This window comes from Paraburkholderia sp. RAU2J, from assembly GCF_003634845.1.
Lineage (GTDB): Bacteria > Pseudomonadota > Gammaproteobacteria > Burkholderiales > Burkholderiaceae > Paraburkholderia > Paraburkholderia fynbosensis.
In genome coordinates this window covers 3100938-3158608 of record NZ_RBXG01000001.1, presented here as the reverse complement: position 1 = coordinate 3158608, position 57671 = coordinate 3100938, and the positions used below count along the sequence as shown (strand labels likewise).

Here is a 57671-nt window from a genome sequence, read left to right as displayed (position 1 = left end):
CAGTACGAAGCCGACCACGGCGGCGCCGTCGACGTCGACGCGAGCGCGCGGCTGAACGCGGCGTTCCGGCGCACAAAGGACGCCGAAGGCTTGCAGCCGCTGCCGGGCAAAACCGGTCTGATCCAGATGTTCCCGAACAACGGCTGGATGGCCGACGCCCGTCTGGTGAAGCGGATCGGCTACAAGGATCAGTACGGCGCGTGCTGCGATTTCGTGTTCGGCACCGAGCTCTGTCTCGCGGCGCGCGAGGTGTTCTATCTGCACGAATATGTGTCGGTGTATCGCAAGACGGCGAACTCGATCTCGCATAGCACGCGCGGTACCGCGGTCGCGGCGACGGTCAGCGCGTATGCGTTCGTGAAGGCGTTGCCACTACCGCCGCAACTGGAGCCGTCGCGCAAGCTCGCGCTGCGGCGCCTAGCGCCGATCGTCGTGTCGGTTCATGCGCGCAACCGCCAGGCGTTGCGCGGTCTGAAGATCGCGCTCGCCCATCTGTACGCGTACAACTATGGGCTCAGCGCGCGGTTCTACTATCACCTGCTGATGCTTGCACGCGCGTCGCTGAGCGCGCGGCAACAGGCCGTTGCAGCGGCTGCGGCGGCCGCCGTGGCTGCCGCGCCCGCGGTGGCGGCCGATCCGGCGGCCGTCGTCAAGGAGCTCGTCGACGAACTCGTGACAGATCGATCCGAGCCGGTGTGATCCGCGGTGCGCAGGCGCTGGCGTGGCGATCGCGCATCGGTTGCGCGGCGCCGCGGTCATCAGCGCATCTCCTGCTAAGCATCCTCTGCTTAGCAATCGCGTATTTGTTGCTTGGTCCGGCGCACGGTGCTGATTACGACGACTCGAACCGTCATCAGCCCGGAGGTGATTCGCCGTGTCGGACAGTGCCTGTTTCAAGCCGCGCGTGATCGAACCGGTGGTCGTCGATCAGCCGGAAGGATTGGGCCTGCGGTGGAGTTGTGGCTCGCACAGCCCGTCGACGGCATCGCGGGCCGCGCGCTGCAGATTCATTTGCGCAGCGGCGCGAAGATGGCGCACGCGGAGACGCTGCGCGATCTGTTGCATGCATGGGGCACGGAGATCGTCGTAAGTTGAGCGCGTCGCCCGGCGCTTCGTTCATGCAATAAAAACGGCGGCCGGGTCGCCCCATGCCGCCGTTCTTCAACCGCTCACTTCCGAGCGCGGCTTTGGCATCCCGTGGATGCTCAAGGTTCGTGACGCAAGTACCCTTCCGTCGACGGATCGCGCATCCGCAGCGCCACGATGCCGGCGATCGCGCACATGACCGTGACGTACCAGAAGAACATCGTCTCGACACCGACCGACTTCAGCCACAACGCCACATATTCCGCAGAGCCGCCGAAGATCGCGTTGGCCACTGCGTACGACAGGCCCACGCCGAGCGCGCGCACTTCCGGCGGAAACATTTCCGCCTTGATCAGGCCGCTGATGGACGTATAGAAGCTGACGATCGCGAGCGCCAGCACGACGAAGCCGAACGCCGCATACGGGCTCGTCACGTCTTTGAGCGCATGCAGCAGCGGCACGGTGCCGATCGTCGCGAAGAGGCCAAACAGCAGCATCGAACGACGCCGGCCGATGCGGTCCGACAGCGCGCCGAACACCGGCTGCATCAGCATGTAGACGAACAGCGCCGCGGTCATCACCGAGCTCGCCGTTTTCGTTTGCATGCCCGCCGTGTTGACGAGGTACTTCTGCATGTAGGTCGTGAAGGTGTAGAAAATCAGCGAGCCGCCGGCCGTGAAGCCGAGCACCGTCATGAACGCGCCCTTGTGCACCCACAGGCCGCGCAGCGTGCCGGCTTCCTTGCGCTGACGCGTCGCGGCGGTGGTGGTTTCGTCGAGCGATCTACGCAGATACAGCGCGATCAACGCGGCGATCGCGCCGATCACGAACGGCACGCGCCAGCCCCACGCCTTGATTTCCGCTGGCGACAGCGTCTGCTGCAGGATCACGATCACCAGCAACGCGCACAACTGACCGCCGATCAGCGTCACGTACTGGAACGACGCGAAGAAACCGCGCCGGCCCTTGAGCGCAACCTCACTCATGTAGGTCGCACTGGTGCCGTATTCGCCGCCCACCGAGAGGCCCTGGAACAGCCGCGCGACCAAAAGCAGCGCCGGCGCCAGCGCGCCGATCTGCGCGTACGTGGGCAGCATCGCGATCACGAGCGAGCCGCCGCACATCATGAACACCGATATCATCATCGCGGTGCGGCGGCCGTGTTTGTCGGCGAGACGGCCGAAGAACCAGCCGCCGATCGGACGCATCAGGAAGCCCGCCGCGAACACGCCCGCCGTGTTGAGCAATTGAGTGGTGGTGTTGCCGCTCGGGAAGAAGGCTGGCGCGAAATACAGCGCGGTGAACGAATAGACGTAAAAGTCGAACCACTCGACGAGATTGCCCGATGAGGCGCCAACGATCGCGAAGATGCGGCGCCGTGTGTCGTGAGCCGAGGCCACGGATTGGTCGGTTAGGTCGGTCATTGTTGGTGTCTGTCCTTGTCTTGAAACGAAGATGGCGGTCGTGTCGCCGCCTCCACAACGTGCGCCGTGAGGTGCTCGCCGCGCGCGTGCGCGAATTTTACAGAATTGCAAGGGGTAGATGGGTATTTGTAGTCAATCTTCTGACGAGGTTCCGCGTATGGCTGGACGAGTGCGCCGGCGCGCCGCTCGGCGGGGCCTCGAATGAGAAAAGCCCCCGGCAGTCTGGCGACTGTCGAGGGCCTCGGAGCAGACATCGAACGGCGTTTCGACCGGCCGTCAATCCCGCCTATTTCACACTCTCACAATGGGCGGCACATACCGGCACTCGTAGCGCTTGCGCACGGTGCCGTTCTCGTCGACGCTTTCGAGAAACACGTCGAACTGCCACAAGCGCGCCATGTGCTTGAGCACCTCGTCGCTATCGGACGACAGATGCCGGTTGTCGCTCATGAAGTGTCGCAGCGTAAGGCTTCGGTCGCCACGCGTGTTGACCGCCCACACCTGGATGTTCGGCTCCCGATGATGCATGTCGTACTGCCGCGACAACGCCTGGCGCACGTACTGATAGCCGCTGTCGTCATGAATCGCCGACACTTCGAGCGCATCGCGCATGTCGTCGTCGAGCACCGAGAACAACCGCATTTCCCGGATCAGATGCGGCGACAGATACTGCGCGACGAAGCTCTCGTCCTTGAAGTTGCGCATCGCATAGTGCATCGCCTGCAGCCACGGGCTGCCGGCCAGTTCCGGAAACCATCTGCGGTCTTCTTCAGTAGGCGATTCGCAGATGCGGCGGATGTCGCTCATCATCGAAAAGCCGAGCGCGTACGGATTGATGCCGCTGTAATACGGCTTCGTCACCGGCGGCTGATAGACCACGTTGCTGTGCGAATGGAGAAACTCCATCATGAAGCCGTCTTCCAGCTTGCCCTGGTTGTACATCGTGTTGAGCAGCGTGTAGTGCCAGAAGGTCGCCCAGCCTTCGTTCATCACCTGGGTCTGCCGTTGCGGGTAGAAGTACTGACCGACCTTGCGCACGATGCGGATCACCTCGCGCTCCCACGGCTCCAGCAGCGGCGCGTTTTTCTCCGCGAAATACAGCAGATTTTCCTGCGGCTCCGGCGGATAGCGTTCCTCGATCTCCTCGGGCAGCGGCGTATGGCGCGTGGGCAGCGTGCGCCACAGTTCGTTTACCTGCGATTGCAGATAGGCTTCGCGTTCGCGGCGCGCGGCGAACTCCTTCTGGAGCGACAGCTTCTGCGGACGCTTGTACCGGTCCACCCCGTAATTCATCAATGCATGACAGGAATCGAGCAGCTCCTCGACGCGGTCGAGCCCGAAGCGCTCCTCGCACTCGGCGATGTAGTTCTTCGCGTAGACGAGGTAGTCGATGATCGCATGCGCATCCGTCCACAGCCGGAACAGATAGTTGCCCTTGAAGAACGAGTTGTGCCCGTAGGCCGCGTGCGCGATGACGAGCGCCTGCATCGTCATCGTGTTCTCTTCCATCAGATACGCGATGCAGGGATTGGAATTGATGACGATCTCATACGCCAGCCCCATCTGCCCGCGACGGTAGCTTTTTTCGGTGGAGAGAAAGTGTTTGCCGAACGACCAGTGACGGTAGTTCACCGGCATACCGACGGACGCGTACGCATCCATCATCTGTTCGGCGCTGATGAGTTCGAGCTGGATCGGATACACGTCGAGTTCATATTGCTCTGCAACACGGGCAATATGCGAGTCGTACTCTTCGATCAATTCGAAGGTCCAGTCGGACGGGCACGGCAGAGGCCGTCTATCGGCTACGTTCATACGGACTTCCCTTTGCCCCTCAGTGGGCGTTCCGGTGTGTCCCCGTGCTGCGGCGCTGTCGAGTGCTCCGGCTGCGGCGGCGCCAGCATGGTCCGCCTCGGCCTTGGCATGCCCCGACTGTTGCTGCGGCACGCCTTTCCCGCGCTCCGGCTGATAGCCGCGCGCTTCGTTGTGCAAGTGCTTGTCCGTCATGAGGAGGCCACCTGCTTTTCAAACAGCTCGCGAAACACCGGATAAATGTCGGCCGCGGTTTCGACCTTCTTCATCGCCATGTGCGGCTGGCTCAGCGCCAGCTGCGCATATTCGAGCCACAGGTTCTGCTCTTCCGGTGTGACCTGAATATACGCAAAATAGCGCACCTTCTCCAGGATGTCATCCGCGAGTATCTTGCGGCACTTGGGCGAGTCATCGGTCCAGTTGTCGCCGTCCGACGCCTGCGCCCCGTAAATGTTCCATTCAGTCGGCGAGTAGCGCTCGTCCATCACCTTCTGCATCAGTTCGAGCGCGCTCGACACCACCGTGCCGCCGCTTTCGGTCGAATGGAAGAACGTGTCTTCGTCGACTTCCTCGGCGCGCGTGTGGTGACGGATGAAGACCACTTCGATCTTCTCGTAGTTACGCTTGAGGAACAGATACAGCAGGATGAAGAAGCGCTTGGCGAGATCCTTGCGCTGCTCGTCCATCGAACCGGATACATCCATCAGACAGAACATCACCGCCTGGCTCGACGGCGTGGGCTGCTTCACGCGGTTCACGTAGCGCAGATCGAACGGATCGATGAAGGGGATCCGCCAGATGCGCCCGCGCAGATGATGGATTTCCTCTTCGAGCAGTTTGATCTCCTCGCGCCGGTCCGCGGGATCGGCCTTCATCACCTCGAGTTGCCGCTCCATTTCGTGCAGCTGGTTGACGAGCGGCGCACCGAGCGCGATGCGCCGGCCGAGCGCACTGCGCAACGAACGGACCACGTCGATGTTGTTCGGCGTGCCTTCGGCGGCCCAGCCCGCGCGGATGCTTTTCCACGTGGGCACGGCCATCAGATGGGTCTTGACGAGACGCGGCAGTTCGAGGTCGTCGAAGAAGTACTGCATGAACTCTTCACGGCTCAGTTCGAACACGAAGTCGTCCTGACCTTCGCCTTCGTTGCTGGCCTGATTGCCCCCGCCTCCGCCGCCGCCCCCTTGCGGGCGCTGGATCTTGTCGCCGCGGATGTAGTCCGAGTTGCCCGGATGCACCATCTCGCGCTTGCCGCCAGGACCGTGGCGGAACGAAGGCTCCGCGATGTCCTTGCGCGGAATCGTGATGCTCTGGGTGTTCTGGATGTCTTTGATGCTGCGGTCGCGCACCGCTTCCGACACGGCGCGACGAATATAGTTTTTGACGCGGCGCAAAAAACGCTCGCGATTTGCAATGCTCTTGTTCTTGCCAGCCAACCTGCGGTCGATGATTTGATGAAGCACGCCCGGTCTCCCTGTCGATCGGAGCTAGCGCTTTGGCGCTGACTCCGCTCCGATGCAGCGCATGTCGATGGAGTCGGCGCTTTAGCCGTCGACCAGATTTTGCGCGTTAGCGCGTCACTCCGGTCACATGCAAAGCACTTCCCTCCAATCCCACGCAGCTACTGTAATTTCCGGTGCGCGAGACACACGCCGCCTGGTGCAGCGTCAGCAACGCTATGTCCATGCAGCTTGCGCCTCGCAGGGTGCCCGCGCAGCAACACCGCGCGGGCGGCACGCCACGCCCGTCATGACGACTTGCGCACGCGCAGATACCAGTCACACAGCAAGCGCACCTGCTTCGGCGTATAGCCCTTCGTCACCATCCGATTGACGAAGTCTTCGTGCTTGCGTTGCTCTTCCGCCGAGCCCTTCGCGTTGAACGAGATCACTGGCAGCAGTTCTTCCGTGTTCGAGAACATCTTCTTTTCGATCACGACGCGCAACTTCTCGTAGCTGATCCATGCGGGATTCTTCCCCGCGTTGGCAGCACGCGCACGCAGCACGAAGTTCACGATCTCGTTGCGGAAGTCCTTCGGGTTGCTGATGCCCGCGGGTTTCTCGATCTTCTCCAGTTCGGCGTTCAGCGCCGCGCGGTCGAAACTTTCGCCGGTGTCGTGATCGCGGAACTCCTGATCCTGAATCCAGAAGTCCGCGTACGTCACATAGCGATCGAAGATGTTTTGACCATACTCGGAATACGACTCCAGATACGCGGTCTGAATCTCCTTGCCGATGAACTCCGCATAGCGCGACGCCAGCACGTCCTTGATGAAGGACAGATACTTCTGCTCGGTTTCCGGCGGGAACTGCTCGCGCTCGATCTGCTGTTCGAGCACGTACATCAGGTGCACCGGATTCGCCGCGACCTCGGTCGAGTCGAAGTTGAACACGCGCGACAGGATCTTGAACGCGAAGCGGGTCGACACGCCGGTCATCCCTTCATCGACGCCCGCGAAGTCGCGGTACTCCTGATACGACTTGGCCTTCGGATCGGTGTCCTTGAGATTCTCGCCGTCATACACCTGCATCTTCGAAAACAGGCTGGAATTTTCCGGCTCCTGCAAACGCGTGAGCACCGACATCTGCGCCATCATCTTCAACGTGCCCGGCGCGCACACGGCATTGGCCAGCGACGAATTGCGCAGCAGCTTCTCGTAGATTTTGATCTCTTCGCCGTAGCGCAGACAGTACGGCACCTTCACGACGAAGATCCGGTCGAGCAGGGCTTCGTTGTTGCGGTTGTTGCGGAACGCCTTCCATTCCGACTCGTTCGAGTGCGCGAGGATCACGCCGTCGAACGGGATCGCGCCGAAGCCTTCCGTGCCCTTGAAGTTACCTTCCTGGGTCGCCGTGAGCAGCGGGTGCAGGACCTTGATCGGCGCCTTGAACATTTCGACGAACTCGAGCAGGCCCTGATTGGCGAGACACAGGCCACCGGAGTAGCTGTATGCATCCGCGTCATCCTGCGCATACTGTTCGAGCTTGCGGATGTCGACCTTGCCGACCAGTGACGAGATGTCCTGATTGTTCTCGTCGCCCGGCTCGGTCTTGGCGATACCGATCTGGCGAAGAATCGACGGGTAGCGGCGCACCACGCGGAACTTGCGGATGTCGCCGTTGTATTCGTGCAGGCGCTTCACCGCCCACGGACTGAGGATGCTTTTCAGGTAGCGGCGTGGAATGCCATATTGTTCTTCGAGAATCGGGCCGTCTTCCTCATAGTCGAACAGACCGAGCGGCGACTCGTTCACGGGCGAGCCCTTGATCGCGTAGAACGGCACGCGTTCCATGAGCTGCTTGAGACGTTCCGCGATCGACGATTTACCGCCGCCGACCGGGCCCAACAGATACAGAATCTGCTTCTTTTCTTCGAGCCCCTGGGCCGAGTGCCGGAAGTAGGCGACCACCTGCTCGATCACCTCTTCCATTCCGTAGAACTCACGGAATGCGGGGTATACCTTGATGACCTTGTTCGCGAAGATGCGCGACAAGCGCGGATCGTTGCGAGTGTCGATCTGTTCCGGTTCTCCAATTGCCGTCAACATGCGTTCGCCAGCCGTGGCGTACGCGGCGGGATTGTCTTTGCAGAGCGCGAGATACTCCTCGAGCGAGAGCTCATCTTCTCGCGTTTTCTCGAAGCGGGTCGCGAAACTGCTGTAGATATCCATGCTACCTCCTCGCCGAAGTCTAGACCGATGTCGTGCGCGGCGCGCTATTCGGAAACGACATCGCTCGAATTCATCCTAAACCCTTTTAAATTTTTTTTCACGAACTACGTTGCGAAAATCGCGCCGTACCCGCCTCCCAACATTCATCACTTGGAAACCAAATTTCGACCACCTACAATCTTGCACTCACATCGCAGCAATTCTGACCGCATGCGACGCGCCTGCTGCACCCGTCTTCATGGTCATGCGTCGGCATTCCGGTCCACGCACTTCTGCTCAGTGCTCCTGCACGACTCCACTTCATCGTCGTGGCAACACGGTCTCGCTGCTGCATCGGATATGCTGTCTGCGCACGCACACTTTCTTGCTGAACGCGCAGACGTCATGCGTTTTTCATGCCCGGTCGATTATTTTCATTCAACGCACCGCACGTGCATCCGGTCGACACACGCACGCGACTGTTACATGTGCGCTCATTCATCGTCAGGCGGTTCGTCAACGCGCGACACCATTTGGTTCCGCGCCATTCAACGGGGGACACGATGAGTCGTTGCCTGTATCACGACAACGCAACGAATTGTTTTCATAGGCGTATACCGCAAAGCCGCTCGCGCAGATGCGTTCAGAAAGAAAACGGCCGCCCCTGGCAGCCGTTTGAATGAAGCATGAGGCGTCGTAATGTACTGTTACAAGCCATGCACGATGACACGCGACATGAGCAGCGTCGCCATGGCTTCAGGTCAGTTCAATCTCCACTTCCCCGAGACCGTCGATATGGCCGCGCACGATGCCCGGCTGGTGCACCCTGTGTGCGCCGACGTACGAACCGGTGGTGAGCGTCCATTCGGGCTCGATGGTAATGCCCATGGCGGCGCAATGGTTGACGAACCACACCAGCAGTTCACGCGGATCGCCTGCCGGGTTGCCGGTCGCGTCGGGCACCAGCGAGGCGCCGTCGAAGCTCAGCTCCAGTTCGGGTGAAACGAAATCGAAGCCGCGCGCGAGACCCGCATAGGCGAGCGGATGGCCGGTGATCAGGGCGCCGTTGTTCTGCGCATCGGCCAATTGCGCGAGCGGGGCGACATTCGGCCATTCGCTGAAGCGGCTATCGACGATCTCGATGGCGGGCAGCACGACGCCGACCTTCGAGAGTACCTCGTCACGCGCATAGGCGCGGCCGCGCGGCTCGATCGCCTCGGCGAAACGGAAAGCGATTTCCAGCTCCACCAGCACCCGGAAAAATCCGTCATGCGCGACCCGCGCCGGCGACGGCAGCACCAGTGAAGCCGGGATTGGCGCCCCCGCGGCGGCTCCGCCCGGCGCTCTTGCGCCGATCTTCCACGCGCCGGTCGAGTCGCCTAAACCCGCGATCACCGCCTGCTGGATCGCATACGCGGTCGCGGCATCGGGCGGCAGGCTGTCGGGTGTGGGCGCATCGATCGGGCGATGCAGCCGGCGTGCTTCGACGAGGCGGTGCGCGAGGTCGTGTGGCGTCATGTCGGTCCTTTGTGGCTGCCGCATTGAGCGGTTCATGGTGGCGTGAGGTTGGAAAAGGCGCAGACGTTGCCGCGACGCAAAGACCGGCGCTCGCGCGCGCGTGGCCGCCGCGCTGCACAGGCCATGACGCCGCGACAAGGATGGCCCCGCCCGTCAATGTACCGGATCGCGACACGCGCCAGGGGGCGCGACCGTCCGCGCAAACGTTAGTTGATGCGCACACCATAAAAAAAGACCGCGAATGCCTGGGTAATCGCGGTCTTTGCGGGGGTGATGCGTTCATGCAAAGCGAAGTATCGTGCGCGGATGCCTCGACGGGAATGAATGTTGCGAAATAGGCCGGGTTCGGCCGCAAGCGCCTGGAGCCGGTTAGAACGTCTCCCAATCCTGGTCGCCGCCAGCGCTTGCGGTCGCGCTCGACGTTGCCATCGCTTTGGCCGGAGCGCGCGCCGGCGCGGCGGCGGCTTGCGGCGTCGCGCCTGTTGTAGCTGGTGCCTTCACCGTCGCACCGGCGAACGAGGCCTTGCGCACAGGCGCAGCCATCGGGCGCACCGGCGTTGCCACGCGAGCAGGCGCGGTGCTCGCGGGCGCCTTATACCCTCCTTCCTCGATCTGGAACACGGCGACCGCCGTGCGCAGCTTGCCCGCCTGGTCTTCCAGCGAGGACGCAGCCGCAGCGGCTTCCTCGACCAGCGCCGCATTCTGCTGCGTGACTTCGTCCATCTGCGTGACCGCGCGCGCGACCTGGTCGATGCCGCCGCTCTGCTCTTCCGACGCCGCCGCGATCTCGCCCATGATATCGGTCACGCGCTGCACCGCGCTGATGATCTCGGTCATCGTACGGCCCGCTTCGTCGACCAGCGCCGAGCCCGACTGCACCCGCTCGACCGACGTGTCGATCAGTTCCTTGATCTCCTTGGCCGCCGCCGACGAGCGCTGCGCGAGGCTGCGCACTTCGCCCGCCACCACCGCGAACCCGCGCCCCTCTTCGCCGGCGCGCGCCGCTTCGACGGCCGCGTTCAGCGCGAGGATGTTGGTCTGGAACGCGATCCCTTCGATGATCGAGATGATGTCCGCGATCTTCGCCGAGCTCTGGTTGATGTCGCCCATCGTGCCGACCACCTGGCCGACTACCGCGCTGCCCTTGTTGGCGATCTCCGACGCGTTGGCCGCGAGGGCGCTCGCCTGGCGGGCGTTGTCGGCGTTCTGCTTGACCGTGCCGGTCAGCTCTTCCATGCTCGACGCGGTTTCCTGCAATGCCGAAGCCTGCTCTTCGGTGCGCGAGGACAGATCGATATTGCCGGCTGCGATCTGACGCGTCGCGGTCGCAATCGATTCGCTGCCGCTGCGCACGGTACGCACCGTTTCGGTGAGGCTGCGCTTCATTCTGGCGATTCCGTCGAGCAGTTGCCCCATTTCGTCCCGCGACGTCACGATCACCGGACGGCGCAGATCGCCGGCGGCGATCGCGTCGAAATGGCCGAGCGCTTCACCGAGCGGCCGGGCGATCGCGCGGCTTAGCGTCAGGTAGGAAAACGCCGCTGCCAGCACGCCCACGACCAAGGCGCCTAGGCTGACCATGCGAAACACGTCGAAACTGCCCTGCGCATCCTCGTAACCGCTTTTTGCCGATTCGAACTGGAACTTGCGCACTGCGTCGTCGGCGATGGCGAGCTCGTTGTAGGCCGCCTGCAGGCGCTTGGCGCCGTCGATCATCTTGCTCGGATCGTTCGCCGCAACTATCGCCGCGAAGGCGTCCATCTCGCGATGCAGCGCGTCGCGTTTGGCGGCGACGTCCTGCGCGAGGCGGTCTTCGTCGGCTTCGCGCGGCAGATCGAGATACTTTTTCCACCACATGTCTGACGTGGTGCGCATCGCGCGCGCGCGCTCCAGCGTCGCCGCGACTTCCGGCGTGCCGGCCATAAACGCGGCCCGGTCGAGCGCGAGGCGCTCGCGCGCCGCGTACAGCTCTGCGTTGCCGATATTGATCGCGCTCGGCATTGCATCGGTGAAGGTGTTCTTATAGGCGTCGTTCGAACGGCTCATGCCGAACAAACCGAAAACGCCAATGGCGACCAGCAGCGCGGCGAGGAAAGCCATCGTGAGGCCAATCCGTGCCTTGATCGTAATGCCTTTGTTCAACATGCTCGTTCGTTCCCTGGTGCTTGGCAAATGAGAGGCTGCGTGCGCAGCGCTTGGTAATGTGCGGCGTCTGCGTTCCGGCACTTTTCGAAGAAGCGCTCTAATAGCCTCGTTTACGGCAAGGCAAATGCATACTTGAAGCATTTATAAAGTATGAAGAAAGGCGTTGTAAGCAATTGGAGGGTGTTTCGAGAATCCACGAATGAACGCGGTTCCGAGCGGATTGCCCCGGGTGGCTTGCCAAGTTGGGCGATTCGGTGTAGGAGCCCGGAAATCCGGCCCTGTTTTAACCGCGCGCCGGCAGATCTTTACGTCGATCGGGGAAGAATGACGTCCTGGCAAGGGCGCCGACGGGTTGGCGGGAAGGAAGAGGAAGAGCGGGCGAAAACGCGGAGCAGCGCCGCACAGGCCGATGCAACACTCGAACTAGGCGACGCACGTCGCACGCGGATTCCACACGATACCGCGCGCGTGACGCAGCGCCGCGTTGCGCGATCAGTCAGAACCGCCTAGTTCGGCGCGCGTGGGAATCGACGGCTGCGCGCCAAGGCGTGTCACCGAGAGCGCCGCGGCGCGCTGCGCAAAACGGATCGCGGTCTCGACGCTCGCGCCCCGCGCGAGCTGCGCCGCAAATCCGCCGATGAAGGTATCGCCCGCCGCGGTCGTATCGACAGCCTTGACCTTCGGTGCTTCGTACAGCGTCGCGGCGGCCGCGCCGTCGAGCGTCGCCTGCACGCCGCGCGCACCCAGCGTCACCAGCACGTTGCGCGCACCGGCCGCGCGCAGCGCGGCGGCGGCCTTGGCGGCGTCCTCGGGGGTGTCGACCGGCAAACCGGTCAGCGCCGCCGCTTCCAGTTCGTTCGGAATCAGATAGTCGATCAGCGGCAGCCAGTCGGCGGGCAACGGCCCCGTGGCCGGCGCGGGATTCAGGATCACCGTCTTGCCGAGCCGCCGCGCGGCGGCCAGCGCCGCGCGCACCGTGTCGGGCGGGGTTTCGAGCTGGCAGATCACGACCTCGGCGGCGGCCAGCACAGGCTCGTGACGGGCGATGGTCTCGGGCGTCACCTCGCCGTTGCTGCCCGCGACGATCACGATCGCGTTCTGGCTCGCATCGTCGACGATGATCAACGCGACCCCGGTCGCGGCCTTGCCGGTTTCAAGCGCCGCGCAGTCGATGCCTTCCGCTTCGAGCCCTGCGCGCAGCTGCACGCCGTTGCCGTCCGCGCCGACGCAGCCGAGCATCGACACCTGCGCGCCGAGCCGCGCGGCCGCGACCGCCTGGTTGCCGCCCTTGCCGCCCGCGACCTGCGCGAATGTACGGCCGGCGAGCGTCTCGCCGGGATGCGGCAGACGCGGCGCGCGCGCGACGAGATCCATGTTCAGGCTGCCGACCACCGCCACGCGTGAGCGCGTTTCGTCACTTGCCACCGCTGCCTCCTCGATTGCTTGCTGCCGGTCAGTAAGCGCCGCCGGCTCACGCCGCCAGATCACGTTGCGCCACACCAGCCCACGTCGCGGTGGATTCACGCACGATCAGCCGCGGCGACACCACGCGCCGACGCCCGGGCGCGCGCGCATTGCCCGCCGACGTTCCGGCGATCCGCTCGATCAGCGTCTGCGCGGCCATATCGCCGAGCGCGCGCACCGACTGTCCGACCGTCGAGAGCGCCGGATAGGTCAGGCGCCCCAGTTCGATGTCGTCGAAACCGATGATCGAGCAGTCGCGCGGCACGCTGATGCCGCGTTCCGCCGCGGCGCGCAGTGCGCCGATGCCCATCATGTCGTTGCCGGCAAAAATCGCCGACGGCTTGACCGTATCGAACAGTTGTGAGGCGCCGCGATGGCCACCCGTGCCCGAAAAATCGCTTTCGACGATCGCCCCCGACGGAATCTCGATACCACGCTCGGTCATCGCGCGGATGAAGCCGTGCACACGCATCGCGCTGACCGCCGTCTGAACCGGTCCGGTGATGCAGCCGATCCGCACGTGCCCCAGTTCGAGCAGATGACGCGTCGCGAGATAAGCGCCCTTCTCGTGGTCGATCTGCACGAGGTCCGCGTTCAGCCCTTCGATATTGCGGTCCACGATCACCAGTGGCTCGTGCGCGTCGGCGAGCGCCTGCGCGAGCACCGCGTCATCGCCGGCGGACGCGACGATCAGCCCGTCGATGCGCTTTTCCTGCAGCACGCGCAGGTAGTTGCGCTGCTTGGCCGGGTCGTCGTCGGAGTTGCAGAAGAACACGCAGTAGCCGTTGCGCGCGCAGCCGTCTTCGATGCCGCGCGCCAGCTCCGCGAAATACGGGTTGGTGGCGTTCGGCACCACCAGCCCGATCGTCGCCGTCGCGCGCGCCTTCAACGAGCGCGCCACCGCCGACGGCACATAGTGCAGTTGACGGATCGCGTGTTCGACCTTCGCGCGCACATCGGCCGACACTGGCCGCGAGTTGTTCACCACGTGCGATACCGTCGTGAAGGACACGCCCGCCACGGCCGCCACATCCTTGATCGTCGCCATAACCTGTTGCTCCCTGCCTGTTTTTTCGCCGGCCGCGCCACCTGGCGACCCGCCGGACGTCTTCCTCGAAGACAGATCCAACCCATGAATACCGATGCTGCACCGCTAATCAGGCTGTCGCTGCCGTTTCGTTTATTCCCCGCCCCGCCTCCGGCTCAGGCGCGCTTGCGCCGGCTCCGGTAGGTGTCCAGCACCACCGCCACCACGATCACGGCGCCGGTGATCATCCGTTTGGTCGGCTCGTTCGCGCCGATCTGCGCGAGCCCGGCCGCCAGCACCGAAATGATCAACACGCCGAAAAACGTGCTGATCACCGAGCCGCGCCCGCCCATCAGACTCGTGCCGCCGATCACCACCGCCGCGATCACCTGCAGCTCCACGCCGACGCCCGCGTTCGGGTCGGCCGCTTCCAGACGCGAAATCTGGAACAGCGCCGCGAGCCCGGCGAGCGCGCCCATCAGCGCGAACACAATCACTTTGTACGGCTTCGGATTGACGCCCGCGAGCCGCACCGCTTCCTCGTTGGTGCCGATGCCGACCAGATAGCGGCCGAATACCGTGCGCGTGAGCACCAGCTGCGCGATCACCATCACCGCGACCGCGATCAGGAATGCCGGCGAAATGCCGAGCGCGATCGGGTTCGACAGGAAGTCGAACGCGTCGCCGATATACGCGGTGCGCGAGTTGGTCATCTGATAGGCCAAGCCGCGCGCCGCTTCGAGCACGCCGAGCGACACGATGAACGACGGAATCCGCCAGCCCACCGTTACCGCGCCGGTGATCGTGCCGGTCAGCGCCGCCGCGGCGACCCCGAGCAGCGCCGAGGGCAACGGCCCCCAGCCCCACTTCAGCGCGGCCACGCTCACCACCGACGCCCCCAGCGCGAGCACCGAACCCACCGACAGATCGATCCCGGCGATGATCAGCACGAACGTCATCCCCACCGACATCACCACCAGATCCGGAATCTGGTTGGCGATCGTGCTGAACGTGTCGTAGGTCAGGAAGTGCGAACTCAGCAGCGAGAACAGCACGATCATCCCGAGCAGCGCACCGGCCAGCCCCAGGTAGTTCGAAAAGCCCAGCCGCGTGCCGGCCGGCTTACCGCTCGCGAGCGGCGCCGACGGATCGGCCGGCGGCACGGCGTTCGCGCTCGCATTGGCCTTGGCCGCGTCCTCTTTGCCGCCCGCCGCGTCGCGCAACGATCGATCGGTCATGACAGACTCCCTGCTTCGTTGGTGTCGGGGGCGTGCAGCAATGCTTCGCGGCTGCGGTAACCGGCGAACGCGGCGGCCAGCAACGCATCCTGCGACCAGTTATCGCGCGCGAACACACCGGTCATGCTGCCCGCTGACATGACGCCGATCCGGTCGCAGATCAGCATCAGCTCACGCAGGTCGCTCGACACCACGACGAGCGCGCGCCCTTCACGAGCGAGCGCGCCCATCAGGCCATAAATATCGAACTTCGCGCCGACGTCGATGCCGCGCGTGGGTTCGTCGAATAACAGCACGCGGCAATCGCGCGCGAGCCAGCGGCCGATCACGACCTTCTGCTGATTGCCGCCCGACAGCTCGCCGACGATCTGCGCCGGCCCCGAGCTGCGAATGCGCATCGCATCGATCTGCTTCTTTGCGAGCGCGTTCTCGCGCTTCGCATCGACGATGCCGTGCCGCGCGACGCTGCCGATATTGCCGAGCGACACGTTGGCGGCGATCGGCTGCGGCAGCAGCAGCCCTTCGCCCTTGCGGTCCTCGGTGATCAACGCGATGCCGGCGCGCACGGCGTCGGTCGGCGAGTCGATGCGCACCGGCGTGGGCGGCGCGCCCGGCGTCGCGGCCAGCGCGACCGTGCCGCCGTCCTTGGGGTCGGCGCCGTAGATCAGCCGCATCAGCTCGGTGCGGCCCGCGCCGATCAGCCCGCTGATGCCGAAGATCTCGCCCGCGCGCACTTCGAACGACACGTCGCGCACCACCTTGCCGCGCGCGAGCCGGTCTACCTTCAAGAGCGGCGCGCCGATATTGCGCACGCCCAGATCGATTCGCTCGCCGAGTTCGCGGCCGACCATCCACGTGACGATCTGCTCGCTCGTCAGGTTGGCCATCGCGTCGACGTGCACGAGGCGCCCGTCGCGCAGCACCGCGATCCGTTCGGCCACCCGCCCCAGCTCTTCGAGCCGGTGCGAGATATAGACCAGCGCGACGCCCCGCGACTTCAGCCGGTCGATCTGTTCGAATAACAGGTCGACTTCGCGCGCGGTCAGCATCGCGGTCGGCTCGTCGAGGATCAGCACGCGGCAGTCGTCGATCAGATTGCGCGCGATCTCCACCATCTGCTGATGGCCGATGCCGAGTTCGCCGACCAGCGTGTCGGGATCGATCGCGTCGAGGCCGACCTGCGCCATCGCGTGGCGCGCGTTTTCGCGCAGCTTGCGGCGATCGATCCAGCCGAAGCTGAACGCGCCCGCGCGCGGCAGCCGGTTGAGAAACAGGTTCTCGGCCACCGATAGCGTCGGCAGCAGATTCAGCTCCTGCATCACCATGCGCACGCCGAGCGCCTCGGCCTCGGTGCGGCTCGCCGGTGCATAGGGGTCGCCCGCGAGGCGCATCGTGCCCGCGCTCGGATCGACCAGCCCACCGATAATTTTGGAGAGCGTACTCTTGCCGGCGCCGTTCTCGCCGGTCAGCGCCAATACCTCGCCGGCGCGCAGCGACAGCGAGACGTCGGCGAGCACCGGCTCGGCATAGGTCTTGCCGATGCCGCTCACGGACAGTACGACAGGCAAGGCGTCGTGGTCGGTTGAATCCATCGCGATCCTGGTTTCATGGCGCCCGGCGCGAGCGCATGCGCTGATGCGAATGCCGCCGCGTCCAGCCGTCACGCGTCATGCCGGCCCAATGCGCGCAAAGCGCAGGCGCTAACGGCCGCGCAACGCTCTCTCGCCGCTCGGCCCCCGTCATGACGCTTATCTCTGGAATTAACGGCGGCTCGGCGGTTTTCTTGAGCGTTTATTGAGCGCTTATTGAACAGGCGCGCAAGCGCGCACTGGGCGCTGCATGGCGGCATGCAGCGGCGTGGGCGCGAATCCGCGGGCCCGGTGCGGCTCCGGGCCCGGTCCAAGCCCGCTTATTTGGTCACCAGAGTGACCGGCGTTTCCACCACGCCCGACAACTGCGACTGCTTCTTGTGCTCGCTGAGCGCCTTCAGCGCGGTGTCGATGCCGAACACGGCCTGCTTGGCCGCGTATTGGTCAGCGGTGGCGAGCACGCGGCCGTCCTTCAGCATCGGCTTGATCGCGTTGATGTTGTCGTATCCGACCACCAGCACCTTGCCCTGCTTGCCCGCCGCACGCACCGCCGAGACCGCGCCGATCGCCATGTTGTCGTTGCCGGCGAGCAGCGCCTTCAGGTTCGGGTACTCATTGAGCATGGCCGCAGCCACCGCGTTGCCCTTGTCGATTTCCCATTCGCCCGACTGCACCGACACGACCTTCGCGCCGACGGTCTGCATCGCGTCCTTGAAGCCCGCGGTGCGCTGCTGTGCGTTGGTGGTGGTCGACACGCCTTCGATGATGCCGACCTCGTCGCCCGCCTTCAGCCGTTTGGCCAGGTAGTCGCCGACCATCTGCGCGCCCTTGCGGTTATCCGGGCCGACGAACGGCACGTTCAGGTCTTTCGACTTGAGCACGTCCGGATCGAGCCGGTTGTCGATGTTCACGACGATGATGCCCGCGTCCACCGCCTTCTTGACGACCGGCACGAGCGCCTTCGAATCGGCCGGGGCCAGCACGATCGCGTCGACCTTCGAGACGATCATCTGCTCGACGATGCGGATCTGGCTGGCGGTGTCGGTCTCGTCCTTGATGCCGTTGGTGATCAGGTCGAACTGGCCGGGATTGTGTTTCTGATATTCCTTCGCGCCGGTTTCCATGGTCAGGAAGAACTCGTTGGCGAGCGACTTCATCACGAGCGCGACTTTCGGCTTGTGGGCCGGCGCGTTCTGCGCGTGCGCGGCGGAAAACGACAGCGCGGCGGTGGCGGTGGCGAGCACTGCGGCGGCAAGGATGCGACGGCGGATGCGATGGTTCATGCGTATCTCCGAAGTTTTTCTGGCTCGGGCGGAGCCGTATTCTTAGTAGCGCGCAAACGTTTGCGAGGGCTATTCTCAGCGCAGTCGTTTCAGAATGTCAACGATCCGCAGTGGTGCAGTGCACCGGCGCGCCGAATCTGCGGCGGTGCCGGGCGCTCGATCGGTTCTGGCCGGCGCGCGGGGTAAGCGCGACGGCAGGCAGCGTGTGGCAAGGGTCCCTCGCTCGGTCCGTGCATGGCGGGTTTTGCCACCGGCAGCAAGATGGGCAGCCGGTGGGCCGCCTATGCTGGCCTTTTATTGCAAGTGGTGCAAGCGGGGACAACGCGAGGCGAGTCGGCTCGCGCAACCGCCCGGGCCGGCTTACAGCCAGCCCGCCTTGCGAAAGCGCCTGTACAGCACGAGGTCCACCGTCAGCATGATCGCCAGACACAGCGGATAGCCGAACCTGAAATGCAGCTCGGGGATGTTCTGAAAATTCATCCCGTAGATTCCGGCGATCATGGTCGGCACCGCGAACAGCGCCGCAAACGAACCGAGCCGCTTGGTCACCTCGCTCTCGGCGAGCGAGATCATGCCGAGATTGACCTGCACGGCGGTGACGACGATTTCACGCCGCCCTTCGATGGTTCTGACGATCCGCTCCAGATGATCGTAGACGTCGCGAAAATACGCCTGCATGCCCTGGCAGACGCTCGGAATCCGCCCGCCGGTCAATTTGCTGACGGCTTCCTGCAGCGGCACGATGTGGTGCTGCAGGATCACGAGACGCCGCTTCAACGAGTAAAGATCCTGGATGATCGCGCGCGACTGCACCGAATTGTTGTAGTCGAAAATACGGTCTTCCAACTCCTCGATCTCGGTGCTCATCGCCTCCACGATCGGGAAATAGCGATCGACGACATCGTCGAGCAACGCATACAGCACGAACGCCGAGCCCTCCTTCAGCAAACGCGGTTCGCGCTCGCAGCGCGTGCGCACGTTCTGAAAGCCGGCGCGGGTGCCGCGGCGCACCGACAGCACGTAGTTGCGCCCGACGAACACATCGACTTCGCCGATCAGCAACTCGCCGTCGTCGTCCATCTCGACTGTGTGCATCACGGCGAACATCGAGTCGCCATACTCCTCGATCTTGGGACGCTGATGGCCATTTTGCGCATCTTCGATCGCGAGTTCGTGCAGGCCGAACTCGTGCTGCATCACGGACAGCTCGCCCGGCCCCGGCTCTTTCAGCGCGACCCAGACGAAGCACTCGGGCCGCGCCACGTAGTCGCTGATGCTATCGATGTCGATATCGGCGAGCTTCCGACCGTCCTGATAGGCGGCGCAATTGATCAGCATGTTCGGATTACCTTGAAAACGGAAACAGACCGCCCGGCCTCGCCCTGTGCGCGTGCCGCGCGTCGGGCCTGCGTTGACGGATGAGCGTAGCCGCCATGTTACGGGGCTGCGCGAAAACGTCACGTATCCAATTGTTAAACCTTGCCGGCGAGCGCTGCAAGCACGGCAAGCACGCGTCCCCTGCTGCCGCTACTGCGCCACCCTATGCAGCGCGATACGGTGATCTTCGTCGAAAGTGACCGACGGGCGGTTCGTGTAGCGCGGGTCGGCCGTCACCAGAAAGCGCAGTCGACAACCGGATCGAATTGCGTCGACACGCCGATCCGATGCACGCCCGGGCTGGGGTAGAACACCATGTGCTCGCCGTTCATCAGGTCGGTGACGCGCTCGCCGTCGATGTACACGAGCGCATCGCAGAACCGGACGATCACATCGCGCGAACGTTCGCGGCGCACATCCACGGCGACGAGCCCCGTCGCCGGTTCCGGCATGATAGCAACGCGCCGGCATGGCGCCAGCCTGGCCGAATGGCCAATGTCGGGCCAACCCCGGCCAACCTGGGCCAGCCATGTCCCCCTTGCACGACGCGGCGTTCTTCTTCATGATCGTTGCAAAGGGTTCGGTCCCTGCGGACTGTGCGCGACGGATAAAGCCTTGGTTGGAGCGCGTGCCGCCATGGCGAGCCGGTATCCCCGCTTCGCCGGACCTACGAGCAAGGAGACTGCGATGTGGTATTTCACCTGGATTCTCGGCGTCGGCGTGGCGCTCGCCTTCGGCGTCATCAACGTGATGTGGCTGGAGGCCAGTGGCAAGTTCGCGCGTGATCCGCGCTCCGGCGACACGCCGCCCGCCCCCTGACGGAAGCACGCCTTTGTGACCTTCCTGGTTTTCTTTTGCGGCCATGCCGGCACCGGCAAGACCACGGTCGCGAAAAAGCTGATCGGCCCGCTGATCAAAGCGAGCGGCACGCCCTTTTGCCTGCTCGACAAAGACACGCTGTTCGGCGGCTATAGCGCGGCCGCGATGGCCATGCTGAGCGGCGACCCGAACGACCGCGACAGCCCGCTCTTCCTGCAGCATCTGCGCGACCCCGAGTACCGCGGCCTGCTCGACACCGCCCGCGACAACCTCGAACTCGGCGTGAGCGCGCTGGTGGTCGCGCCGCTCTCCCGCGAAGTGCGCGAGCGGCGCCTGTTCGACCGCGCGTGGCTCGGTGTCGGGGCGGACGTGAGGCTGCGGGTCGTGTGGGTACATACGTCGGACGAAGTCGCCCGGCAGCGGATCGTCGCGCGCGCGAATCCGAACGACGCCTACAAGCTCGCGCATTGGGACGAATACCGGCAGCGTCGCTTCGTGCCCAGCGGCGAGACCTGCGACGATCTGCTGATGTTCGACAACACCGCGCCCACGCCTTCGGATGAGGAAGCCCTGCTCGCGCGCATCATCGGCGAACCGCAGCCGGCATCCACGATGATGCCGCCACTGCCGGTCTAGCAGCGCACGGCACACGGCGGCCAGAAACGGAAAATGCCCCGCATGACGGGGCATTTCCATTTCAGCGGCCCTCTTGGGGGACCTCGGCGCTCTCTCAGTGGCGCACACTCGCACGCCTCACCACAGCCCTCGTTTGCGTTCTTGCGACCATGCCGACGACGGCTTGCGCGTCAGGCCGTCGCCAGCGCCCCCAGCGACTGTCCTTCGTACAGTTTGCCGAAGCGGTTTGCGAGGAAGTCGGTGAGCGACACCTGCTCCTGACGCACGAAGCCCTTTTGCGGCAGCTTGTGCTCGCGGAACAGATCGAGCACCGCGCACATCGCGCCGGCCGTGGTGATCTGGATCGCACTCATCGGCACGCCGCACACCGTTTTCGCGAAAATCTTGCGGGTAAACACTTCCTGCACCAGTTGACCGTCGCGCATGCCGCTTACCGTGATGAACACCAGCACGACGTCTTGCGCGGTCGATGGCACCGAACGGCGCATGATGGTCTTCAGCGTGTCGCGGTCGCTGGACAGACGCAGGTCTTCGAGCAGGAACTGCATCAGATTGCGGTGGCCCGGATAACGCACCGACTTGTAGTCGAGCGATTCGACTCGCCCCGCGAGCGTTTCGCACAGCGTGCCCAGGCCGCCGGACGTATTGAACGCTTCGTACTCGGTGCCGTCGAGCGAAAAGTGCTCGAGGCCTTCGAGCGGCTGCACCCACTGCGTGCGGCTGTCGCGGATCGCTTCGCACGGCTGACAGTATTCGTTGATCAGGCCGTCGACGCTCCAGGTCAGGTTGTACTTCAGCGCATTGGTCGGAAACTCCGGCAGTGCGCCGACGCGCATCTTGACATCGCGGATTTCGCTGAAGCGGTTCGCCAATTCGTGCGCGGCAATACCGATGAAGCCCGGCGCGAGACCGCACTGCGGCATGAACGCATGCTCGGCGTCGTCGGCGATGGCGCGGATCGCGTGGGTCGCGCGCACGTCCTCGGTCAGATCGAAGTAATGCACGCCCGCGCCCTTGGCCGCCGAGGCCACGTTCACCGCGAGGTAATACGGCAGCGCGTTGACGAGCGCGTCGAAGCCGTGCATCGCGGCGCGCAGTGCGGCGGCATCGGCGGAATCGACGCGGCGCGTCGGGATGCCCTGGGCGGCGAGCTTGTCGAGCGCGTGCTGATCGCGGTCGAATGCGACGACGTCGTAGTCGCCGGTTTCACGCAGCATATGAGCGATGGTGTGTCCGATCAGACCGGCACCAACAATGGCTACTTTCATGTGCTTCTCCTTTGTTATGTGTGTGCTGTGCCCAGCTTGACAAGTACGCCGCGCTGACGCGCCGCGCCTCGCGGGCTGAACCCTTGAGCAACAGTTTAGGGAGAAGCAAAAACAGTTCATACGCGCAAAATGATGCGTTATGACCATGGGTTTCGACGTTATGACGAAGATGTTGGTCGAACTGTCGAAACGATGTAAAAACCGCGTAAAAGCCAGCGAATTGGAAGGGCCGCGCGCGTTCACATGCCGCCGTCAAACCATCCCGCGATCGATCTTGCGCGCGAGGATGATCGAGGTCGTGGTCCGCTCCACACCTTCCATGCTGCCGATCTGGTCGAGCAGATCGTTCAGCCGGTCGGGCGAATCGGCGCGCAGCCACGCGACGTAGTCGAACTCCCCGCTCACCGCGCACAGCAACTGCACCTCGGGCATCTTGCCAAGACGCTTTTGCACGGACGGCCCGTGCTTGGGCGCGATGATCATGCCCACATAGGCCATGAGGCTCGAATCGAGCACATCCTGGCCGAGCCGCACGCTATAGCCGGCGATCACGTTGCTGCGCTCCAGCCGCGCGATTCTCGCGATCACCGTGGTGCGCGCCACGTCGAGCTGGCGCGCGAGACTGGCGACGCTTTCGCGGGCGTTGGCTTGCAGCAGTGCAACGAGGTTGCGGTCGAGGTCGTCGAGCTGGTCGAGGCGCGGAGGTCTCATCGGGGGTCTGGGGAAGTGGATGGAGTGGGTCTGTGGTCGAGCGGATTATCGCGCGTCTTTAGCATGTAATGGCGCTGGTGGAACTGCTTGCCAACGCGGCCGCCCTCACGCCCCGAACCGCTCGATCACGAAATCGACAAAGCTGGTGAGCTTGGGCGTGGCCTGGCGATCACGCGGATAGATCAGATGCACGGGCGCGCCGTCGGGCAGATAGTCCTCCAGCACCGACACCAGTGCGCCGCTGGCGATCTCGCGCGCGAGCAGCGCCTCCGGCTGCAGCACCAGACCGAAACCGCGCAGCGCCGCCATCTTCAGCGCCTGACCGTTGTTTGCGCGAAAGCGGCCCGCGCGCAGCGGGTTGTCGTCGGTGCTTTCGCCGTCGAGACGCCACAGACCTTCGCGGCCCCAGTGCAGAAAACCGAGGCATTCATGATGGACGAGATCGGCCGGCGTGCGCGGCCTGCCGGCGCGCGCGAGGTAGGCCGGCGACGCACATGCGCGCATCCGGAAAGGCTTCAACGGCCGCGCGATCAGACTCGAATCCGCCAGTTGACCGATGCGCACCGACGCGTCGAAGCCCTCTTCCACCAGGTCGATGATGCGGTTCGACAGATCGAGTTCGAGACTCACGTCGGGCCACGCGCTCAGATAGTCGGTCATTGCCGGGGCGAAGACTTCGACGCCGTAGGTCAGCGGCACCGTCACCTTGAGCACGCCGCGCGGCGAGGCGGTCATCGCCTCGGCGAGCGACTCGGCCTGCTTCACATCGGCGAGGATGCGTCTGCATTGCTCGTAATACTGTCGGCCTATTTCCGTCAGACTTTGCCGACGCGTGCTGCGCGTCAGCAGCCGCGCGGCCAGCCGGCTTTCGAGCGCGCGCAGATGCTTGCCCACCATCGCCGACGAAATGTCGAAGCGCTCGGCCGCCGCCGTCAGGCTGCCCGCCTCGACCACGGCGACGAAAATTTCCATGCTGACGAATTTGTCCACCGGCTATTTCCCGTTCGTTTCGGTTGTAAGCGTTTGTCGCATTGGAGCCGCATTGTAGGGATATCGTGATACTAATAGCGGCGACGGCGAAATGGGGCAGCCGGCCGCCGTGCGTCGCGATGGCTGACGCAACCTTGGCCGCTCGCCTCACGCCTTGTCCCAATTCGAATAGACATCAGGAGTTTCGATGAAAAAAGCACTTGTCATGCTGGCTACCGCAGTTTCCATGAGCGGCGCGTTCGCACAAACCCCCGCGCCCGCCGCGGCACCGGCGAGCGCCGCCTCGGCGCCCGCGGGCAAGGCCGGCCACGAGCGCAACGTCGAAGATCGCATCGCCTATCTGCACGCGCAACTGAAGATCACGCCCGCGCAGGAAACGCAATGGAATGCCTTCGCCGACGTGATGCGCGGCAATGGCGAGACGATGGGCCAGTTGTTCCAGCAACGCAAGGCCGCGACCAACGTCACCGCGCTCGACGACATGAAGCAGTACGCGAGCATCGCGCAAGCGCACGCGGACGGCATGAAGAAGCTGGTCGACGCGTTCGAGCCGCTGTACAACAGCCTGTCGCCGGAGCAGAAGAAGCTCGCCGACGCGACGTTCCATCACTCGGACACGGTCGATGGCGGCCATCGTCATCGCCATGGCAAGGGTAAGGTCGGCAAGTCGACGCCCGCTAGCGATGCGATCGTGAAGCCTTAAACAGCTTGCTTGCGCGCAGCGCGGTGGGTCGCGCTGCGCGTGCCGATCCTTGCGGGTGACTTGCATGTGCAGTCACCCGGCAGTCACGCGCGCCGAGTCTCGCCCGCGTTCCACCCGACTCCCGCTTCGCTTGTCCGTCACGCGGCAAGTCCTGTCTTAGTCCTTATATGCCGTGATCAAGCTCGCCGATGGCGCCGCGATTGAGCGTGTCGCGCGTGCAAAAGCAGCCGGTCGCCAGATGCATCTGGCATGATGCGGGTTCGCGGCATCGGGACATGACGTCCCGATGCACTGCCCCGACGTGCGGTCCGCATCGTCGGCACGTCGTCGATATATCCACCCCTACCTGCTTCATGACCGAACTCAAGAATCTCGATCTGCGCACTGACGCGCTCGCTCGACGCGTCGTCAAGGACGAAACCGTGAGCGTCGACTTCGCCGCTGCCGAAGGCGAATTGATGAGCCTCGAAGGCCCGAACCGCTACGTGCGCGGCGACGCGCTGATCACCGGGTCGACGGGCGAGCGCTGGGTCGTGTCGCGCGAGCGCTTCGACGCCAAGTACCTGCCCGCCGACGCCGCCCTCGCGCACGGCGAAGCCGGCGCCTACCGCAACCGTCCCGCCGTCGTACTGGCCAAACAGATGAACGAAGCGTTCTCGCTCGCCCGTTGCGCGGATGGCGGCGACGTGTTGCGCGGCGCCGCCGGCGACTGGGTCATGCAATACGCGCCCGGCGACTATGGCGTGGTCCAGGCCGCGCGCTTCGCGAAGGTATACCGGCTCGCGGACTGAGCCGTTTCACGAGCGGGCCAATGAGCGATCTCACGAGCCGGCTCAGGCGATCGCTCAAGCGAGCGTCTCACACGGCTATCTCAGGCAAACTCGTCGCCGAGGTCCACGGTGACCTCGCGCGGCACCGCTTCGCCATTCGCGTACTGCTCTTCGAGCGAGCCGAGGCTCGCTTCGACATACGCGCGCAACACCGCAAAACCGCGGCCGCGCAGCCGCGCCGGCAACGCACGGTAACGCGCCAGCGCCGCCGGCGCGATCACCACCGTCATCACGGTGCGCCGCGCGGTCGCGCCGAAACGCATCGCTACCCAGTGAATCGCCAGCGTCGGCGTGCCGTCTTCCGCCGCGCGCTGAATGAACTGCGTCTGCTCGGGAAACAGATCGCTGATGACGCGCGCCAGTTCCTCGAACTCGGGATTGGCGCAGTCGTATTGGTAAGCTTCCATGGGGTCCGCCGGACGTGGTCCAGAAGTGGTTCCGAAAAGGGAACCGATTTTAGGCAAAGGCCGGTACTTTAGCGAGACACCGGATCACGCCACCGCTACGGGACGCCGGAAAGTTCTGAACAGCAGACCCGCAACGATCAGCGCGCCCAGCGCATACACCGCGTCCACCGCCGCGAGCGGCACGAGCTGCGCCTGGAACAGCGCGGCAGGCACGTCCACGAGCGCGTGCAGGACGATCGCGAGCGGCAGGATGGCGCGCCAGCCCGCGCGCACGCCACGCCACATCAGCACCGACAGGCCGATCTGAAACACCAGCGCGGCCACCCGTTCGAGCGCGAAAATGCCGGCCGTTTGCGGCGTCAGGCTGGCGAGAATCAGGTGGATGCGCATCAGCGCATCGGCCGGCAGATTGCTCAGGTAGCCGTCCAGTTCGCCGCGGTTCTCGAACACCGCAAACAGGATCCATTGAATCTGCACCAGCACGCCGACCAGCCACGCTTCCGCGCCGCCATGGCCGAGCCCGTAGGTGAGCGCAGTGCCGTCGTCGGCGCGCGTGGCGTGGGCGGCGGCCGGCGATTTTGCCGCGGCGCGCTTGAGCATCAGCCGCATGCCGATGAACCGCCCCACTTCCTCGCAGATGCCCGCGGCCAGCGCGCCGTACACGACGAAGGCGAGCGGATTCGACAGGAAGGTGGCCGTCGCCGCGTTCCGATGCAGCAGATAGTCGTTCAGCGCGCGCTCGATCACCATCGCGAACAGCGCGAACACGGCGATGCCGGTGATCGCGTCGCGCGGCTTGAGCGCGAGCGGGCGGCGCAGACGCCGGTAGATGAGGAACGGTAAGGCGGCGACGAACAGCGTCGCGACAGCGAGGCTCGAGAGGGTAAGCGGTGCAACAACCATGAGTTTCCTTGCGATGACCGGGCGCGCACCCGCTGCGCGCCGCAGCCCGCATGATCGCAGATCAGCGCGAAGTTGACGCGCGAACGATCAACTCACCCGGCAGCAGACAGTCGCGCGCGGTGGTTTGAACGCCTTCGATGCGCTCGTGCAGGAACTCGACCGCGCGATAGCCGATGTCGTAGGTCGGCTGACGGATCGTCGTGATGCCAGCCAACTCGGCCCAGTCGGGGTCGTCGATCGAGAGGAGCGCGACGCGGGCTTGCCAGTCGGCGCCGTAGTGGGCTTTCAGGTGCAAGGCGAGGCGCAGTGCGACGGGGGCGTTGGCGGCGAAGAGCGCGATGGGGGGGAGCGCAGTTGAGTTGCCTGGATTGTCCGCAGGGGCCGCGTTGGCCGCGCTGGTTGTGTTCGCTGTATTTGCGGCGTTGGTTGCGTTGGCCGCATCAATGGCATTGTCCAATTTGGCCAGACCGCGCTCGACATCGGCGGCATCCGCGAGATTGAGCACCAGCGTATGTCCGCGTGCGGCGCTTTGAGCGCGCATCGCGTCACGAAATGCGAGCTCGCGCAGTTGCCGCGAGCTGACCTGCTCGAACGGCTGGACGACGAACCAGATGTCGTCGAAGCGCTGCTCCAGCAGATGACGCGTACCGAGTTCAGCCGCGGCCCGGTTGTCGAGCCCGACCATATCGGCGACGAGTCCATCCACCGAACGGTCGACCAGCACCGCCGGAATTCCTCCGCCGCCCACTGGCCGCAACGTTTCCTCCCGCACGCCGAGCGCGTTGACGATCACGCCTTCCACCCGGTATGTGGTCAGCAGTTGCAGATAGCGGCGCTCCATCTCCACCTCGTTCGCCGCGTGGCAGATCAGCGGCATCAGGCCGAGCGCGTGACACGCCGCCTCTACACCTTGCAGTACTTCGACGGTGTACGGATTCGTCAGATCGGCGAGCAGCATGCCGATCAACCGGTTGCGGCCGCGCTTGAGGCCACGCGCCATCTGGTTGGGCTGATAGTCGAGCCGCGCGATCGCGGCTTCGATGCGCGCGCGCAACTCCGGCGACAGCACGCTCGTCTCGCCGTTCAGATAGCGGGAGATGCTGGTCTTGCCGGTGCCGGCTTCGCGCGCGACATCGGTGATCGTCGCGCGGCGCGGTAGCGGCTGCTGCGTGGTCGGCGGCGATTCACGCGTTGGGTCATCATGTTGGCTCATTCGTCTCGGCCCGCTCGGGGTGGCTCACTCCTGTATTGATTCGCTCGCAGCGGCTCACTCATGTCGGCACACCGCAGCCGCCTGACGCGTGACAGCCTGCTCGTGTTGACTCAGTCACGTACGCCCACGCACATCGGCTTGCGCGTCGGCCCACGAACGTCGCTTCCTCTCAAGCCCACCCACGCAACCGAACTCACTTACCCAACACGTCCCGATTGACGACATTCACCGTCAGCGTCCCGTCGAGCGCCGCAACCAGATTCTCCGCCGCATTACGCGCCATCGCGTGGCGTGTCTCATGAGTCGCCGAGCCGATATGCGGCAGCGCGACCACATTCGCCAGCTTCAGCAAAGGCGAGTCGGCCGGCAGCGGTTCGGTATCGAACACGTCGAGCCCCGCGCCGTGAATCGTGCCGTTTTGCAATGCTTCGATCAGTGCCTGTTCATCGACGGTCGCGCCGCGCGAGGCATTGATCAGAATTGCGCTCCTCTTCATCGACCGAAGTTCGGCCGCGCCGATCATATGCCTCGTCTCGGCCGTGAGCGGCACTTGCAGGCAGACAAAATCCGAAGTCGCCAGAAGTTCCGCCAGTTCGACGCGCCGCGCGCCATACGCCTGTTCAGCCTGCGGATTCGCGCTGCGATTGGTGTAGAGCACCTTCATGTTGAAGCCGAGCGCCGCGCGTCGCGCGACCGCGCCGCCGATCCGTCCCAGCCCGACGATGCCGAGCGTCTTGCCCTGCACATCGACGCCGAACTGGGCCGCTCCGATGCTGTCGCGCCACTGCCCCGCCTTCACCCATTCGGCGAGTTCGACGACCCGGCGCGCCGACGCGAGGATCAGCGAAAACACAGTGTCGGCGGTGGACTCGGTCAGCACGTCCGGCGTGTGCGCGAGCACGATGCCGCGCCGTGTGAGATCGGCGACGTCGAACTGATCGAAGCCCACCGAGATGGTCGAGAGCGCTTTCAGACGGCTCGCCCCTTCGAGCATCGCCGGCGTGACTTTCACACTCGCGCCGATGCCGCCATCGGCATCGCGCAACGCGGCGACGAACGCGTCGTGTTGCGTGGGATCGACCTGCACCACTTCAGCATGCTGTTGCAGATACGCGAGCACATCTTCGGGCAGCGACTTCCAGGCGACGATCTTCTTCATGAGCTTTATTTTCCTTGCAACGGTGTGGTGAGCGGGCGCGTCGCCGTTGAGGTGTCCGTCCGCGGCTGCGGCTTGACGATCAGCGTCAGGATCACCGCGGCGAGCAGCGCCACGCTCATGAATGCATACGACGCGGCGGGCGAACCGGTGGCGCCGTTCAGATAACCGACCACGTACGAGCCGACGAACGAACCGAGCGCGCCCATGCTGTTGATCAGCGCCATCGCGCCGCCCGCGACGTTCTTCGGCAGCAACTCCGGCACGATCGCGAAGAACGGACCGTACGGCGCGTACATCGCGCCGCCCGCGATCACCAGCAAGGCGTACGACAGCCAGAAGTGCGTGGAGCCGAGCGCGTACGACGCCGCGAACGCCACCGCGCCGACCAGCAGGAACGGCCACACGAACACTTTACGGCGGTTGAGTTTATCCGATGCCCACGAAGCTGCAAGCATCGCGATGGTCGCGGCGAGATACGGCAGCGCCGACAGCCAGCCGGTTTCGACCATGCCGAGCGTCGAGCCGTTCTTCAGGATCGACGGCAGCCACAGCACGAAACCATACACGCCGATGCTCCAGCAGAAATATTGCGCGCTCAGCTTGATCACCGCGGGCGTGCGGAACGCTTCGCTGTAATTGCGCACCGGCTTGATCGCGGCCTGCTCGGCGCGCAGCGTTTGCGCGAGGTCGTCTTTCTGCTGCTGGGTAAGCCACGAGACCTGCTGCGGCTTGTCCTTCACGAGGAACCACCAGCACACCGCCCAGACGATCGCAGGCGCGCCCTCGGCGATGAACATCTGCCGCCAGCCGAACGAATGGACGAGATAGCCCGACACCACCGACATCCACAGCACCGTCACCGGATTGCCGAGAATCAGGAAAGTGTTGGCGCGCGAGCGCTCGCTTTTGGTGAACCAGTTGCTGATGAAGATCAGCATCGCGGGCATCACGGCGGCTTCGACGACGCCGAGCACGAAGCGGATCACCATCAGCGACGGAATATTGCTGACCATGCCGGTGAGCGCCGCGCAGCCGCCCCACAGGATCAGGCTCCAGAACACCAGCTTCTTGACGCTGCGGCGTTCCGCGTAGATCGCGCCGGGAATCTGGAAGAAGAAATAGCCGAGGAAGAAGAGCGCGCCGATCAGCGACGACAGGCCTTTGCTGACGCCGAGATCCTGGTTGATGCCGGCGGCCGACGCGAAGCCGAAGTTCGCGCGATCGAGATAAGCAAGGCTGTATGTGATGAATACGATCGGCATGATCGTCCACCAACGGCGAATCGCAAGCGATGAGGTCATGAGTGTCTCCTGCTTCCTGAAACAACAATGGACGGTGCTGGGGCGCTGTCGAGCGCTCTTGCTGTTATCGAGCCGGCCAGATGCGTGCGGATAACGTGCGCGTTCAGGCCGCAGTTGCAATGCGCGCAGCGCCGGTCGCTGCAACGGCCTTAGCCGCATCCACATCGCCTCGTTCGAGCGCATCGAGCTCGGCGCGCTGCGGCAACCCTTCCGAATCGCCGATCACCTGGATCGCGAGCGCGCCGATGCGGTTGCCGCGCGCGACCGCTTGCGGCAGCGTCCTGCCTTCGAGCAGCGCGCTGACCACACCGACTGCGAAGCCATCGCCCGCGCCGACCGTGTCCACGACTTTGGCGACCGGCTGACCAGCGATCACGCCGGCATCGTCGGCGGTGCGGAAGTACGCGCCCTGCGCACCGAGCTTGATGATCACGCCGCGCGCACCGCGCTCCAGATAGAAGCTGGCGATGTCTTCCGGGTGCGTGTAGCCGGTCAGGATCTCGCCCTCGCCGATACCGGGCAGCACCCAGTCGGCCAACGCGGCGAGCGCGTTCAGACCTTCGACCATCGCCGCGCGCGATGGCCACAGCGTCGGGCGCAGGTTCGGGTCGAACGAAATCGTCTTGCCCGCCGCGCGCATTTCCCGCGCGAGATGAAACGCGAGTTCACGCGAACTCGCCGAGATCGCGGGCGCGACGCCGGTCAGATGCAGGTGACGGGCGGGCAGCACATAATCGGCGGCATAATCGGCGAGCGACAGATGGCTCGCCGCCGAACCCTTGCGGAAGTATTCGACCGCCGGGTCACTGCCGTCGTCGTTTTTCGATTTCAACTGGAAGCCGGTCGGATAACGTTCGTCGGTGCTGACGCAACGCTGGTCGATGCCCTCGCGGGTCAACGTGTCGCGCACGTACTGGCCGAACGAATCGTTGCCGACGCGGCTCATCCAGCCCACCTTGAAGCCGAGCCGCGACAGACCGATCGCCACGTTCAGATCCGCGCCGGCGATGCGCTTCGTAAATTGCCCGACGCCCACGAGCGGGCCGGTTTCGGCGGCGACGAACATGGCCATCGCCTCGCCGTAAGTGATGACATCGAGTGCTGCGGCTGGGGTAATCATGCGTGGCTCCTGGGTGTTGCCTTTGCTGCGGATTCTGTCGACACGGCGGCCAGCCAGCCGACGTAATGCGCCGCGTCCGCCTCGAGGCGGCTTGCATCGAACGGAAACTCGATGCCGCGTGGCACATCGCTCGGCAAGTGGTCGAGCACCGCGATGAAGCGCTCATCGTCTGCCGCCGGGGCGATGGGAAAGCGCCGCGCTCCCTCGCCCACCGTCGTCTTGCAATGGATATAGTCGACGTGCGGTGCCAGCAGCCGGGCGGCATCGAGCGGCGCGACGTCGCGCCAGGCCCAGTTGCCGATGTCGAAAGTCATGCCCAGCAAACCGTCGCGGCCTTCGCGCGCCAGCGCGTCGAAGAGTCCGGTGAATTGCGCGAGCGAGCCGCCTTCCGCCAGTTGCCCGTTCTCGACGACGAGCCGCACGTGCGTGCCGTCCATCTGCGCAGCAATTGCCGCGCCGTGCGCGTCATCGGCGAAGCCGCCGAGTTGCAGCTTGACGACGCGCGCGCCGAGGGCCGCCGCTTCGTCGAGCGCGAGACGCAGGGCGGCGACGTCGAGCCGACCGTCCGAGGTGTACAGCAACGCCGGTGTCGAATACACGGCCCACAGGCCCAGCCCGGCGAGCGCCTCGCCGAGCGCGCGCAGGCGCGGCGCAGTGGCGTCGGCCTCGTCGGCGAACAGTTCGCGACGCACTTCGAAACCCGCCGCGCCGGCCCGTTTGCTCGCTTGCGCCCACTTCAGATGACCGCCCGCGCGGACCGCATCCATCCCGAATGCGCTTGCGACGATCACGATGTCTACTGATTGAGTCATGTCGAATTTACCCGGTTCCGCATGCTTAACGACGTTTGGAACCGGTTCCAGATGCGTTTCGAAAAAAAGCGCCGAGGCGCTTACGATGCCCGAATAGTGCGCCGGAACGCCCGGCCCGCACCATAGAGGAAATCCCCAGGCTTATCGGGCATGGTGAGGGATCGAGCGCCAGTGGCGAGGGACTAACGCCGAGCGACACCGCGAGCGGGAGCGCCCATCGCCGCACGGTGCGATGTCGGCGTAGCAGGCACTCAGCCCCCATCCGCGAGACACAGTGCGAGAAACTCTTCCACCACCCGCGACGGCGCACTCGCATATGGCACGAGGATCGACAGCCGGCGCGTCAGCGGTTCCGGGCTCAGCGACAACATGCACAACGCGCCGTTCTCGTGACGCATCGACATCGCGGAGACGAAGCCGATGCCCATGCCAGCCCGCACCGCCTCCTTCACCCCTTCGACGCCGGCAATCTCGAGGACGACCCGCATCGGCACGCCCGCCCGCGCGAACGCGCGCTCGACGCTCTGCCGCACGCCGGAGCCCGCCTCGCGCAACACCAGCGGATGCGTACCGAAGGCCGCCAGTTCCACGCGGCCGCACTCGCCCTCCGGTGCTTGCCGCGCCGCATGCGCGAGGGGATGCGAGCGCGGCACGATCGCGACGATTTCGTCCTCGCGCCACGCGTGCACGGCAGTGTCCGGCGGCAGATCGGTGCCGACCGGCCCTTCGATCATCGCGATGTCGACCGAGCCGAGCGCGCCGACGATCTCCGTGGTGTTGCCGTCGGCGGTATGCACGCTCACGTCCGGATAGCGGCGATGGAAATCGGCGATCAGATACGGCAGCAGGTAGCTCGCCGGCGTGGTGCTCGCGCCGATTCGCAGCGTGCCCTGCTCCAGACCGCGCAGCGCGTCGCGGTACGCGTGCGCCTGGCGCCAGGTTTCACGCAGGCGCGTCGCATAGTTCGCCAGCTGCTCGCCGGCGGGTGTCAGCCGCACGCCGCGGCCGTCGCGTTGGTAAAGCGGCTCGCCGAATTCGTCCTGCAACTGCCGCAGTTGTCCGGAAACCGCCGGTTGCGACAGATGCAGCGCCACGGCCGCCCGGCTGATGTTGCGGTGTTCGGCGACGGCGGCGAACGTTATAAGTTGATCGGGGGTCATGGATTCAAAATATCGGCCTGTCTGATATTTCGCATTCTAAATCATGATTTTTCATATCGATATATCTAATTTAGGATTAGCCCCATCGAACTCCGTCAGTCATCAAGGACTGCACTATGTCCACCACACCCGTGCCACTTCAAGCAGCGACTCCCGCCGCCCCACCCGCCGCCGCGCATTCCACGCGCGGGCAGCTCAATGGCGTCCTGTTTGTCGCGCTGTTCGCCGCTGCTGTGACCCGCATCGCATCGATTCCCGCGATCGCAGGTCTCGGCCTGAGCCCGCTGATCGTCGGCATCGTGGCCGGCGCCATTTACGGCAATGCGCTGCGCGACGGCATGCCCGCGAGCTGGGCGGCCGGCGTGAATTTTTCGGCGCGCAAGCTGCTGCGCATCGCGGTCGCGTTCTTCGGACTGCGCGTGAGCCTGCAGGAAATCGCTCAGGTCGGCCTGCCCGGCCTTGCGGAATCCGTGCTGATCGTGGTGAGCACGCTCGTCCTCGGCACGTGGGCTGGCATGAAAATCATGAAGCTCGACCGCGATACGGCGCTCCTGACCGCCGCCGGCAGCGCGATCTGCGGCGCGGCCGCGGTGCTCGCGTTCGAGTCGACGCTGCAATCGAAGCCGCACAAGAGCGCGATGGCCGTGGGCAGTGTGGTGCTGTTCGGCACGCTGTCGATGTTCCTCTACCCGGTCCTGTTCAACGCGGGCTGGCTGCATCTCGACACGCTCGGCGCGGGTCTGTTCTTCGGCGGCACGATCCACGAGGTGGCGCAGGTGGTCGGCGCGGCCAGTAACGTGAGCCCGGAAGCGGAGCACATCGCCACCATCGTCAAGATGACGCGCGTGATGCTGCTGGTGCCGGTGCTGCTCGTAGTCGGCATGTGGGTGAACCGCTCGGCGCGCCGCGCCGCGGCGGCGGGCTCCCAGGACGGGTCGCACGAAGCTGCCCCGCGCAAGCTGGCGATTCCGTGGTTCGCGCTCGGCTTCCTCGCCTGTGTCGTGATCAACTCGCTGCACGTGCTGCCGGACACCGCGACCAGCACGCTCAACACACTCGACACCTTCGCGCTGACGATGGCGATGACCGCGCTAGGCATTGAAACGCGCATCGCGCAGATCCGTCAGGCCGGACCGCGTGCGTTGACCACCGGCCTGATCCTGTATGTCTGGCTAATTGCCGGCGGACTGGGGATTACATGGACCGTCCAGCACCTGCTCGGCTAAACCGCCCCCGCCTTCGAAGCCACCCCGCCGCGCGCGGGGTTTTGCGCATTCCGGCGACCCATCGGGCGCGCTCGCGCGGCATACTGGTTGCTGGCGCCACCTGCTCCTGCAACCCGTTCATGCTGCGCGCATGAGCGACCGGAATGAGGATCAACCGATGAGCCTGGAACTTTACTATTGGGACGGCCTGCAAGGCCGCGGCGAATTCGTGCGGCTCGCACTGGAGGAAGCCGGCGCCGACTACGTGGAAGTGGCGCGCGGCGACGAGTCGGAGGGCCTCGGCACGGGCGCGATGATGAAGTTGATGAAAAGCCGCGCCGAGCCATATCCGCCGTTTGCGCCGCCGTTTCTGAAAGACGGCGATCTGGTGATCGCACAGACCGCCAACATCCTGTTCTATCTCGGCCCGCGACTGAACCTCGCGCCGTCGGTCGACAGCTTGCGCTACGTCGCCAACGGCCTGCAACTGACGATCGCCGACGTGGTCACCGAAGCGCACGACACGCACCATCCGCTCGCGAGCGGCCTCTACTACGAAGACCAGAAAGACGCCGCCAAAGTGCGCGCGCACGACTTCATCGACAACCGAATTCCGAAGTTCATGTCGTATTTCGAGCGCGTGCTGAAACAGAATCCGGCCGGCGATACCTTCATGGTGGGCGACGCGCTCAGCTACGTGGACCTGTCGATGTTCCAGCTGGTCGACGGCCTGCTCTATGCGTTTCCGCGCGCGCTCAAGCGCTTCGGCGAGCACTATCCGCGCCTCGCCGCGTTGCACGACGCGGTGATCGCGCGGCCCAACATCGCCGCGTATCTGAAGTCGGAGCGGCGCATCGAACACAACGAGGCCTGCATCTTCCGGCACTACCCGGAACTCGACAAGGCGGCGACTTGAGCCGCGCCGCTTCCCTTCGCCCAGCCCCAGCAACGCGCCCGCTGTCCGCAGCGGGCGCGTTGCTGTCGCCGTGCCCGTTCCCGAACCCTTTCCCACGCCCCGTACCGTCGACGTGCTTTCATTCCTGCTGAAGCTGCGCACCCGCGCCCAAAACCTGTTCCGTCTTTCAGACGCCCACACGATGCTGGTCTGGTCGGTGGTGGTCGGCATCGCCGGCGCGTTCGCGACGATCCTGTTTCGCGAAGCGATCGCGCTGCTGCAACGGCTGGTGGCAGGCCGCGCCGGCAGCTTCGTCGAAATGGCGCGCAGCCTGCCGTGGACCGTGCGGATCTGGTTGCCGGCCGCCGGCGGTCTGATCGCCGGCTTCTTTCTCCTGATCGCGCAGCGTCACGCCGACAAATGCAATCACGTCGACTACATGGAAGCGGTCGCGATCGGCGACGGCGTGGTGCCGGTCAAGCTGAGCCTGTGGCGCAGCGTGTCGTCACTGTTCACGATCGCGAGCGGCGGCTCGATCGGCCGTGAAGGACCGATGGTACAACTGGCGGCGCTCGCCTCGTCGCTGATCGGACGCTGGGTGCATTTCGATCCGTCGCGACTGCGTTTGCTGGTCGCCTGCGGCGCGGCGGCGGGCATTACCTCGGCGTACAGCGCGCCGATCGCGGGCGCGTTTTTCGTCACCGAGATCGTGCTCGGCTCGATCGCAATGGAGAGCTTCGGGCCGGTGGTGGTGTCGGCCGTGGTCGCCAACATCACGATGCGCGAATTCGCCGGCTACAAGCCGCCGTACGAGATGCCGGTGTTTCCGGCCGTGGCGGGCCTCGAGGTGCTGCTGTTCGTCGCGCTCGGCGCGCTGTGCGGGCTCGCCGCACCGCAGTTTCTGCGGCTGCTCGACGCGTCGAAGGCCGCCTTTCGCAAGCTGCCCGTGCCGCTGCCCGTGCGGCTCGCGCTCGGCGGCTTCGTGGTCGGCGTGATCTCGATCTGGACGCCCGAGGTGTGGGGCAACGGCTATAGCGTCGTCAACTCGATTCTGCATTCGCCGTGGACGTGGACCGCGCTCGTCGTCGTGCTCGTGTTCAAGCTCGCCGCGACCGCGGCCACGGCGGGCTCCGGCGCGGTCGGCGGGGTCTTCACGCCGACCCTGTTCGTCGGCGCGGCGGTCGGCTCACTGTTCGGCCAGGGCATGCACGCGCTGTGGCCGCACGCGACCTCGGAGCCATACGCGTACGCGATGGTCGGCATGGGCGCATTCCTCGCCGGCGCGACCCAGGCGCCGCTGATGGCGATCCTGATGATCTTCGAAATGACGCTCAGCTACCAGGTCGTGCTGCCGCTGATGCTCTCGTGCGTGGTCGCCTATTTCATCGCGCGGGCGATCGGCAAGACCTCGATGTACGAAATCACGTTGCGCCGCAACCGCGAGGAGCAGGAGCGCACGCGCCTGCGCGCCACCCAGATGCGCGAGCTGATTCGCCCCGCCGAAACCGTCGTGCTGCCGAACGCGACCGTGCCGGACATGACGCGCGTGTTCCTCGAATATCCGGTGAAGTATCTGTACGTCGCCAACGAGTCCGGGGCGTTTCTCGGCGTGGTCGCGCTCAAGGACATCACGTCCGATCTGCTCGACAAGCGCGATACGTCGGCGAAAAGCGCCGCGGACTATCTTCAGCCGCATTTCGACGTGCTCACGCCGGACATGTCGCTCGGCGTCGCGCTGCAGCACTTCATGGCGTTTCAGGGCGAGCGTCTGCCGGTGGTCGAAAGCGCCGCGCATCCGAAGCTCGCCGGCGTGGTCTACAAAACTTCGCTGCTCGATGCCTATTTCCGCATGAATCCGACCCAATAGGCGGCGTGCCCCTCCGGCGCACGGCCCGGCGGCGCCGTGCAAAGCGCCGCAAATTCTCTACAATGGGGAGACCGCTGCGGCCCAAAACCGGCACGCTTTCGCCACCGATGCCGCAGCGCGCGTTACGTCAGGACGGGCGCGCCGAGACGCCCGCCGTGCGATCGGAGCGAAGATGAGCGAACCGCCCCTCGATGCAGTGCGCCGCGACCAGGCAGGCTGGATTTTCCTGCATATCGAAGGCGAGCCCTACGACCGCGGCGAGCAGCACGGCCAGTTGCTCGCCGCCGAAATCCGCAACGCGATCCACACCGCCCGCTATCTCGCGAAGTGGGATACGGGCGAAGAGTTCGACACCTTCGTCGACGCCGCGAGCGCCCAGTTCGCCAGCAAGCTCGACACCGAATTCGCCGATGAAATCCAGGGCATCGCCGACGGCGCGAAGCTGCCGTTCGCCGAAGTGCTGGCGTGGAACGGCTACATGGATCTGCTGCAGAGCTGGTGGCCGAGCCACGCGGCGCAGCAGCAGCCGCAACTCGGCACGAAGCCGTGGCGCGGCCGGCGCGGGCACCATTGCAGCGCGTTCATCGCCACCGGCAACGCGACGCGCGACGGTCGCATCGTGATGGCGCACAACTCCTGGGATCGCTACGCGGCGGGCGACGCGTTCAACGTCGTGTTCGACATCGTGCCGGACCGCGGCAACCGCATCCTGATGCAGGGCTTGCCGGGCTGCATCTCCAGTCTCACCGATTTCTGGGTCACGGCCGCCGGGCTGATGGTGACCGAAACCACGATCTCCAACTTCGTCGGCTACAACGCGGCCGGCGCGCCCGAGTTCTACCGTTCTCGGCGCGCGTCGCAGTATGCGAACAGCATTGGCGAATGGTGCGAGATGTTCGCGCTCGCGAACAACGGCGGCTATGCGAACAGCTGGCTGCTCGGCGACGCGAAGACCGGCGAGATCGCGCGTTACGAACTGGGGCTACACTATTCGGGCTTCGAGACCACCAAGGATGGTTTCTACAGCGGCTATAACACGGCGACCGACCTGAAGATCCGCAACCAGGAATGCATCGGCGAAGGCGAGGACTACACGGACGTGCGCAAGAACGGCGCGCGGCGCTTGCGCTTCATGCAGCTCGAAGAACTGCATCGCGGCAGGATCGACGTGGAGCTGGCCAAGGAGATGATCGCCGATCATCACGACGTCTATCTAGACCGCAACGACAACCCCTGCTCGCGCACAATCTGCGGCCATCTGGAACTCGACGACGCGCGCTTTGGCGGCACCGATCATGGGCCGTTCAATCCTTGGGGAGCCAACGACGGCAAGGTGGTCGACAGCGAAATGGCGCGCGCGATGGCGTTCACCGCACGCTGGGGTCATCCGTGCGGACGGCCGTTCGACGCGCAGGCGTTCATGAAGCGGCATCCGCAGTGGAACTGGCTGAACGGGTATATGCGCGACCGGCCGTCGTGGCCGTGGACGCGGTTTGATGTGTTGCGATAGGGGTGTGCCCCCTTCCGCGCGCCTGCCGTCATGGCGTTCGTGCGATCACCTGCAAACTGCAATACCGTTTTGTCGCAAATGTCCGCGCGTTGCAGTATTTGCCATCTAAGATGGTAAGTAGATGCAGGTCGCGCATCGCAGTGCCGCGTGCAGCTTGCGCCGTCCTTTCGACGCGGGGACGGCACAGCGTTTGCTTGATCGTCAGCGCCGCATGAGCTTAGGAGGTCGGGCGATGAAAACCTCGACACTGTTGACCATGGTGACGCTGTCCGCCTCGTGTTTTGCTGCACCGGTTCATACCGCCATCGACAGCACGAATGCGAGTAGCCTCGCCGAACGCGCCAACGCCGCACCGGTCGCCCCCGCAGCGCCGGATGTCGCCGCCATCGACAATAACCGGCCGCAACAATGGCAGCACATCGCGCTGCCAAAGTCGCGACATCTGGATCGCAGCGTCATGGGGAGGAACGAGCATCTGCAGACCTGACGGCGGTCGATGTTCTCGCGACGTCGCTCGCGTGATCGCGGTCATGGGCGCTTGCGTGTCCAGGCGGTTTTCGCGAGCCCTTCGTTAGTCTTTCATGAGCCGCGCGGTGCATGCCATGAGCGTGCGCTACGCAAACTGCTGGCGGCGCCGAACGGGTCGGTTTCACGTCGCTTTAGCCGTCCCGCAACCGAGTCAGCGCCAACCTCTCCCAACAACCGAGTCCAATCGCATTTTCACAGGAGCATTTGCATGACTGCCTCGGCTATTCCCGGTGAATCGATCGACCTGCAGATCACCGACCTTCTGAGCGAAGTCCACTTCCCGACCAACAAGGACGCGCTCGTCGACGCCGCACGCGAAGCCGGCGCGAGCAACGAAGTGCTGTCTATGCTCGATGGAATGCCTGAGCAGGATTACACGGACATTGCGTCCGTCACGCGCCTGATCAGCGGCAATTACGGTCCGGGGCTAGGGTCGTAAAGGGGCGGCGGCGCACCACGCCCCGGTCAGAGCCGCGATCACCCTCAAACCTGCGATGCCGCCACGGCGCGCGTGCGCACCGCCTTGGGCACACGGCGCGCCACCTCACGCGGCAACGCCGGCGCCGCCACCTCTTCCCGCTCGGCGAGCACGCCAGCAACCGGATTCGCCACCGTCACGATGCGTGCATCGCGGGCCTGATCGCCGGCCCGCTGGTAATGCTCGACGAGGTGATCGATAAAAGTACGCACCTTCGCCGGCAGATGCAGCCGGCTCGGATAGGCGATCGTAATTTCCACCTGCGGCAAACGGTAATCGCCAAGCAGCGGCACCAGTCGCCCTGACGCCAGATCCCGGCCGATCAGATAGCTCGGCAGAATCGCCACCCCCATGCCCAGCAGCGCGAATTGCCGGAGCATCTCGCTGTTGTTCGCGGCGATCGCGTTGACCGGCCTGACCCGGACTTCACCGTCCGGTCCGCTGAACACGCGCTCCTCGCCGCCCTGCTCGGACGGCCGGCTCAGGCACGGATGCTTCAGCAGATGCTCGGGACGCGTCGGCGTGCCGTGCTGCGCCAGATACGCGGGCGTTGCACACACCGTCATGTAGCCGGTCGTCAGGCGCCGCGTGACGATGCTCGCGCTGCGCATGTGCCGCGCGGCCAGGATGCCGACGTCGAAACTCTCCTCGACCAGGTCGACATGACGATCCGCGAGCGTGACATCCGGCACGACCGCCGGATAGCGCGCGGCGTACGACTGCACCACCGGGGCCAGGCTATTCAGCCCAAACACCACCGGCGCGACGATGCGCAAGGTGCCGACGGGTTCGTGATTGCGCGCCACCACCATCTGCTCGACGCCCTCGAGGTCGTCGAGAATGTGGCGCACGCGTTCAAGATAGGCCTTGCCGGACTCGGTGAGCGACAGCCGGCGCGTGGTCCGATTGAGCAGCCGCGTGCCGAGACGCGCCTCCAGATCGGCCACGTGCCGGGTGACCACCGCGGTGGAAAGATCCAGCGCGCCGGCCGCGCCGACGAAGCTGCCGAGGTCCGCCACTTTGACGAACACGCGCATCGACTGCAGTTGATTCATGGGACGACTCCTGCCTCGGTGAAGCCGGGCCGGCGCAACCCCCGCCTTTGAATACCCGTGCGGCAAGGCGCGCGCGGGTTTGCCCAACGAACCGATTGTATCGGTCTGATCATGTCCCAACCCTGACCTGAACATGACATTCCAGACAGATTGACGAGGCCCTCTGACACTTTTCAACGATTGTTGCAGAATTCGACTAGGTATAAACCCTTAGGAGCTGGTAGCATAGCGGTCGAAAGGAAACTACCGCCATGCCACATCGTTTTCAGCTTTTCGAAAAAATCGCGTTTTCACTGGTCTGCTGGTCCGCCGCGGCCTGCTCGGCTTTCATCGCCTATGAGCGCTGCCCGGATATCAAGGTCGTCCTGCATGCCGGCGCGCAAGTTCTGCGCTATAGCGGTGAGTACTCGTTCGCCTGCGCGGCGCCCGACCCCGACATCTGCGCGCCCCTGCCGAACAACTGAGTTTGATTCGCCGCGAGCGCGGCATCTCAATACAGCAGATACGCCCGCGGTCGTCTGAATTCTCCCGCGCCGGCTCAAGAGCGCCGCGTAGCGGTGCGACCACCTGAACCGGCCTGCCCGCTTGCCCTGTAGCGCGCAAGCCGTGCGGCTCACGCGTCGCGCCCGAACACCACGCGCGAAAAAAATCCCGCCAGCACTGCCTCGGCCTTCTCCGTCGGCACGTTGTGCGGATCGACCGTGTAGAAGAATTGCACGCCGTCGCACAAGCCCATCAAACCGATCGCGAGCGCTTCCGGCTCCATCAGCATCGGCGTGCCGACACGCGCCGAAAATTCGCGGATATAGGCGCTCAACTGCTCGAGCTTCTCGTGCATGAACGCATTGAAGCGCAGCCGGAAGCGGCCGTCGCGCACCGCGAGCAGCTTCGCCTCCACCCACAGCAGGAAACACTTGTTCTCGCGATGCAGGTTGCTGTAGTAACGCAGCACCCGCGCTTCCATCTCCTCACGTGACGCCGCGTTCGCGAAGATGGCCTGCAAATCCGCCTGCATCGTTTCGTGATCGCGCCGCAGCAGTTCGAGAAACAGTTCGCTCTTGCTGCGGAAGTTCGAATAGAACGCGCCGCGCGTATAGCCGGCCGCGGCCGCGATGTCCTCGACGCTCGCCGCGACAAAACCCTTTTTCATGAAAATCGCTTGCGCAGCGTTGAACAGACGCTCGCGCGTCTGGTCCTTGCTTTGCTCACGTGTCAGTCGTTGCCGTTTCATGGCCGCCAGTCTAGCACCGAAAAGAATTCAAATTCACTCCAACATTCAAATACAGGTGTGTATTAGAATGCACGTCACCATTCGAAGTCGGACGCGTATGCCAATTGCATGAACCGGTCTGCGCGTCTTCGCTGGCGGGCCGCTGCGGCTTGCCGTGTTCGTTCGCTGTCTCCAGTTGGGGTAATTGTGAAGCGTCCCGGTCCTCCCGCATCGTCGACGATGCGCCAGCAGTCCCCTCGGCCCATGCGCCGCGCAGCCGGCGCCGTGGCGCTGGCCGCCGTGCTCACGCTGGCGGCGTGCTCGAAAAAAGAAGCAGCGGCCCCCGCGCCGCGTCCCGTGGTGGCCGTCGCCGTGCAGGCGGACGGCAACGGGATGCCGGCAGCGTCCTTGCCCGGTGAAGTGCAGTCGCGCTATTCGACGCCGCTGTCGTTTCGCGTCGGCGGCAAGATCATCGAGCGGCGCGTGCGCCTCGGCGACGCCGTGAAGAGCGGCCAGATCGTCGCCCTGCTCGACCCGGCCGATGCGCAAAAGAACGCGGCCAGCGCACAGGCGCAACTCGAAGCCGCCCAGCACGGCCTCGTGTTCGCGAAGCAGCAACTCGATCGCGACCAGGCGCAGGCGAAGGAAAACCTGATCGCGCCGGCACAGCTCGAACAGACCACCAATGCCTACGCGTCCGCGCTCGCGCAGCGCGACCAGGCCGCGCAACAGGCCGCACTCGCGAAGAACCAGTTGCAGTACACGACGCTCGTCGCCGCTCACGCGGGCGTCATCACGGCGGAACAGGCCGACACCGGGCAGAACGTGTCCGCTGGCCAGGCTGTCTACAACCTCGCATGGAGCGGCGACATCGACGTGCTCTGCGACGTGCCGGAAAGCTCGCTCGCGGCATTCGCGGTCGGGCATCGCGCCAACGTCACGCTCGCCGCGCTGCCGGGACGCAAGTTCGCGGCGCGCGTGCGCGAACTCTCGCCCGCCGCCGACCCGCAAAGCCGCACGTGGCGCGCGCGGCTCACGCTCGACAATCCTGGCCCGGACGTGCGTCTCGGCATGACCGCCGATGTCGCGCCGCTTGCCTCGTCGCAGGCGAACGGCGCGACGCGGCAGAACGGCTTTGTCACGCTACCCGCCACCGCACTGTTCCACGAAGGCCGCGAGCCGGCCGTGTGGGTCGTGCGCAATACCGACAACGCGCTGGAACTGCGCCGCGTAACGGTGACGCGCTATACCGAGCGCACCGTCGTGATCGGCGAGGGGCTCAAGGACGGCGAACGCGTCGTGCTGCAAGGCGTGCATACCGTGACCGCCGGCGAAAAAGTCCGCGTGATCGCACCGCTGCACCCCGAGGACTTCGCTTCATGAGCACGGCCCATGAACATGAAGAAGGACGCTTCAACCTGTCCGCCTGGGCGCTGCGTCATCAGGCGCTCGTCGTTTTTCTGATCGCGCTCGCCACCGCGTTCGGCATCCTCGCCTATACGCGGCTCGCGCAGTCCGAAGACCCGCCGTTTACGTTCCGCGTGATGGTGATCCGCACCTACTGGCCCGGCGCCACCGCGCGGCAGGTGCAGGAACAGGTGACCGACCGCATCGGCCGCAAGTTGCAGGAGACGCCCGCCGTCGATTTCATCCGCAGCTATTCGCGCCCCGGCGAGTCGTTGATATTCTTCACGATGAAAGACTCGGCGCCGGTGCGCGACGTGCCCGAGACCTGGTATCAGGTGCGCAAGAAAGTCGGCGACATCGCGGGGACCTTGCCTCAAGGCATACAAGGCCCGTTCTTCAACGATGAATTCGGCGACGTCTACACCAACATCTATACGCTCGAAGGCGACGGTTTTTCCGCCGCGCAGCTGCACGATTACGCGGACCAGTTGCGCACGGTGCTGCTGCGCGTGCCGGGCGTCGGCAAGGTCGATTACTTCGGCGACCCCGACCAGCACATCTACATCGAGATCGCCAACACGCAGCTCACCCGTCTGGGCATCTCGCCGCAGCAGCTCGGCCAGGCGATCGACGCGCAGAACAGCGTCGCGCCGTCGGGCACGCTGACCACCACCGACGACCGCGTGTTCGTGCGCCCCAGCGGCCAGTTCAAGGACGTCGCCGCACTCGCCGACACGCTGATCCGCATCAACAACCGCACGTTCCGTCTCGGCGACATCGCGACGATCAAACGCGGCTACGACGATCCGGTCGTCACGCAAATGCGCTTCGGCGGCAAGGCGGTGCTTGGCATCGGCGTGACGATGCAACCGGGCGGCGACGTGATCCGCCTCGGCAAAGCGCTCGATCAACAGATGGCGCAATTGCGTCAAGCGTTGCCCGCCGGTCTGCAACTCGTCGAGGTGTCGAGCATGCCGCATGCGGTCGCGCGCTCGGTCGACGACTTCCTCGAAGCCGTCGCCGAAGCCGTCGCGATCGTGCTGGTGGTGAGCCTCGTATCGCTCGGCGTGCGTACCGGCATGGTGGTCGTGATCTCGATCCCGGTGGTGCTCGCCGTCACCGCGCTGTGCATGTATCTGTTCGACATCGGTTTGCACAAGGTGTCGCTCGGCACGCTGGTGCTCGCGCTAGGGCTCCTCGTCGACGACGCGATCATCGCGGTCGAGATGATGTCGGTGAAGCTCGAGCAAGGCTGGAACCGCACGCGCGCGGCGGCCTTCGCGTACACCAGCACCGCGTTTCCGATGCTGACCGGCACGCTCGTGACCGTCTCCGGTTTCCTGCCGATCGCACTGGCGAAATCGAGCACCGGCGAATACACGCGCTCGATCTTCGAAGTGTCGGCGATTGCGCTGATCGCGTCGTGGCTCGCGGCGGTCGTGCTGATTCCGCTGCTCGGCTATCACCTGCTGCCCGAGCGCAAACGTCAGGCGCACGAAGCGGAAGACCACGAGCACGACATCTACGACACGCGCTTCTATAAGCGTCTGCGTGGCTGGATCGGCTGGTGCATCGAGCGGCGTTTCGTTGTACTGGCGATTACCGTCATACTGTTCGTGCTGGCCATGGCGGGTTTCACGCTGGTGCCGCAGCAGTTCTTCCCGAGCTCGGACCGCCCCGAGTTGCTGGTGGATGTGCGGCTGCCCGAAGGCGCGTCGTTCGAAGCGACGTTGCGCCAGGCACAGAGGCTCGAAAAAGCGCTGGTGGGCCGCCCGGAAATCGATCATACGGTGAGCTTCGTCGGCACCGGCGCGCCGCGCTTCTATCTGCCGCTCGATCAGCAATTGCCGCAGCCCAATTTCGCGCAGTTCGTGATCACCGCGAAGTCGGTGAAGGATCGCGAAAAGCTCGCGCAGTGGCTCGAACCGGAACTGCGCAACAACTTCCCGGCGATCCGCACGCGCCTGTCGCGGCTCGAGAACGGGCCGCCGGTCGGCTATCCGGTGCAGTTGCGCGTGAGCGGCGACGACATCGCGACCGTGCGCTCGATCGCCGAACGCGTCGCCGCCACCATGCGCGCCGATCGCGGCACCCGCAACGTCCAGTTCGATTGGGACGAGCCGGCCGAGCGCTCGGTGCGTTTCGAGGTCGACCAGAAACGGGCCCGCGAACTCGGCGTAAGCTCCGAAGACATTTCGAGCTTCCTCGCGATGACACTCTCCGGCTACACCGTCACGCAGTATCGCGAGCGCGACAAGCTGATCAGCGTCGATCTGCGTGCGCCGCGCGCGGAGCGCGTCGACCCGTCGAAACTCCTCGCGCTGGCGATGCCCACGCCGAACGGCGCCGTGCCGCTCGGCACGCTCGGCCATCTGCGCGACGATCTGGAGTACGGCGTGATCTGGGAGCGCGACCGCCAGCCGACCATCACCGTGCAATCCGACGTGTCGCCGGGCGCGCAAGGCATCGACGTCACCCACTCGGTGGACCGCGCGCTCGCGCAGATTCGCGCGACGCTGCCGGTCGGCTACCGGATCGAAGTCGGCGGCTCGGTCGAGGAAAGCGGCAAGGGCCAGGCGTCGATCAACGCGCAGATTCCGATCATGGTGATTGCCGTGCTAACCCTGCTGATGGTTCAGTTGCAGAGCTTCGCGCGCGTGCTGATGGTCGTGCTGACCGCACCGCTCGGCCTGATCGGCGTGGTGCTCACGCTGCTGCTGTTCGGCCAGCCGTTCGGCTTCGTCGCGATGCTCGGCGTGATCGCGATGTTCGGCATCATCATGCGCAACTCGGTGATTCTGGTCGATCAGATCGAGCAGGACATCGCATCCGGGCATAAGCGTTTCGACGCGATCGTCGGCGCGACCGTGCGGCGTTTCCGGCCGATCACGCTGACCGCGGCCGCCGCCGTGCTCGCGCTGATTCCGCTGTTGCGCTCGAACTTCTTCGGCCCAATGGCGACCGCGCTGATGGGCGGCATCACGAGCGCAACCATCCTCACGCTGTTCTATCTGCCCGCGTTGTACGCCGCATCGTTCAGGGTGCGCGGCGACGAGCGCGAGCCGCAGACGCCGTCCGGTGCGACGCATACGGGGAATTGAGCATGGCTACTCCTACACTCTCCCGCTATCCACGCCTCGGTGCGCTCGCCCTCGCCGCCTGCGCGCTCGGCGCCTGCTCGTTCGGGCCGAGCGGTGAGCCGCCCGCGATGCCGCAGCCGGCGCACTACGGCGCCGAGGCGCAGCCGGCGCAGACGGCGCCCGCGCAAGGCGTCACGCAGCAGTTCGTGGTCGGCGCGCAGGCGGTGCCCGAATGGTGGAAGCTGTATCAATCGGATGCGTTGGACGCGCTGGTCGACGAAGGCTTGCGCAACAGCCCCACGCTTGCCGCGACCGACAGCAGTCTCGCCGCGGCGCGCGAGCAGTTGCGCGCGCAGATCGGCAGTTCGATGCTGCCGACCATCGACGCGGGCGGCCAGGCGACCCGCAATCGCGCGCTGGCGATCCCCGAGATCGGCCCCAACACGTTCCTGTACAACATCTTCGTCGGTCAATTGCAGGCGCACTACACGTTCGACCTGTTCGGCGCCGCGCGTCTGGCCGATGCGGCGCTTGCCGCACGCGTGAACGTGCAGGCCTATCAGTTCGACGCCGCGCGCCGTGCGCTGGCCGCCAACATCGTCACGGCGACGATCACCAGCGCCGCCCTGCATGCGCAGATCGACACCACCGAGCGGCTCGTGACGCTCGCCAACGATCAGGCGCGCGACACCCAGCGGCGCTATGCGCTCGGCGCGGTCTCGCACGCCGATCTGTTGAGCGCGCAGCAGAGCGCGGCGAGTCTGGCGGCGAGCTTGCCGGGTTTGCAGCAGCAATGGCTGAGCACGCGTCACGCGTTGGCCGTGCTGCTCGGCCGCACGCCGGACGCGGCGCCGGACGATCTCGATCTCGCACGGCTGCATCTGCCCGAGCAGGTGCCGGTCGTGGTGCCCTCGGAGCTGTTGCGCTCACGGCCCGACATTCAGGCCGCCGACGCCGCGGTGAAGGCTGCGGCGGCCGACGTCGGCGTCGCGACGGCGCAGATGTTCCCGAGCCTGTCGCTGAGCGCGTCGATGGGACAAGGCGGGTTTAGCTGGCCTGTGGCACTGTCCGGCGCGGGGGCGATATGGAGCATTGGCGCATCGTTGTCGCAGCCGCTCTTCCATGGCGGCGCACTGCTGGCGCAGCGGCGCGCGGCGCAAGCCACGTACGACGCCACCATCTCGCAGTACAGGCAGACGGTGCTGGCCGCGTTCCAGAACGTCGCCGATACGCTCGCCGCGTTGGAGCACGACGCGCAGGCGCTCGACTCGGCGAATGCCGCCGCGCGTTCGGCTCAGGGGATTTTCGAAGAGACGTCGGGACGCTACCGGCTGGGCGCGTTGCCGCTTGCGTCGACGCGCTCGAGCGAGCAGCAGTTTCGCAACGCCCAGCTCGATGAGATCCGCTATACGAGCGCCCGTTTGACGGATACGGCGGCGCTGTTTCAGGCGATGGGCAATCCGCCGGTCGAGGCGGCGGCGTCAGCTGCCGCGGCGTCCTCAACGTCGGCTGCGAATGCGGGCGTGTCCAACTAAACCTGGGATTCCGTACGGTGAGCCGCGAAGTTATCCCCAGTTTATGTTGAAGAGCCTGTTGAAAACTATCTGACAAGCGGACTAACACGTTGAATGTGCTGGAGTTTGTGGGGGCGGTACGGAATGAACCAGTAGTCGTTGGGCACTGGCATTTACTGGCGATGAGGCAGTCGGCATGCCTCATCGTTATCCCCAGTTTATGTTGAAAGGGCTGTTGATAACCCTTGGGCGGCACACTTAAGTGCTTGAAGCGAATCGGTTTGCGAGGTGAGGTGCAACGGGATGCAATACTCCGCGAACAGTTCGCGGAGTACACGCCGGGAACCCGTCAAAAAGTCCGTCGTACGTTCGAACTGCACCTTTTGTACGTGTCGTCTAGCGGTGATCCACACCACCTCGTGATTCGCGACGGTTCATTGACGCAATAGTGGTTGGACAGATTGATTGAAGTGTTTCCCCGTGCGTTTGCGAAACAGGTCGACGTTCCTTGTATCGCTGCCGATCTAACGTAAAGAGGGGTGGATACGCCATTTCCGCCGACACTGATCGCCGCAGGCCCACCCTCGCTCCGACACCACCGCACATCGTCCATCACCGCCAGGGATAGAAACCAAAAAAAACCGCAACCTCAATAAACCCCCGCCTCTCCCGCCGGCCGATTTTTAAACCGCTTATGCACCCAATAATATTGATCAGGAATCCGTCTTACCTGTGTCTCGAGAAACTCGGTGATCCGCCGCGCATCGACCGAGACATCATCGGACGGGAAATTGCTTAGCGCATCGAAAATGGTCAGCTTGTACCCACGATAATCCGGCAGCACCTCGGTCACAAACGGCACGACCCGTGCATTGCCCGCGCGCGCCATCCGCGATACCGACGTCAGCGTGCAGGCCGGTACGCCGAAAAACGGCACGAATACCGAATCGCGCAAGCCAAAATCCATATCGGCGGCCAGCATCACCGGCTTGCCTTCGCGCAACGCGCGCAGCGCTCGCCGCACGCTGTCGCTGCGCGGAATCATCTCCGTGCCGAAGCGGCCGCGCTGCCGCTTGGCCATCGCGTCGAGCAGCAGGTTCGACATCGGCGTATAGAGCGAGGCGACCGGATGGCGCGTCGAATACATCATGCATCCCGCCTCGATGCCGACGAAATGGAAACCGACGAAAATGGTCGGCTGCGACGAGACCTCCGCGAGATCGATCGCGCTATCCACTTCGACGAGGCGCGCGAGCGCCTGCGCATTGCCGAACCATTGCGGCCCGCGCTCGACGTAGCTGCGGATCACGTGGCAAAAGTGCGCGCGCGCCAGACGCTCGCGCGCTTCGTCGCTCATGTCCGGGAAGCACAGCTTCAGATTGGTGTGCACGACGCGCCGGCGCGTGCTTGGAATCCGGTACAGCAAGGCGCCGATGCCGGTGCCGACCCGCGCGACCACCCCATAGGGCAGGAACGCGAACACGCGCAGCAGAGCCGTCGCCAGACAGATGAGAATTCGACTTTTCAACGCGGAGACCCGGTGGATGCTGGATGACGAACACACCGGCCGCGGCAACCTCGGGGTTGCCAACGATCGACGTGACATGCGCGCGCGTCAAACCGGGTCTCGCGCTGCGCTTTGAGGGGGACGTCTCGCTCGCGGCAAGACGTGGCGCTGTGGTGCTGTGGTGCTGTGCTGTGGTGCGTTGCCGCTTGTGAAAAGCACCGGAAGCGTGATTAAAACATACTGCCGACCACGCACGCAGAATCGGTTGGAATGAACGGAAGGAGAGCGTCCGGAATACGTTACCCAGACGGGCTCGAACACAATCGGGCCGTGCCTTCCCTACTCTTTCACACGCGCGTGCGCGGGCCACCCGGCTCGCGCACGCAGGTCCGTCAAGGCTTGTTCGACTCGAACAGATCCATGATCTGCTTCTTCTCGTTCGACGATACGCTCGGCGGCGGCACCGTCGGCGGCGTCATGCCCGCCGGTCCCACGCCGCCCACCGCGTCGGTACCGGCCACCGGGTTCGCCGAATCCAGCCCGATGCTCGCGACGAAGCCGTTGCCCGGCATCATGTCGGTGAAGAACAGTTCGCCGTCGACCGCGGTCACGCCCGGCGGCTGCTGCGGTTCGGCTTGCGGCACGCCGCGCAGCGCGCGCTGCATGTACTCGATCCAGATCGGCAACGCGAGCTGCGCGCCGAATTCGCGGCTGCCGAGGGACTTCGGCTGGTCGTAGCCCATCCACGCGACCGCCACCAGCGACTGCTGATAGCCGGCGAACCAGCCATCCTTCGCGTCGTTGGTCGTACCCGTCTTGCCTTGCAGGTCCGAACGGTGCAGCACGTTGGTGCCGGCGCCGGTACCGGCCGTCGCCACCGAATGCAGCAGGCTGTTCATGACGTAGGCGTTGCGCGGCTCGAGCGTGCGCGGCGCGTCACGCCCGGCCGTCAGGGGCTGCGCTTTCGACAGCGGCTCGCCGCGCGCGTCCGTGACCTCGTTGATCAGATACGGGTTGATCCGGTAGCCGCCGTTCGCAAACACCGAGTACGCGCCCGCCGACTGCAGCGGCGTGACGAGACCGGCACCGAGCGCCATCGGCAGATACGGCGGGGTCTTGTCGGCGTCGAAACCGAAACGCTGCGTGACGAAGTCCTGCGCGTACTTGGTGCCGATGAACGACAGGATGCGGATCGACACCAGGTTCTTCGACTTCTCCAACGCGAGCCGCATCGGCATCGGACCGTCCGGCTGGTCGTCGTCCTTCGGCTCCCATGCGTCGCCGCCCGGCGTGCTGGCGGGGAAATACAGCGGCGCGTCGTTGATGATCGTCGCCGGTCCCACGCCCTTGTCGAGCGCCGCCGAATAGATGAACGGCTTGAAGCTCGAACCCGGCTGACGCCATGCCTGCGTGACGTGATTGAACTTGTTCTTGTTGAAGTCGAACCCGCCCACCAGCGCGCGGATCGCGCCGTCCTGCGGCGTGAGCGACACAAGCGCGCCTTCCACCTGCGGCAGTTGAGTGATCTGCCAGTTGCCCTTGTCGTCGGCGACGAGACGCACGATCGAGCCCGGCTTGATCTTCGTGGCCGCCGTCGCGCGCGCGCTTAGCGCGGTCGCGACGAAGCGCAGGCCGTCTGCGCCGATCGTCACCTGGGTGCCGTCCACCAGTTGCGCCTTTACCTGCTTCGGGCTTGCATCCGTCACCACCGCGGCGATGATCTCGCCGTTGTCCGGATGATCGGTGAGCGCGTCGTCGATGGTCTGATCGCGCTCGTCGCCCGGCGCGGGCAGTTGCACGAAGCCTTCCGGCCCGCGATAGCCGTGACGCCGCTCGTAATCCATCACGCCCTTGCGCACCGCGCGGTACGCGGCGTCCTGATCGGCCGAATCGATCGTCGTGGTGACGTTCAGACCGCGCGTATAAGTTTCGTCCTTGTACTGCGCGTACATCATCTGCCGAACCATTTCGGCGATGTACTCCGCGTGCACGCTGTATTCGTTGCCCGGGTTCTTCGTGTGAATCTCTTCCTTCACGGCCTGCTCGTACTGCTCCTGGCTGATGTATTTCAGCTCGAGCATGCGCTTCAGGATGTACTCCTGACGGATCTTCGCGCGCTTCGGATTGACCACCGGGTTATACGCGGACGGCGCCTTCGGCAAGCCGGCCAGCATCGCGGCTTGCGCCAGCGTGATGTCTTTCAGATCTTTGCCGAAGTACACGCGCGCGGCAGACGCGAAGCCATACGCGCGCTCGCCCAGATAGATCTGGTTCATGTACAACTCGAGAATCTGATCTTTCGTGAGCGCGCGCTCGATCTTGTAGGCAAGCAGCATCTCGTAGATCTTGCGCGTATAGGTCTTCTCGCTCGACAGGAAGAAGTTGCGCGCCACCTGCATCGTGATCGTGCTCGCGCCTTGCGAGGCGCCGCCGTGCATCAGATCCGATACGCCGGCGCGCAGAATGCCGACGAAGTCGACGCCGCCGTGTTCGTAAAAGCGGTAGTCCTCGATTGCGAGCACCGCTTTCTTCATCTGGTCGGGAATGTCCTGAAAGCGCACGAGGCTGCGCCGCTCCTCGCCGAATTCACCAATCAGCACGTGGTCCGCGGTATAGATCCGCAGCGGCACTTTCGGACGGTAGTCGGTCAACACGTCGAGCGACGGCAGTTGCGGCCCCATCACCACCAGCGCATAGCCGACGATCAGCGCACCCACCACCGCGACAGTGGCGAGGAGCCCCACGAACCAGACGGCAAGCCTCGCGCCGAAAGAACGGCGGCCGGCCTCGGCATCGCGCGAAGCGGCATTGCGTCCTGGAGTGCGTTGGTGGGAATCCCGGTCTTCACCGGACGGAGAATGGGAGGAATGCGGTCGTTTGATGATTGGCATGACTGGAATAGTGGGCGCCTGAAGCACGCCTGTCTGCCCGCGCTCGCGGCGCGCGCATGGGTGGTGATCGAACCTCGTAGCCAGAGGCGTAAGCCACCGCGCAGCCGCTTGCCCCCGGCCGGCCGCACGGCACGCCTGGGACCATGTCCGGCGCAACGTAACAGAGCATTTTAAAGAAATCAAGCCGCCATCAAGCCAGTTTTTTTGTAAGAATTCCCTTCGCGCCGTGGCCACCGGGCGTTTTGGGCGTTACGCCCGGGTTATCAACAGAAAACGGGGAAAGGCCTGTGGACAAAGCCCCTGGAAACGCCACAACTCGTTGATGTCACGGGATTTTAATGTCGCGCCCGTTTCGCATCGGTGCAACTCGTCATATGATGGTTCCGGCGCGTGCAACGATACCGGTGCGCGCGCTGGCGTCTACCGGATAACGCCTTGACCCGCCCATGCCAACAAGTATGCGAGCCAACCATGAACAAGCCGAGCGAACGCATCGTCGTATTCGTGACGACCGCGCAGAAACGCGCGATCACCTCCACCGCCGAGAATCTGGGCATTAGCGTCAGCGAGCTGATGCGGCGCGCCGTGCTGAGCTTCGGCGCGACCAGCGAGCAGGTGAAGGCCGCGAGCATCGTCGACCGGTTGCGCGCGCCGCGCGCGCCCGATGCGCTCGACGCGGCGCTGCAACGCGTGGCGCGCGGCACGCGCTACGCACGTGCCGCATTGCCGGCGGCGTTGCAGACACGCGTGGACGGGGCCCCGCCCCAAGCCGCAGGCGCAGCCGCAGACTCTACCGGTTCAACGGGTCACGAGCGTTCGTCGCGCGCCGCGGATGCATTGCCACGCGCGTCTGGCGGCGAACCCGCTCCGCTGCTGCCGGCGGGCCTCGCAGCCGCCCTCGCCGCGGAAGCCGATCTGGAAGCCGCGGCCACCGCCGAGGCGGTGGCGCGAGTCGCCGAAGCGAAAGCGGCAGCCGAAAAAGCTTCGGCGCCACAGCCATCCGAGATGGAAACGCCGTTGCGTAACGTGCTGAAGCGCCCACGCATCGACAAGCCGCGCGACGACGACGAACCGAGCGGCGACCCGAGCACCGAAGGCGGCCGCTTCGCGTAAAACAACGGCGTATAGCGCATTTCGTGGCATACCCGTTGCATATCGTTACATTAACGCGATTCAAATGGACGAGCTTTCGGCATTGCAAGCTTCGGACACGTGAATCGCAATCTGCTCAATGAAAAAAGCGTCTGACATTTGCGTCATTCGCATCGTTAAAGCCGCCCGGTATGAATGCGCCACGCCTCACACGCAGGCCCGACCGGACATGGCGGATAGCCCCTTTTACTCACTTCCCCCTCACCTGCCGCGCCCCGGGCGAGGCAATGAGTCATTGCGCCCCGCCAGCCGTTTTTAAGAGGACGCGTGGTGTATATTCGCGGTCAAGTCGAAGACTCCTCGCACGATTTAACCTTTGAAACTATTCGCCGTTTTAACCTTCAAACCGGACAATTCACGGCATCGCTATTGCAATTGGCGAGCGCGCCCCGAACTCCAGTCCGGACGTTTGCGCAGCTCCGTGCGCAGCGGCGTAAAGTAGCAGTGAAAAGCAGTTAAGCGCGCGGGATTTTTCAGCGCCAACACCATTCTTTGGAGGTTTTCATGTCGCTTTTTGACAGCATTTCGCGCACGCTCAAAGGTCTCCTGAACGACGCGGCCGACTCCGTGCAGGATCCGTCGCGCGACTCGCGCCAGATCGTGCGCGAACTCGACGAAAGCATCGGCAAAGCCGAGAACTCGCTGATCGAGATTCAGGCGCAAGTGGCCACACAGCAAAGCAAGCGCGATGTTGCCGCGGACAAGGCGAAGAAGTACGAAGACGGCGCGAAGCGCGCGCTGCAATCCGGCGACGAAGCGCTCGCCCGTGAAGCCCTCGGCGCGCAGGCGACAGCCGAAGCCGAACGCGATGCGTTGACGAAGGAACTGACCACGCTCGAGCCGTCGGTCGCGCAGTTGAAGAGCCAGATCGAAGACATGCGCAGCCGCCGCAACGACCTGAACGCGCGTTCCAACATCCTGCAGGCGAAGCAGCAGATCGCCGAAGCGAAAGACGTCGCGGCTACCGCATTGGGCGGCATCGGCGGCAAGAATCTTTCCGAAGATTTCCAGAAGCTCGAAGACAAGGTGGGATTGTCGAATGCCCGCTCTGACGCCCGTCTGAATTCCGCCGACGTGAAGAGTGGCAAGGCCCTCGACGACAAGCTCGCAGATTTGAACCGCGGCCCGTCCGTCGAAGATCGTCTGGAAGCATTGAAGAAGCAGCTCAACACGCCGGCCCAGTAATTGCACGGCAGTACATGCCGGCGGCCTCATACGGGCGCCAGCATGCCGGCCGATCATCCGCGCGGCCACTGGTAACGACTGAAGGAGACGGGCGCCATGCGCCCGGCCCGCAAATGAAAAAATTTCTCGCAACCGCGTTCGCTTCGCTGCTGCTGGTGTCGGCCGCGACGTTCGCCGTGCCGAGCGTTCAGCAGATCGAATCGGCGATGTCGCAAGGCAACTGGCAGCAGGCCGATGCCGGTCTGAGCGAGGTGCTGCAGGCCCATCCGAACAACGCCCGCGCGCACTATCTGTATAGCCAGGTGCTCGATCGCGAAGGCCGCTATGGCGACGCGCTCGCCCAGCTGCAACAGGCCAAGACGCTCGACCCGCAAATCCGCTTCACGGACCCGACCCGCTTCGCGCAAACCGAATCACGCCTCCGCAGGGACGCGGAGCGTGCGGGCGCCAATACCACGGGTCGCGCCGCGAATCCGTTCGCGCAGCAGAATGCGCCTGCTGTGCAGCAACAGTCGGCAATGCAGCCGCAAGCGCAACAACATGGCCCGGGGGTCGGTATGTGGATCGGCATCATTGTTCTGATTGGCGTGATTGCGTTGGTGCTGCGCTGGACTTTGCGCCGCGCCCGCACGCAGGACGACACGCGCGCCGACGGCGATCGTCGCGAGCAGCTCAAGCGCGCGACCGACATGCTCAACGCGGTGCGTTCGCTGAAGCTCGACGTGAAACTCTCCACCGCGCCGGATCATGAGGCGCTGGAGAAGGAAGTCGAAGCAACCGAAGATCAATTGCGCGGCGTCGTCGAGGGTTTGTCGAATGGCAAGAATCCGCTGCCGCCGTATCAGCTCGACGAACTCGAGCAGCGTCTCGCCAGCCTGCGCGCACGCGCTGACGGGCGGCCCGATCCGGCTGCCGCAGCGGCCGCCGGCAACCAGCAGCAGTCGCCATATGCGCGGGAAGCCGAACGCTTTGGCAATCCGCCGCAAGCGCCCTATCCGCAGCAAGGCCCGTATCAGCAACAGCCGCCCGTCATCGTGCAGCAAGGCGGTGGCGGTTTCGGCGGCGGCATGGGCGGTCTGCTCACCGGCGTGCTGCTCGGCGAAGCGCTGAACTCCGGACGCGAGCGCGTGGTGGAGCGCGACGTGATCGTCGACGACGAAGCACGGCGCCGTGGCAACGACGGCGGCAATGGTGGCGGCCTCGATTTCGGCCAGGGCTCGAACGACTGGAACGATAACGGTGGCGGCGGTGTCGACATGGGCAGCAACGACGATTCCGGCGGCTGGACCGATACCTGAAACAGCGCGTGCTCATGCATGACGATGCGCAACGCAACGCCCATCGGCATGGGTCGCGTCGATAAAAAAACAGGCTCCTCGGAGCCTGTTTTATTTTCTTTGCCGATTGACCACACGAGACATTGGCTCGCAGAGCTTCAATCCGCCCCGTCCCTCCCCGCCTCATGCTGCGCTAGCCACTTCCGCACCATCCGCCGCGCTGCCGCCGCGGTCGCTCGCCGCGCGCCTTGGCATCACCAGCGTGCCGCACGCCGAACTGCGGCGCCGCTACACGCAGCACGGCTCGAAGTTCGTGACGATCATGGGCGAATTCGTCGTGGCGGCTGCCCGAAGCGATCATCAAAAGCGCGGTGCGCAACGTCTATGGCGACCCGCGCACGATCGACGCGGCGGCGCTGCGGCGTTACGTCGATTTCTTCCATGGAGAAGGCACGCGCGCCGCGATCGGCAAGATGGTGCCGACACTCGATTTCAGCGAAGTCGACACTGACGTGCTGAAGACGCTCGACGCGTCCCGCGCTGGTGCTATGGGGTGCCAGGGATCGCTGGATCCCGACCGCGCACGCGGCCGAGTTTGCGAGTCGCATTCCGGGCGCGAAGTCCGTCATGTATGCGGGGCTCACCCCCCTCCCAGCAGACGCAATAGCCCCCACAGAAATCTGGCGAGCATCACGAGCAGCTCCCACAGATGATAGAGCTGTTCCCAGCCCGAAATGCGCGCAAAAGAGTCGATCATCGTTACCGCTAGGAAAAGGAAAGGCTGCGAAGCGCAGTTCGACCGCACATCATACCGACTGCGGGATACCCCGTATCAAGTCGCCTGAAAGCCTGCCGTAAACGCAGGCAGAAGACGCTGCATCCGCGCAGGATGACGGCGTTCGTATCACAACCGTCCGCTCCATCTGCACCACCCGCGCCATCAAGGAGATGTCCATGACGCGTTTCAGCTTTCGCCGAACGGCCCGTTCGCACACGGTCGTCGGCGATATTGCCGCGCAAGCCGGCAAACTGGGCATCGAGATTTGCGACGTATCGGGTCACGTCGAGGAAGTCGCCGCGCGCGTGCAGCGCCAGGCGCAAGTATGTCGGGCGCTGCGCGAATCCGCCGCGCAAACGCTGGCGGGCAATCATCGCATCGCCGCGGCCGCGCGCGAAATGCGCAGCGTATCGGCCGAGGCCGCGACCGGCGTGCAGGGATCGCAACAGACGCTAGAAGCATCGCTTGCCGATATTCACGGGCTGGTC

48 protein-coding genes and 1 pseudogene (2 of these 49 cut by a window edge) are annotated in these 57671 nt (G+C 64.7%); 20 read left to right on the top strand and 29 right to left on the bottom strand.

What is annotated here, in order from left to right; all coding sequences use genetic code 11:
• On the top strand, nt 1-699 hold the 3' portion of the coding sequence (locus tag B0G69_RS14435) for a glycosyltransferase family 2 protein (RefSeq protein WP_121317944.1). It extends 384 nt beyond the left edge of the window; 699 of the gene's 1083 nt are visible here — the last part of the coding sequence; its start codon lies off the left edge, out of view; the stop codon is at nt 697-699.
• A 175-nt stretch (nt 700-874) separates the two neighbouring features.
• Nucleotides 875-1095: pseudogene (locus B0G69_RS14430) on the top strand (hypothetical protein).
• Nucleotides 1096-1205: 110 nt separating this feature from the next.
• Here the strand turns inward: B0G69_RS14430 and B0G69_RS14425 are convergent.
• The 13 genes from B0G69_RS14425 to B0G69_RS14360 form a co-directional block, all read right to left on the bottom strand.
• Entirely contained in the window at nt 1206-2510 is a 1305-nt protein-coding gene (locus B0G69_RS14425) for an MFS family transporter (RefSeq protein WP_121317942.1), read from the bottom strand.
• Nucleotides 2511-2801: 291 nt separating this feature from the next.
• On the bottom strand, nt 2802-4517 hold the full coding sequence (locus B0G69_RS14420; protein WP_121317939.1) for a SpoVR family protein: 1716 nt from the start codon (nt 4515-4517) through the stop codon (nt 2802-2804).
• Complete coding sequence (locus tag B0G69_RS14415) at nt 4514-5785, bottom strand: YeaH/YhbH family protein (RefSeq protein WP_121317937.1); 1272 nt, start codon at nt 5783-5785, stop codon at nt 4514-4516. Before B0G69_RS14415 ends, B0G69_RS14420 begins: the two co-directional genes overlap by 4 nt.
• Before the next feature lie 284 nt (nt 5786-6069).
• Complete coding sequence (locus B0G69_RS14410) at nt 6070-7992, bottom strand: PrkA family serine protein kinase (RefSeq protein WP_121317935.1); 1923 nt, start codon at nt 7990-7992, stop codon at nt 6070-6072.
• Nucleotides 7993-8727: 735 nt separating this feature from the next.
• The gene (locus tag B0G69_RS14400; RefSeq protein WP_121317931.1) at nt 8728-9489 is read right to left on the bottom strand and encodes a hydratase; all 762 of its coding nucleotides are present in this window, start codon (nt 9487-9489) and stop codon (nt 8728-8730) included.
• Between the two features lie 369 nt (nt 9490-9858).
• On the bottom strand, nt 9859-11634 hold the full coding sequence (locus tag B0G69_RS14395; protein WP_121317929.1) for a methyl-accepting chemotaxis protein: 1776 nt from the start codon (nt 11632-11634) through the stop codon (nt 9859-9861).
• Nucleotides 11635-12126: 492 nt separating this feature from the next.
• Nucleotides 12127-13059, bottom strand: coding sequence for a ribokinase (gene rbsK / locus B0G69_RS14390; RefSeq protein WP_121319402.1), 933 nt, complete (start codon nt 13057-13059; stop codon nt 12127-12129).
• Nucleotides 13060-13105: 46 nt separating this feature from the next.
• Nucleotides 13106-14146, bottom strand: coding sequence for a LacI family DNA-binding transcriptional regulator (locus B0G69_RS14385; RefSeq protein ID WP_121317927.1), 1041 nt, complete (start codon nt 14144-14146; stop codon nt 13106-13108).
• Nucleotides 14147-14301: 155 nt separating this feature from the next.
• Entirely contained in the window at nt 14302-15363 is a 1062-nt protein-coding gene (locus B0G69_RS14380) for an ABC transporter permease (RefSeq protein WP_121317925.1), read from the bottom strand.
• Complete coding sequence (locus tag B0G69_RS14375; RefSeq protein WP_121317923.1) at nt 15360-16955, bottom strand: sugar ABC transporter ATP-binding protein; 1596 nt, start codon at nt 16953-16955, stop codon at nt 15360-15362. Before B0G69_RS14375 ends, B0G69_RS14380 begins: the two co-directional genes overlap by 4 nt.
• A gap of 317 nt (nt 16956-17272) precedes the next feature.
• The gene (locus B0G69_RS14370; RefSeq protein ID WP_121317921.1) at nt 17273-18235 is read right to left on the bottom strand and encodes a sugar ABC transporter substrate-binding protein; all 963 of its coding nucleotides are present in this window, start codon (nt 18233-18235) and stop codon (nt 17273-17275) included.
• A 360-nt stretch (nt 18236-18595) separates the two neighbouring features.
• Nucleotides 18596-19573, bottom strand: a complete 978-nt coding sequence (gene corA / locus B0G69_RS14365; protein ID WP_121317919.1) for a magnesium/cobalt transporter CorA — start codon at nt 19571-19573, stop codon at nt 18596-18598.
• 272 nt (nt 19574-19845) lie between these two features.
• The gene (locus B0G69_RS14360; RefSeq protein ID WP_241991329.1) at nt 19846-20064 is read right to left on the bottom strand and encodes a hypothetical protein; all 219 of its coding nucleotides are present in this window, start codon (nt 20062-20064) and stop codon (nt 19846-19848) included.
• Nucleotides 20065-20299: 235 nt separating this feature from the next.
• Here B0G69_RS14360 and cydX point away from each other — a divergent pair, with 235 nt between their 5' ends.
• Together cydX and B0G69_RS14350 are read left to right on the top strand one after the other, a co-directional pair.
• Nucleotides 20300-20431 carry a cytochrome bd-I oxidase subunit CydX gene (cydX, locus tag B0G69_RS14355; protein WP_121317917.1) on the top strand — a complete coding sequence of 44 codons (132 nt, stop codon included), beginning with the start codon at nt 20300-20302 and terminating at the stop codon, nt 20429-20431.
• A 15-nt stretch (nt 20432-20446) separates the two neighbouring features.
• A complete protein-coding gene (locus tag B0G69_RS14350) occupies nt 20447-21067 on the top strand; it encodes an ATP-binding protein (protein WP_121317915.1) in 621 nt (206 codons plus the stop codon).
• Nucleotides 21068-21237: 170 nt separating this feature from the next.
• Here the strand turns inward: B0G69_RS14350 and B0G69_RS14345 are convergent, their stop codons facing one another.
• From B0G69_RS14345 to B0G69_RS14335, 3 genes are all read right to left on the bottom strand, one after another.
• Entirely contained in the window at nt 21238-22335 is a 1098-nt protein-coding gene (locus tag B0G69_RS14345; protein WP_121317913.1) for a saccharopine dehydrogenase C-terminal domain-containing protein, read from the bottom strand.
• A 252-nt stretch (nt 22336-22587) separates the two neighbouring features.
• Nucleotides 22588-23046 carry an Lrp/AsnC family transcriptional regulator gene (locus tag B0G69_RS14340; RefSeq protein WP_121317911.1) on the bottom strand — a complete coding sequence of 153 codons (459 nt, stop codon included), beginning with the start codon at nt 23044-23046 and terminating at the stop codon, nt 22588-22590.
• A gap of 105 nt (nt 23047-23151) precedes the next feature.
• Nucleotides 23152-24036, bottom strand: coding sequence for a LysR family transcriptional regulator (locus B0G69_RS14335; RefSeq protein ID WP_121317909.1), 885 nt, complete (start codon nt 24034-24036; stop codon nt 23152-23154).
• Between the two features lie 187 nt (nt 24037-24223).
• Here B0G69_RS14335 and B0G69_RS14330 point away from each other — a divergent pair, with 187 nt between their 5' ends.
• Entirely contained in the window at nt 24224-24739 is a 516-nt protein-coding gene (locus B0G69_RS14330; RefSeq protein ID WP_121317907.1) for a Spy/CpxP family protein refolding chaperone, read from the top strand.
• A 353-nt stretch (nt 24740-25092) separates the two neighbouring features.
• Nucleotides 25093-25530 carry a PGDYG domain-containing protein gene (locus B0G69_RS14325; RefSeq protein ID WP_121317905.1) on the top strand — a complete coding sequence of 146 codons (438 nt, stop codon included), beginning with the start codon at nt 25093-25095 and terminating at the stop codon, nt 25528-25530.
• 80 nt (nt 25531-25610) lie between these two features.
• Here B0G69_RS14325 and B0G69_RS14320 read toward each other — a convergent pair whose 3' ends face one another.
• The 8 genes from B0G69_RS14320 to B0G69_RS14285 all read right to left on the bottom strand — a co-directional run bounded on the left by B0G69_RS14320 (nt 25611) and on the right by B0G69_RS14285 (nt 33644).
• Nucleotides 25611-25976: a DUF3022 domain-containing protein gene (locus B0G69_RS14320; RefSeq protein ID WP_121317903.1), complete on the bottom strand. Its 366-nt coding sequence runs from the start codon at nt 25974-25976 to the stop codon at nt 25611-25613.
• 84 nt (nt 25977-26060) lie between these two features.
• Complete coding sequence (locus B0G69_RS14315) at nt 26061-26879, bottom strand: YhfC family intramembrane metalloprotease (protein WP_121317901.1); 819 nt, start codon at nt 26877-26879, stop codon at nt 26061-26063.
• A 61-nt stretch (nt 26880-26940) separates the two neighbouring features.
• Complete coding sequence (locus B0G69_RS14310; RefSeq protein WP_121317899.1) at nt 26941-28092, bottom strand: LacI family DNA-binding transcriptional regulator; 1152 nt, start codon at nt 28090-28092, stop codon at nt 26941-26943.
• Between the two features lie 193 nt (nt 28093-28285).
• Entirely contained in the window at nt 28286-29251 is a 966-nt protein-coding gene (locus B0G69_RS14305) for a D-glycerate dehydrogenase (protein ID WP_121317897.1), read from the bottom strand.
• Nucleotides 29252-29256: 5 nt separating this feature from the next.
• Nucleotides 29257-30552: an MFS transporter gene (locus tag B0G69_RS14300; protein ID WP_121317895.1), complete on the bottom strand. Its 1296-nt coding sequence runs from the start codon at nt 30550-30552 to the stop codon at nt 29257-29259.
• 103 nt (nt 30553-30655) lie between these two features.
• A complete protein-coding gene (locus B0G69_RS14295) occupies nt 30656-31672 on the bottom strand; it encodes a sugar kinase (protein WP_121317893.1) in 1017 nt (338 codons plus the stop codon).
• Nucleotides 31669-32484: a TIM barrel protein gene (locus B0G69_RS14290; RefSeq protein WP_121317891.1), complete on the bottom strand. Its 816-nt coding sequence runs from the start codon at nt 32482-32484 to the stop codon at nt 31669-31671. The genes B0G69_RS14295 and B0G69_RS14290 overlap by 4 nt, the downstream gene beginning before the upstream one ends.
• A gap of 251 nt (nt 32485-32735) precedes the next feature.
• Complete coding sequence (locus B0G69_RS14285) at nt 32736-33644, bottom strand: LysR family transcriptional regulator (protein ID WP_121317889.1); 909 nt, start codon at nt 33642-33644, stop codon at nt 32736-32738.
• A 116-nt stretch (nt 33645-33760) separates the two neighbouring features.
• Between B0G69_RS14285 and B0G69_RS14280 the strand changes: the two genes are divergently transcribed.
• The 6 genes from B0G69_RS14280 to B0G69_RS14255 all read left to right on the top strand — a co-directional run bounded on the left by B0G69_RS14280 (nt 33761) and on the right by B0G69_RS14255 (nt 40088).
• The gene (locus B0G69_RS14280; protein ID WP_121317887.1) at nt 33761-34870 is read left to right on the top strand and encodes a YeiH family protein; all 1110 of its coding nucleotides are present in this window, start codon (nt 33761-33763) and stop codon (nt 34868-34870) included.
• Between the two features lie 157 nt (nt 34871-35027).
• Nucleotides 35028-35765: a glutathione S-transferase gene (locus B0G69_RS14275; RefSeq protein ID WP_121317885.1), complete on the top strand. Its 738-nt coding sequence runs from the start codon at nt 35028-35030 to the stop codon at nt 35763-35765.
• Between the two features lie 112 nt (nt 35766-35877).
• Nucleotides 35878-37611, top strand: coding sequence for a ClcB-like voltage-gated chloride channel protein (locus B0G69_RS14270; RefSeq protein ID WP_121317883.1), 1734 nt, complete (start codon nt 35878-35880; stop codon nt 37609-37611).
• Nucleotides 37612-37783: 172 nt separating this feature from the next.
• A complete protein-coding gene (locus B0G69_RS14265) occupies nt 37784-39121 on the top strand; it encodes a C45 family peptidase (RefSeq protein WP_121317881.1) in 1338 nt (445 codons plus the stop codon).
• 232 nt (nt 39122-39353) lie between these two features.
• Complete coding sequence (locus tag B0G69_RS14260; protein WP_121317879.1) at nt 39354-39608, top strand: hypothetical protein; 255 nt, start codon at nt 39354-39356, stop codon at nt 39606-39608.
• A 249-nt stretch (nt 39609-39857) separates the two neighbouring features.
• Nucleotides 39858-40088: a DUF2795 domain-containing protein gene (locus B0G69_RS14255; RefSeq protein WP_121317877.1), complete on the top strand. Its 231-nt coding sequence runs from the start codon at nt 39858-39860 to the stop codon at nt 40086-40088.
• 44 nt (nt 40089-40132) lie between these two features.
• On the opposite strand, the gene B0G69_RS14250 is transcribed toward B0G69_RS14255, so the two are convergent.
• Complete coding sequence (locus B0G69_RS14250) at nt 40133-41182, bottom strand: LysR family transcriptional regulator (protein WP_121317875.1); 1050 nt, start codon at nt 41180-41182, stop codon at nt 40133-40135.
• A gap of 251 nt (nt 41183-41433) precedes the next feature.
• Between B0G69_RS14250 and B0G69_RS14245 the strand changes: the two genes are divergently transcribed.
• Nucleotides 41434-41646 carry a hypothetical protein gene (locus B0G69_RS14245; RefSeq protein WP_121317873.1) on the top strand — a complete coding sequence of 71 codons (213 nt, stop codon included), beginning with the start codon at nt 41434-41436 and terminating at the stop codon, nt 41644-41646.
• 149 nt (nt 41647-41795) lie between these two features.
• Here the strand turns inward: B0G69_RS14245 and B0G69_RS14240 are convergent, their stop codons facing one another.
• A complete protein-coding gene (locus B0G69_RS14240; RefSeq protein WP_121317871.1) occupies nt 41796-42413 on the bottom strand; it encodes a TetR/AcrR family transcriptional regulator in 618 nt (205 codons plus the stop codon).
• A 219-nt stretch (nt 42414-42632) separates the two neighbouring features.
• On the opposite strand from B0G69_RS14240, the gene B0G69_RS14235 reads away from it, so the two are divergent.
• The 3 genes from B0G69_RS14235 to B0G69_RS14225 are packed head-to-tail and all read left to right on the top strand — an operon-like array spanning nt 42633 to nt 48414.
• Nucleotides 42633-43775, top strand: coding sequence for an efflux RND transporter periplasmic adaptor subunit (locus B0G69_RS14235; protein ID WP_121317869.1), 1143 nt, complete (start codon nt 42633-42635; stop codon nt 43773-43775).
• Complete coding sequence (locus B0G69_RS14230; RefSeq protein ID WP_121317867.1) at nt 43772-46900, top strand: efflux RND transporter permease subunit; 3129 nt, start codon at nt 43772-43774, stop codon at nt 46898-46900. Before B0G69_RS14235 ends, B0G69_RS14230 begins: the two co-directional genes overlap by 4 nt.
• A gap of 2 nt (nt 46901-46902) precedes the next feature.
• Nucleotides 46903-48414 (top strand): efflux transporter outer membrane subunit, encoded by a 1512-nt coding sequence (locus B0G69_RS14225; protein ID WP_121317865.1) that lies wholly within the window; start codon nt 46903-46905, stop codon nt 48412-48414.
• A gap of 628 nt (nt 48415-49042) precedes the next feature.
• Here the strand turns inward: B0G69_RS14225 and B0G69_RS14220 are convergent.
• The gene (locus tag B0G69_RS14220; RefSeq protein WP_121317863.1) at nt 49043-49921 is read right to left on the bottom strand and encodes a lipid A biosynthesis lauroyl acyltransferase; all 879 of its coding nucleotides are present in this window, start codon (nt 49919-49921) and stop codon (nt 49043-49045) included.
• Nucleotides 49922-50292: 371 nt separating this feature from the next.
• Nucleotides 50293-52791, bottom strand: coding sequence for a penicillin-binding protein 1A (locus tag B0G69_RS14215; RefSeq protein ID WP_121317861.1), 2499 nt, complete (start codon nt 52789-52791; stop codon nt 50293-50295).
• Nucleotides 52792-53262: 471 nt separating this feature from the next.
• Between B0G69_RS14215 and B0G69_RS14210 the strand changes: the two genes are divergently transcribed.
• The 3 genes from B0G69_RS14210 (at nt 53263) to B0G69_RS14200 (ending at nt 56426) form a co-directional block, all read left to right on the top strand.
• A complete protein-coding gene (locus B0G69_RS14210; RefSeq protein ID WP_121317858.1) occupies nt 53263-53904 on the top strand; it encodes a hypothetical protein in 642 nt (213 codons plus the stop codon).
• A gap of 543 nt (nt 53905-54447) precedes the next feature.
• On the top strand, nt 54448-55128 hold the full coding sequence (locus B0G69_RS14205) for a PspA/IM30 family protein (RefSeq protein WP_121317856.1): 681 nt from the start codon (nt 54448-54450) through the stop codon (nt 55126-55128).
• 113 nt (nt 55129-55241) lie between these two features.
• Complete coding sequence (locus tag B0G69_RS14200) at nt 55242-56426, top strand: tetratricopeptide repeat protein (protein ID WP_121317854.1); 1185 nt, start codon at nt 55242-55244, stop codon at nt 56424-56426.
• 299 nt (nt 56427-56725) lie between these two features.
• On the opposite strand, the gene B0G69_RS41015 is transcribed toward B0G69_RS14200, so the two are convergent.
• Nucleotides 56726-57034 carry a hypothetical protein gene (locus B0G69_RS41015; RefSeq protein WP_158608940.1) on the bottom strand — a complete coding sequence of 103 codons (309 nt, stop codon included), beginning with the start codon at nt 57032-57034 and terminating at the stop codon, nt 56726-56728.
• Nucleotides 57035-57359: 325 nt separating this feature from the next.
• Here B0G69_RS41015 and B0G69_RS14190 point away from each other — a divergent pair, with 325 nt between their 5' ends.
• Nucleotides 57360-57671, top strand: partial view of a methyl-accepting chemotaxis protein gene (locus B0G69_RS14190; protein WP_121317852.1) — the start only. Its footprint extends 1092 nt past the window's final position; only the first 312 of its 1404 coding nucleotides appear in the window; it begins with the start codon at nt 57360-57362; its stop codon lies beyond the right edge, outside the window.

Coding starts and splice junctions, on each gene's coding strand:
- B0G69_RS14315 (WP_121317901.1), bottom strand. CDS start 26,879: ATGGTTGTTGCACCGCTTACCCTCTCGAGCCTCGCTGTCGCGACGCTG.
- B0G69_RS14215 (WP_121317861.1), bottom strand. CDS start 52,791: ATGCCAATCATCAAACGACCGCATTCCTCCCATTCTCCGTCCGGTGAA.
- B0G69_RS14385 (WP_121317927.1), bottom strand. CDS start 14,146: ATGGCGACGATCAAGGATGTGGCGGCCGTGGCGGGCGTGTCCTTCACG.
- B0G69_RS14285 (WP_121317889.1), bottom strand. CDS start 33,644: ATGACCCCCGATCAACTTATAACGTTCGCCGCCGTCGCCGAACACCGC.
- B0G69_RS14255 (WP_121317877.1), top strand. CDS start 39,858: ATGACTGCCTCGGCTATTCCCGGTGAATCGATCGACCTGCAGATCACC.
- cydX (WP_121317917.1), top strand. CDS start 20,300: ATGTGGTATTTCACCTGGATTCTCGGCGTCGGCGTGGCGCTCGCCTTC.
- B0G69_RS14310 (WP_121317899.1), bottom strand. CDS start 28,092: ATGAGCCAACATGATGACCCAACGCGTGAATCGCCGCCGACCACGCAG.
- B0G69_RS14260 (WP_121317879.1), top strand. CDS start 39,354: ATGAAAACCTCGACACTGTTGACCATGGTGACGCTGTCCGCCTCGTGT.
- B0G69_RS14345 (WP_121317913.1), bottom strand. CDS start 22,335: ATGAAAGTAGCCATTGTTGGTGCCGGTCTGATCGGACACACCATCGCT.
- B0G69_RS14330 (WP_121317907.1), top strand. CDS start 24,224: ATGAAAAAAGCACTTGTCATGCTGGCTACCGCAGTTTCCATGAGCGGC.
- B0G69_RS14325 (WP_121317905.1), top strand. CDS start 25,093: ATGACCGAACTCAAGAATCTCGATCTGCGCACTGACGCGCTCGCTCGA.
- B0G69_RS41015 (WP_158608940.1), bottom strand. CDS start 57,034: ATGACGGACTTCGCGCCCGGAATGCGACTCGCAAACTCGGCCGCGTGC.
- B0G69_RS14225 (WP_121317865.1), top strand. CDS start 46,903: ATGGCTACTCCTACACTCTCCCGCTATCCACGCCTCGGTGCGCTCGCC.
- B0G69_RS14360 (WP_241991329.1), bottom strand. CDS start 20,064: ATGCCGGAACCGGCGACGGGGCTCGTCGCCGTGGATGTGCGCCGCGAA.
- B0G69_RS14200 (WP_121317854.1), top strand. CDS start 55,242: ATGAAAAAATTTCTCGCAACCGCGTTCGCTTCGCTGCTGCTGGTGTCG.
- B0G69_RS14305 (WP_121317897.1), bottom strand. CDS start 29,251: ATGAAGAAGATCGTCGCCTGGAAGTCGCTGCCCGAAGATGTGCTCGCG.
- B0G69_RS14235 (WP_121317869.1), top strand. CDS start 42,633: ATGCGCCAGCAGTCCCCTCGGCCCATGCGCCGCGCAGCCGGCGCCGTG.
- B0G69_RS14230 (WP_121317867.1), top strand. CDS start 43,772: ATGAGCACGGCCCATGAACATGAAGAAGGACGCTTCAACCTGTCCGCC.
- B0G69_RS14210 (WP_121317858.1), top strand. CDS start 53,263: ATGAACAAGCCGAGCGAACGCATCGTCGTATTCGTGACGACCGCGCAG.
- B0G69_RS14370 (WP_121317921.1), bottom strand. CDS start 18,235: ATGAACCATCGCATCCGCCGTCGCATCCTTGCCGCCGCAGTGCTCGCC.
- corA (WP_121317919.1), bottom strand. CDS start 19,573: ATGCTGATCAATTGCGCCGCCTATCAGGACGGTCGGAAGCTCGCCGAT.
- B0G69_RS14400 (WP_121317931.1), bottom strand. CDS start 9,489: ATGACGCCACACGACCTCGCGCACCGCCTCGTCGAAGCACGCCGGCTG.
- B0G69_RS14300 (WP_121317895.1), bottom strand. CDS start 30,552: ATGACCTCATCGCTTGCGATTCGCCGTTGGTGGACGATCATGCCGATC.
- B0G69_RS14280 (WP_121317887.1), top strand. CDS start 33,761: ATGTCCACCACACCCGTGCCACTTCAAGCAGCGACTCCCGCCGCCCCA.
- B0G69_RS14395 (WP_121317929.1), bottom strand. CDS start 11,634: ATGTTGAACAAAGGCATTACGATCAAGGCACGGATTGGCCTCACGATG.
- B0G69_RS14375 (WP_121317923.1), bottom strand. CDS start 16,955: ATGGATTCAACCGACCACGACGCCTTGCCTGTCGTACTGTCCGTGAGC.
- B0G69_RS14420 (WP_121317939.1), bottom strand. CDS start 4,517: ATGACGGACAAGCACTTGCACAACGAAGCGCGCGGCTATCAGCCGGAG.
- B0G69_RS14340 (WP_121317911.1), bottom strand. CDS start 23,046: ATGAGACCTCCGCGCCTCGACCAGCTCGACGACCTCGACCGCAACCTC.
- B0G69_RS14205 (WP_121317856.1), top strand. CDS start 54,448: ATGTCGCTTTTTGACAGCATTTCGCGCACGCTCAAAGGTCTCCTGAAC.
- B0G69_RS14295 (WP_121317893.1), bottom strand. CDS start 31,672: ATGATTACCCCAGCCGCAGCACTCGATGTCATCACTTACGGCGAGGCG.
- B0G69_RS14380 (WP_121317925.1), bottom strand. CDS start 15,363: ATGACCGATCGATCGTTGCGCGACGCGGCGGGCGGCAAAGAGGACGCG.
- B0G69_RS14250 (WP_121317875.1), bottom strand. CDS start 41,182: ATGAATCAACTGCAGTCGATGCGCGTGTTCGTCAAAGTGGCGGACCTC.
- B0G69_RS14240 (WP_121317871.1), bottom strand. CDS start 42,413: ATGAAACGGCAACGACTGACACGTGAGCAAAGCAAGGACCAGACGCGC.
- B0G69_RS14265 (WP_121317881.1), top strand. CDS start 37,784: ATGAGCGAACCGCCCCTCGATGCAGTGCGCCGCGACCAGGCAGGCTGG.
- B0G69_RS14245 (WP_121317873.1), top strand. CDS start 41,434: ATGCCACATCGTTTTCAGCTTTTCGAAAAAATCGCGTTTTCACTGGTC.
- B0G69_RS14410 (WP_121317935.1), bottom strand. CDS start 7,992: ATGGATATCTACAGCAGTTTCGCGACCCGCTTCGAGAAAACGCGAGAA.
- B0G69_RS14320 (WP_121317903.1), bottom strand. CDS start 25,976: ATGGAAGCTTACCAATACGACTGCGCCAATCCCGAGTTCGAGGAACTG.
- B0G69_RS14290 (WP_121317891.1), bottom strand. CDS start 32,484: ATGACTCAATCAGTAGACATCGTGATCGTCGCAAGCGCATTCGGGATG.
- B0G69_RS14275 (WP_121317885.1), top strand. CDS start 35,028: ATGAGCCTGGAACTTTACTATTGGGACGGCCTGCAAGGCCGCGGCGAA.
- B0G69_RS14425 (WP_121317942.1), bottom strand. CDS start 2,510: ATGACCGACCTAACCGACCAATCCGTGGCCTCGGCTCACGACACACGG.